This is a genomic window from Rosenbergiella epipactidis (assembly GCF_018494055.1).
Taxonomy (GTDB): domain Bacteria; phylum Pseudomonadota; class Gammaproteobacteria; order Enterobacterales; family Enterobacteriaceae; genus Rosenbergiella; species Rosenbergiella epipactidis.
Genome location: NZ_JABBFQ010000002.1, coordinates 403,698 through 461,368 on the forward strand (window position 1 = coordinate 403,698; position 57,671 = coordinate 461,368).

Genomic DNA, 57,671 nt, shown 5'->3' on the forward strand with positions numbered 1-57,671 from the left:
TTCCTGAGAATAAAATCTTTTTTATTAAATAGTTACCCATTTTAAAATTAAAAAATATAGCTACTTTTCTGACTTAAATCAGACCCGGTCCAGATAGCGAACAAGGCCCATTTTAATGTGACCAACATCTCTTTTTCTCACCAATATGAATCGCATACTCCGCGACATCGCTCTTGTCTCCTGCGGAGCTAATCTGCTTTATATTGAGAAGAAGGAATTTCTATGGAACGTCATTATGTAGGGTCGGAAATCGGCCAATTAAGAACAGTCATGCTGCATCGCCCTTTTTTAAGTTTACAGCGTCTAACCCCTTCAAACTGCCAGGAGTTACTGTTCGATGATGTACTTTGTGTCGAACGCGCAGTGGAGGAACATAATCAATTTACCCAACTCCTCCGCAATCAAAATATTAATGTCTTACTCCTTGGCGAACTCTTAGCCGAAACGTTACAAAATACCGAAGCACGTGACTGGCTGTTGTCAGCTCAACTCTCTGATTACCGATTGGGACCAACCTTGGCATCCCCCCTCAGAGAGTGGTTAGCGGATCTCCCTGCCGATCAACTCTCACGTTATCTGACGGGTGGACTTACTTGGCAGGAAATACCCGAAACACTCCTTAAATTACGCGCTATCTCGCCGATGCACTCCCCGTTCATCACTCGGCCGCTTCCTAACCACTTATTTACTCGCGATACTTCCTGTTGGATCTATCAAGGTGTCAGCATTAATCCTATGGCAAAATCCGCTCGGCAACGAGAAACCGATAATTTACGGGCGATTTACCGCTGGCATCCACTTTTCCAAGATAGCCAGTATATCAATTACTACGGTAATGAAGAGCGACGCTACGATCATGCCACCCTTGAAGGAGGAGATGTCTTAGTTATCGGTAATGGCACAGTGTTAATTGGCTTATCCGAACGAACCACGATTCAAGGCGTTGAATTCCTCGCCACCTCTCTTTTCCACCACCAACAAGCGAATAAAGTCATTCTAGTTGAATTACCAAAACACCGTGCGTGTATGCACCTCGATACGGTTATGACTCATCTCGATATTGACACCTTTTCGATTTATCCTGAGATTATCCAGCCCGATATGCCGTGCTGCATGTTAACTCCGGATGGAAAAGGGGGAATCAAGCATCATTCTTCCCGTCCACTCGTTACCCTCCTTGAAGAAGCCCTTGCCGTGACTGAAATCCGTTTTATCACTACGGGGGGCGATATTTTTGAGTCAGAACGTGAACAGTGGAACGATGCTAATAATGTGCTCACCCTCAGACCAGGTGTGGTAGTCGGCTATGATCGGAATTTACGCACCAATGAAAAATATGATAAGGCCGGAATAAAGATCTTAACCATTCGTGGGGATGAGCTAGGCAGGGGGCGTGGTGGTGCGAGGTGTATGAGTTGCCCACTAGAACGTGATGATCTAGAGGGAGTCCGCTCATGAGTACAAAACCCACGCTGGTTGTTGCCTTAGGCGGTAACGCATTATTGAAGAGAGGCCAGCCTTTAGAGGCTGACTTACAGCAGAAAAATATTGAATTGGCGGCTCAACAACTTGCGGTACTCAGCCAAGATTGGCGTATTGTGTTGGTTCATGGTAATGGCCCACAGGTCGGATTATTAGCCTTACAAAATGAAGCTTACCAAGATACTAAGCCTTACCCTCTCGATATATTAGTCGCTGAAACCCAAGGGATGATTGGCTATCTATTACAACAAGCCTTACGTAATTATCTGCCAAACAGTTCTGCCGTATGTGTCATAACGCAGGTATTGACTGACAGTAATGACCCTGCTTATCACTCACCCAATAAGTATATTGGACCTAGTTATCGGCGCGAGCAGTTATCCCAGTTAGATCCCTCTTGGCAAATTAAGCCTGATGGCGACACTTTTCGCCGAGTCGTGGCGTCACCGCGTCCGCAAAAAATCCTTGAAACCTCGGTAATTGGCCACCTACTCGAAGATGACCATCTGGTCATCTGCTGTGGGGGCGGTGGCGTACCAGTCATCGAGCAAGGTAATCAGTTACAAGGTACGCCTGCGGTAGTGGATAAAGATCTCGCCGCAGCACTATTGGCTGAGGAGTTGGACGCAGATGCACTGCTTATCCTCACCGATGCAAAAGCAGTGTATCTCGATTGGAACACGCCTCAACAATCTGCGATCAGCAATATTACTTGCCAAGAATTAAATACTATAACGTTTGATCAGGGGTCAATGGGTCCGAAAGTAAAAGCCTGTTGTGCATTTGTCGAAAAAACCCAAGGAATTGCCGCAATCGGTGCGTTAGATGATGCACTCGATATTTTAAACGGTAAGCAAGGGACACGTATTTACCCATCCCATTCATCATAAGGAAACGGCCATGACACACTCACTCAAAAATCGACATTTTTTAAAACTTCTCGACTTTCGTGCAGACGAGATAACCCAGTTAATTGACTTAGCGCTAGAGCTCAAAGCAGACAAAAAATCTGGTCACGAAAAACAGCGGCTTTTACATAAAAATATCGCCCTTATCTTTGAGAAAACCTCGACGCGGACACGCTGCGCATTTGAGGTCGCTGCTTTCGAACAAGGCGCACAAATCACTTATCTGGGGCCTTCGGGGTCTCAAATTGGCCATAAAGAGACGATGAAAGATACAGCCCGAGTACTTGGGCGGATGTATGACGGCATTGAATACCGTGGATATGGTCAGGAAATCGTTGAGGAACTTGCACAATTTGCTGGCGTTCCTGTTTGGAATGGCCTGACCGACCAATTTCATCCCACTCAAATTTTAGCTGATCTGATGACCATGCTGGAACATTCACCAGGTAAAGCCCTAACGGATATCCGTTTCGCCTACCTTGGCGATGCGAGAAATAACATGGGTAACTCTCTTATGGTCGGTGCTGCGATAATGGGGATGGATATTCGTCTAGTCGCCCCACCAGCCTTTTGGCCGGAAGAAGATCTCGTCAATACTTGCCGGGTCTTAGCCGAAAAGAGTGGTGCAAAAATAACCCTTACCGATCATGTAGAAGACGGGGTTGATGGGGTCGATTTCCTTTATACCGATGTTTGGGTCTCCATGGGGGAAGCCGAAGAAGCTTGGCAGCAACGCTTATCGATAATGCAACCTTATCAGGTCAATCAGAAAGCATTGGAAGCAACTCAAAATCCGCAAGTTAAATTTATGCACTGCCTACCCGCCTTCCATAATGCAGACACCGCAATTGGACAAAAAATAGCACAACAGTTTGGGTTAACAGGATTAGAAGTGACTGAAGAGGTTTTCGAATCTTCGCACTCTATCGTGTTTGATCAAGCTGAAAATCGGATGCATACCATTAAAGCGGTTATGGTTGCGACGCTCGCTGACTAAATTAAAACGGTAGGGTGAAATACCCTACCGTGGAGCTCAGTTATGAAAAGTTTAAAATTCCCTTCTGCTTACTCGATACTCTTCATATTAATTATTATTGTCGCGATACTAACGTGGTTCATTCCCGCGGGTCATTATCAGCTCGAATTAAACCCCCTTCTGGGTACTGAAGTACCAGTCGCCGGGACCTATTCTGTGACGCAGTCTAATCCACAGGGTATTACCGATATCTTATTGGCTCCGATAGACGGCTTATGGAACCATCGAACTGGACAAGCGGCAGCTATCGACGTCGCACTCTTCATACTTATTATTGGCGGGTTCTTAGGGATTACCACCAAAACGGGTGCGATCGATGCCGGAATCCAGCGGGTAACAGGGAGGCTAGCAGGGAAAGAAGAGTTAATGATCCCCATTTTAATGGGATTATTTGCGTTAGGGGGAACCATCTATGGTATGGCAGAAGAATCGCTCCCCTTCTATTCGCTACTGGTTCCTGTCATGGTCGCTGCCCGGTTCGATCGTCTCGTTGCCGCAGCGACTGTTTTGTTAGGTGCAGGGATCGGTACTCTAGGATCGACAATTAACCCTTTCGCCACCGTGATTGCGGCGAATGCAGCTGGGATACCTTTCACACAAGGCATGGGACTGCGTATTGTACTGTTGCTCCTATGCTGGTGTCTCGCCGTCGCATGGGTACTCCGTTATGCCATTGCGGTAAGAAAAGATCCCAAAGCTTCCTGCTTGGCGCACCTCGCTGGAAAAAATGATAGTGAAACACCTGTTCCTGTCCATCTCGCGTTCACTCGAACACATAAGGTTATCCTCACTCTATTTACCTGTGCTTTCGCCATCATGATCTACGGCGTGTCTACTAGGGGATGGTGGATGGGTGAAATTTCGGCCATGTTTTTAGGCTTTTCGTTCCTGATAGGGATCGTCGCACGAATGAGTGAGAGTCTTTTTATCGACACCTTTATTGACGGGGCAAAAGAGTTACTGGGCGTTGCATTAATCATCGGTATCGCGCGAGGCATAGTGGTAATGATGGATAATGGCATGATCACTCATACATTACTGCATGCTGCAGAAAGTATGGTGACTGGACTTCCCGCACTCATTTTCGTCTTTGTCAGCTGGGGGTTGGAAGCACTTCTCTCTATTCTTATTCCTTCCTCTTCCGGCTTAGCGGTGATGAGTATGCCTATTATGGCACCACTCGCCGACTTCGCAGGTTTACCTCGTCATTTGATGGTCACTATCTATCAATCGGCCTCGGGTATTGTCAACTTGGTTACTCCCACCTCGGGAGTCGTAATGGGGGGATTAGCCATCGCCAAAGTCCCTTATGGTCAATATCTGCGTTGGGTCGCACCACTACTGCTCGCCCTGATAATAGTTAACCTATTTGTATTGAGCCTCAGTGCGCTGCTCTAAGCGTGAACTTATTATGGAGAGAGCATGAGATGGAACGTAAAAATGTGACCGAAAAAGGCTTAGTCGCCCTTTGTCAGCAACTGATTGTCAGAGGTACCTATGCCCATCAGACGGCTTTACAAAAAGACCTTGAAAAGATCGTTGGCCGCATTAGTTTAGCGACCGTTTCTCGATTATTACATCAACTCGGCGTAACCAAAATTCAGAATGCTCGAGGAGAACGTATCTATGCTATCGATAGCTTGCACCAGCCTAGGCTCACCCCGCAGCATCCTTTAGCCGAGATGGTCATCGATATCGTCAATAACGAGAGTTTTGTGTTGATTCATACAGCCCCCGGTTACAGTCAAGCGATTGCTAGGCTCATCGACTGTCAACATGCTGATGACATCTTAGGCGTTGTGGCGGGTAACGATAATGTCTGGATTGCCCCGAAGGATTGTCAGTCAACAGCACAGCTATGTCATGGGCTACGCGATTGGTTGCGAGTGGGGTGCAAAAATTGAAGAATTAACTATTCTCCAACCTCGGCTCTCTGCGTATAATGCCGAACATTAAGCTTAGAGAACTTTGTTATGCTAACGACGATTCCAACACATCAGACACTCAACCTGCCTGTCAGCGGGAATACGTGCCGTGGTTCTCTAAGCCCCATTATTCAGAAGAAAAGCTCCTATTTTAGGGGCTTTTTTTTTGCCATCCCCCCCAGTTGAGGATATCTCCCATGGCAAACCCCCTATATGGAAAACATATCATTTCAATCAATGATTTCAGTCGTAGCGAGCTGGAACTGGTTTTAGAAACGGCAGCCTATCTAAAAGCAAATCCACAGCCAGAACGATTGAAGCATAAAGTGATTGGAAGCTGTTTTTTTGAGGCCTCAACCCGTACACGCCTCTCCTTTGAGACCGCGATCCAGCGGTTAGGGGCTTCAGCCGTTGGCTTTGCCGATGGCGGTAATACTTCCTTAGGTAAGAAAGGTGAAACACTTGCCGATACCATCTCGGTGATTAGTCACTATGTCGATGCTATCGTTATGCGTCATCCGCAAGAGGGTGCCGCACGGCTAGCCACTGAATTTTCGGGTAATGTTCCCATCTTAAATGCCGGTGACGGGGCTAACCAGCACCCAACGCAAACCTTATTGGATCTCTTTACCATTCAAGAGACCCAACAGAGCCTTGATAACCTGCATATTGCGATGGTAGGTGATTTAAAATATGGCCGAACCGTTCACTCTTTAGCGCAAGCCTTATCTAAATTCACAGGCAACCATTTCTATTTTATCTCCCCGAATGCCCTCGCTATGCCAACGTACATTACGGATATGTTAGACGAAAGTGGTTGTCCTTGGTCCCAGCACGACAGCATTGAAGACATTATCCCGCAGGTTGATATCCTCTATATGACCCGGGTTCAGAAAGAGCGCTTAGACCCCTCCGAATACGCGAACATGAAGGCTCAATTTATTTTACAGGCCTCGCACTTAGCCGCCGCGAAACCGAATATGAAAGTCCTCCATCCTCTACCCAGAGTCGATGAAATCGCGACAGATGTCGATGAGACTTCCCACGCGTGGTACTTCCAACAAGCGGGGAACGGGATCTATGCCCGACAAGCCCTATTGTCTTTAGTGTTAAATGAAACGTTAGTAGGAGAGGCGTCATGAATCAGGATAAATTACAGGTTGAAGCAATCAATAACGGCAGTGTGATCGACCATATTCCTGCCCGGCTCGGCTTTCGATTACTCACTCTATTTCGCCTCACCGAAACCGACCAGCGCGTCACCATCGGTTTAAATCTCCCTTCCGGCGAAGGCCTCACCAAAGATCTGATCAAGATTGAGAATACGTTCCTAACGGCGGATCAGATTAACCAACTCGCGATCTATGCCCCTAATGCGACGATCAATAATATTGAGAATTTTAAAGTCGTGGCTAAGCTGCGCCCAACGCTACCGGATGAGATCCGTACCGTATTGGTCTGCCCAAATGCTAACTGTATTAGCCATAATGAACCGGTAAATTCACGCTTTGCAGTGAAAACTCGACGAAATGATCTGTATTTACGTTGCCATTATTGCGAGAAAGAGTTTTCCCGCCAGGCGGTGATTGGGCACTGGTAATCAACAGCTCACTCCCTATAATGAAATTTACGCTATTCGTTACCGTCATGAGGAAAAAGTATGTCACGTGAAATTAATACCCACCATGCACCTGCCGCAATTGGCCCTTACGTCCAAGCGGTAGACCTCGGTCAGCTTGTTCTGACGTCAGGCCAAATCCCTGTCGATCCTAAAACGGGCGAAGTTCCTGCTGATATTGCGGCTCAGACTCGCCAATCGTTGAACAACGTTAAAGCGATTATCGAACAAGCAGGTCTAAGCGTGAAAAATATCGTCAAAACCACGGTCTTCGTGAAAGACCTCAATGACTTTGCGACCGTTAACGCCACTTACGAGCAGTTTTTTACTGAGCACCAAGCGCCTTTCCCTGCTCGCTCCTGTGTAGAAGTGGCCCGATTACCCAAAGATGTCGGCATCGAAATCGAAGCCATTGCATTGCGCGGTTAATGAAAGCTAGGCGGAGGCACTGTTATGGCCTCTGCCACAGTAGTTTCGTGCCAAACCCCAATTGGTTGTCGGTCATTTTTAACCGATTTATCTTTAGCTGCCATAACGGTGCGGATTTTTGTTTGGCGATGGGAAAACGTTGTTGATAGGCCTCAAGGCCTCGTTGACCTATATCTCCCTGGGCAAGGGCGATGACTCCCTCAAACTGAACACCCTGTAACTGAGAAACCGATTCGGTTTGCGTACTTACTGTACCGACCACCGACGGGGAAGCGACCATCAACCGCCCATGCTGGGTACTCGGTTCTGTCATGAGCCAAAAGCTGATATTCTCATTATCTAATGCATAGAAGCAGTTAGCCGCCCAAAACTCATCACCGTGTCGGGTACAAAGCGTCAGCACATGTTGGCCAGCTAAGTAGTGTAGGCAGTGTGCTAATTCGTCCACAAGGATCTCCTGACCATGCATCAAGACAGGGCCATAGAACAGGCCGACTGCCAATGGTATTTATATCTGATTCAAACCGCGAGCGGGACACTTTACACCGGTATCACCACCGACGTCGCACGCCGTTTAGCAGAGCATTGCTGTGGCCGTGGTGCGAAGGCACTACGGGGGCGAGGTCCGCTAACCGTTGTCTTTCAGAGTCCCGCAGGCGACCGTGCTAATGCACTCCGTCTGGAATACCGGGTTAAGCAGCTCAGCCGCTTAAAAAAATTGGCTATCGTCAATCAACAGCCATCCAGTATCAGTGATTGGTTAATTCGGTCAGTTCAACGTTAGGTAAGGTCAACACGGCTTGGTGTTGTGCGGCGCCTTGCTCTTCAAGGGGATAAACGACGATCTCTTGTTCACCCAACGTCTCCAGCGTCAATCTTGGTGCGGAGGTGAAACCCTGCTCCTGTAGCCAAGCCAGGGCTTGATAGCCAACCACCGCGCGATAGCTAAATTCATTTAAACTGTCTAATCCTTCGAACAGTAAATCCTTCGCGAGCGACGTTGAGCGGTACTGCGGATCAATTACCGCGGCACTAATTACCACCCAATTGAGGTCTTCTCCATTCAGTTGAATTGGGCTAAAGGCCTGATAGCCTAGTACTTTTCCTTCATCATCTGTCGCCACAACGCCAAGCGTGATTAACCCCGCTTCACGGAGTGCCTGAATACGCTCCGCCAATTGCGGATCTTGAGCACCCTGTCGGATAAGCGTATCAATCCCTGCTGCGTCGAGACCAATTTCAGTACGAAGAAGCATAGTTTTTCCTCTGCAAAGCGTGAAAATGTAGGCAAGGGGTAAAAGCAAAGGCTCGGACAGACCTCGATTTACCTTAACGAAAGTCAGCATAGCATACTCCCTCCCATCTCGGTAACTGGCACAACATCGCTATACTACCTAATGAAACCTGCGCCATATCAATACGACAGAACCTCAGTTCGCACAAACTGCGTGTCACATTTTACTGGCAATGCGTAGAGTGTAGTCATGTCAGCCCCCTTTATACGAAGGTATCCTATGTCTGAAAATCGCCCATTTAAACTATCGGTGTTAGATCTCGCTCCTATTCCGCAATCCTGTGTCGCGAGAGATGCTTTCAAACGTTCCTTAGCCTTAGCGCGCTTCGCTGAGCAAGCGGGATATCATCGTTATTGGTTAGCCGAACACCACAATATGCCTGGGATTGCTAGCGCAGCAACCAGTGTACTTATCGGTTATTTGGCCGCTCATACCCGGCATTTACGATTGGGTTCAGGGGGAGTCATGCTACCCAATCACTCCCCCTTAGTCATTGCGGAACAATTTGGGACCTTAGAATCGCTCTATCCGGGACGAATCGATTTAGGCATTGGTCGTGCACCAGGTAGCGACCCCACTACGATGCAGGCCTTACGCCGCCATAGTACGCCGCAGAGTGAAGAGCGTTTCCCAGAAGACGTCAAACAGCTGATTACATGGTTTGATACGCAAGATGATAACGCTTTCACAGTCCGTCCGGTACCAGGGGTTGGGTTAAATGTGCCCATCTGGCTGCTGGGTTCAAGCATGTACAGTGCCCAGCTCGCGGCGAAGTTGGGGCTCCCCTTCGCTTTCGCCTCGCACTTTGCCCCGGATGTGATTAGCCAGGCAATAGATCTTTATCGTCGAGAGTTCGTTCCGTCAGCTCGGTTATCGCATCCCTATGTGATGATAGGGGTAAATATTATCGCGGCAGAAAGTCGGGCACGAGCACGATTCCTCTTTACCTCGCAACAACAGCAATTTATTCATCTACGTCGCGGTGTACCGGGAAAACTTCCCGAACCGGTGGAAACTATGGATAAAATTTGGACCCCTGCCGAAAGATTCGGCGTGGAGCGAGCATTAAGCCTCTCTTTAGTCGGCGATCTTGCGGCAGTGACGCATGGACTGCGTGCGATTCAGCAGCAGTATCACGTCGATGAAGTGATGGTCAACGGCCAGATTTATGATAATGATGCCCGGATCTATTCTTACCAACTGGCAATGGAAGCGCATCAGGCCATTCATTCACTTTCAGCATAAAAAAAGGGAGCCAAAAGGCTCCCTTAATCATTATCATAGCGTTAATTAACGGCGTGATTCTTCACGGCGTCCACGATGACCTTCACCGCGGTTACCTTCGTTACGGTTACCGCCGCCAAAACGACGTCCACCTTCACGACCACCACGGCCAGCACCAGCACCGTCACGGCCACCGCCATCACGACCGCCACGTCCACGGCGTGGTTCACCTGGCTGTGCATCACCCATTAACTGCATGTTCATCGGTTTGTTCAGGATGCGAGTTTTAGTGAAGTGTTGTAATACTTCACCTGGCATACCTTTTGGTAACTCAATGGTTGAGTGACCATCAAACAATTTGATGTTACCGATGTAACGGCTGCTGATATCACCTTCGTTAGCGATAGCACCAACGATATGACGAACTTCAACGCCATCATTGCGACCAACTTCGATACGGTAAAGCTGCATATCACCGACATCACGACGCTCACGGCGTGGACGCTCTTCGCGGTTACCACCACGGCGATCATCACCGCGACGCTCGTCACGACGATCATCACGCTCGCGGAATTCACGACGTGGAGGACGTGGAGCTTCAGCAGGAACGATTAATGAACGCTCACCTTGTGCCATCTTCAGCAGAGCTGCGGCCAGTGTTTCCATATCAAGATCTTCTTGAGGAGACAGCTTGGTCAACAGACCACGGTAGAGGTCAAGATCACTGCTTTCCAGTTGTTGTTGGACACGCGCAGCAAATTTCTCTTGGCGACGAGTACTTAACAGTTCTGCATTGGGAAGCTCAACTTCTGGAATCGTCAGCTTCATAGTGCGTTCGATGTTACGCAGTAAACGACGCTCACGGTTTTCAACAAACAGTAAAGCGCGGCCCGCACGTCCTGCACGGCCAGTACGACCGATACGGTGAACGTAAGACTCTGCGTCCAATGGAATATCGTAGTTAACGACTAAGCTAATACGCTCAACGTCTAATCCACGCGCCGCAACATCAGTCGCGATCAGGATATCAAGACGGCCATCTTTTAAACGCTCGAGGGTTTGCTCACGTAACGCTTGGTTCATGTCGCCGTTTAAGGCTGCGCTGTTGTACCCATTGCGTTCTAAGGTTTCAGCCACTTCTAAGGTTGCATTTTTGGTACGTACGAAAATAATCGCCGCGTCAAAATCTTCCGCTTCTAAGAAACGAACTAATGCATCACTTTTACGGCCGTAAGCAGTCCAATAAGATTGGCTGATGTCTGGACGCGTAGTTAAGCTCGATTGGATACGAACTTCTTGTGGGTTGTTCATAAAACGACGAGTAATACGACGAATCGCTTCTGGCATCGTTGCCGAGAACAGCGCTGTCTGATGACCTTCTGGGATTTGCGCCATAATGGTTTCAACGTCTTCGATGAAGCCCATGCGAAGCATTTCGTCTGCTTCGTCCAGCACTAAACCACGCAGATTTGACAGGTCAAGGGTGCCGCGTTTTAAGTGATCAAGTAAACGTCCAGGGGTTCCCACAACAATTTGTGGACCTTGACGTAATGCGCGCAGTTGCACGTCATAACGTTGGCCACCGTAAAGTGCCAGAACGTTAACGCCACGCATATGTTTAGAGAATTCGTTACATGCTTCACCTACCTGAACCGCCAACTCACGGGTTGGAGCAAGCACCAGAATTTGAGGCGCTTTTAAAGTAGGGTCGATGTTATTTAATAATGGCAGTGAGAAGGCTGCCGTTTTACCACTTCCGGTTTGGGCCATACCCAGTACATCACGGCCAGCTAGCAGATGTGGAATACACTCCGCTTGAATAGGTGATGGTTTTACGTAACCCAGATCGTTCAGTGCAGAAAGAATGGATTCGTTAAGGCCTAGATCGGAAAAAGTGGTTTGAATATCAGTCATGTAGTACAAGTGCCTCGTAGATTGCGGCGGCCAGTCTACATAACTCGTCATGAAAACTTTCAGGTCTTTTCATTGATAAGTGTGAACCGGCTCAAATTAGAAGTTTTTGACAAAAAAGACACCCTCATCCCAGAAGGATGATGGAAAGTTAATTCCTAGATGAAAAGTTTTTGTCAGCTATTGCTGGTCAGATTCTGATAAGTCGTCTTGTGCTTGGCCGAGTAGCGCCAGCTCCAACAATGCATATCGGTGCTCAACAAAGTTATTCACGTTGTTAGCGACCGTCAGTTTGAATAACGCTTCTGCGTTATCCTTCTCCCCCAGACTTAGGTAATGTTTACCTAAATAGAAGTTGGTTTCACTGAGATGTTCAGCGAGCGAGGTGTTATCCGTAGCATCTTCCTGGAGACTCTGCATCAGCTGCTTTTCGCTGATTTTTCCCAGGTAGAATTCGACTATTTTCCATCCCCATTGATCTCTTTTCGCTGCATTATAGCGTTGCTGCAATGCAGAGGTTGCTTTGTCGGCATCGATTTTCTCTTCCGCCAAGTAAAGCCATAAACTCCGAAAAGGGTCATTAGGATCGTCGTGATAAAACGCCAGCAGATCATCTTGCGCTAGCTTATACCGGCCACCATAGTAAAACGCGATGCCACGGTTAAGATGCGCATAATTGTAAGTTGGATCAAGTTCCAGTACAGAATCAAACGCTTCATAGGCAGCATCATAGTTGCCTGCCTGCGTAAGATAAATACCTAAATAATTGAAGACTTCAGGCATATCTGGTCTTATGGACAATGCTTGGGAAAAATCGTTCCGCGCTAATGCCCGCAAACCAAGACTATCATACAACACTCCGCGCTCATATAACAACTGCGCGCGTTCATCTTCTGTCAGTGAACGACTGGCAAGTATTTGTTCCATACGTGCAAGCATCACTTCTTGTTGCAAAGTTGGCTGTAAAGGCACGGCTAATACCTCGTCCTTACGCCAATTTGCGTTGCTACATCCAGCCAGCAACAAAGCTGTCGCAATAAAACCCCAGCGTAAATAAGGCTTCATTCTTCCACTCCCAGGTACCAGCATGCGGATGCAGTCAACAATGAGGTGTCTCATTACTTTGACACCTCCAAAAATAAATCCTGCTTCAGTATTGAAGCAGGAAAGGGTCATGACGATTACTCAGCGTCAGTCGCTGGTGCGTCGGTCGCTTCAGAGGCTTCAGCTTGCGGTTTTTCCACAGCTTCTTTCATACTTAAGCGTACACGGCCTTGGCGGTCGATTTCTAGTACCTTAACCGGCACTTCTTGCGCCATTTGCAGGTAATCGGAGACTTTCTCTACGCGCTTGTCGGCGATTTGAGAAATATGCACCAGACCTTCTTTACCGCCACCGATTGAAACGAATGCACCGAAGTCAACGATACGGGTCACTTTACCGTTGTAGATACGACCCACTTCGATGTCCGCGGTAATCTCTTCGATACGACGAATTGCTTCTTTCGCTTTATCGCCATCTGTAGCCGCAATTTTAACCGTACCGTCATCTTCGATTTCGATAGTGGTCCCCGTTTCTTCGGTTAACGCACGGATAACTGAACCACCTTTACCGATAACGTCCTTGATTTTATCAGGACTGATACGGATGGTATGGATGCGTGGAGCGAACTCAGAGATATCACCACGGTGAGTACCGATCGCTTCTTCCATCACACTCAGAATATGTAAACGAGCGCCTTTCGCTTGGCTAAGGGCCGCTTGCATAATTTCGCGAGTGATACCTTCAATTTTGATATCCATTTGCAGTGCAGTGATACCTTCACGGCTTCCCGCAACTTTAAAGTCCATATCACCAAGGTGGTCTTCATCACCTAAGATGTCAGACAGCACGACAAAACGTTCGTCTTCTTTTACCAGGCCCATAGCAATACCGGCTACCGCTGCTTTGATCGGTACACCCGCATCCATCAGCGCCAGTGAAGCACCACATACAGAAGCCATTGATGAAGAACCGTTTGATTCAGTAATCTCTGACACCACACGAACGGTGTACGGGAATTCATCTTGCTTAGGCATAACGGCTAATACGCCACGTTTCGCTAAACGACCGTGACCAATTTCACGACGCTTAGGTGAACCGACCATACCCGTTTCACCAACAGAATACGGAGGGAAGTTGTAGTGGAACAAGAATGAATCTGATTTTTCGCCCATCAGCTCATCCAGGCTCTGCGCATCACGTGCTGTACCTAATGTCGCAGTCACTAACGCCTGAGTTTCACCACGAGTAAACAGCGATGAACCATGGGTACGCGGTAGAACACCGGTGCGGACATCGAGGCCACGAACCATGTCTTTCTCACGACCATCAATACGTGGTTCACCGTTTAAGACACGGCTACGTACCACGTTTTTCTCGATCGCATGCAGAATATCGCTGATTTCACCTTCGTCTAGGCTTTCATCTTCTGCTAGTAACGTCGCGGTTGTTTCGCTTTTGATCACACCAACTTGAGCATAACGCTCTTGTTTTTCAGTAATACGGTAAGCTTCGCTTAAACGGCTCTCTGCCAGCGCCGCGATGCGGCTGTTAAGGCTTTCGTTAACGGCTTCTGGCTGCCAATCCCAACGAGGTTTGCCCGCTTTCTCAACCAGTTGTTTGATATTCTCAATAACAACTTGTTGTTGATCGTGACCGAAGACAACCGCACCAAGCATTTGGTCTTCTGACAGAATCTCAGCTTCAGATTCAACCATCAATACTGCGTTTTCAGTACCCGCTACCACTAAATCTAAGCGGCTTGTCGCCAGCTCTTCAGCCGTTGGGTTTAAAACATACTGATCGTTGATGTAACCTACGCGCGCCGCACCAATTGGACCGTTGAACGGGATACCTGATAGCGATAACGCGGCAGAGGCACCGATCATCGCAACGATGTCAGGGTGGACTTGTGGGTTTACAGAAACGACGGTCGCAATAACCTGTACTTCGTTAACGAAACCTTCTGGGAATAATGGGCGTACTGGACGGTCGATAAGACGAGCGATTAACGTTTCGCCTTCGCTTGGACGACCTTCACGACGGAAGAAGCTTCCTGGAATACGGCCCGCTGCGTAAGTACGCTCTTGATAGTTAACGGTAAGCGGGAAGAAGTCTTGACCTGCTTTCGCTTTTTTCTGGCCTACAACAGTAACGAATACACAAGTATCGTCCATGCTCACCATAACCGCTGCGGTCGCTTGACGCGCCATCATACCGGTTTCGATGGTAACGGTGTGTTGACCGTATTGGAATTTTTGAATTGTCGGATTAAGCAAAATCGTTTCCTTTATCGAGGAGTGTAACGCAATAAGTCATCATTAATGTGAATAGTTTGCATCCTCGCGACTAATGGTAAGACTCAATAAACAGCTTAAGCCCTGTCATTAGCCGCGCGAATCGTGCAACTTTCTTTCACTGAACAACAGTATAACACTGTAGTGCCTGTTACAAAATGGACAACTAATATTCAAAAAAAGGGGCCTTGTAGGCCCCTTACACACATAGTGCGTTGTAATCTTAACATTGATTCTGCAATTTGTATAAATACAAGGCAGTTTCGCGTAAAGATTTTTTAACTTAGCGACGCAGACCTAGGCTTGCGATCAGGTCAGTGTAACGCTTAACATCTTTACGCTTCAGGTAATCCAGTAGCTTACGACGTTGTGAAACCATACGCAGCAGACCACGACGGCTGTGGTGATCTTTCTTGTGCTCAGAGAAGTGACCTTGCAGGTGAGTGATTTGAGCAGTTAACAGTGCAACTTGAACTTCAGTTGAACCACTGTCGTTAGCATCACGACCATATTTAGCAACGATCTCAGCTTTAGCTTCTACGCTTAGAGACATAATATACTCCAATAAATTTAAATGAATTCGAGCCGCCGATCTCTAATTCAGCGACTCACTTTTAGCGCAGACATTCTACTCTGCGCTACGCCAGAGTGCAAACGCCTCAGAGAGGAAATTCCACCACTAAACGTTTCGGGGCAACACGACCTTGATCGTCGATTTGCGCCATACCGAGAAACTTATCCGTTTCCATTTCAAACACCCGTACCAGCCCGTCACTCGGCGCGCCAGAGGCCTGCACGGCTTGCCCTAATTTAAACCAGTGGCTGCTGGCTTGCGGTAGACTAACCATTGGGTAGGCCGCAGCGGGCGTATCCATAGATAAAAGTAATGGATCAAGTTGCTCAGCGGCAGAAGTCCCTGCAGCATCAGCATCCGCTACCCACTGTTGCAGTTGAGCCAGCGTAACCATTTTCTCCGCTGGATAACGATCGACTTGAAGGCGACGTAACATACTGACATGCGCCCCACAGCCTAGCCGCTCACCTAAATCATCAATGATGGTACGAATATAGGTGCCTTTCGAGCAGTGAATTTCGAGCTCTACCTCTTCTCCCTCCCAGCGAATGAACAAGAGTTCATACACCGTGATAGGACGCGCTTCGCGAGGTACGGTGATCCCTTGACGAGCGTACTCGTAGAGGGGGCGACCTTGATATTTTAGTGCAGAAAACATCGTCGGCACTTGCTGAGTATCACCTCGGAAATGTTCTAAGGCTTGCTCGAGCTGCTGCGGCGTAAACTGGATAGGCCGCTCTTCGACAATATTCCCATCGGCATCGGAGGTATCGGTGCGCTGCCCTAAACGCGCGATGACCCGATAACGCTTATCCGCATCGAGCAGATATTGCGAGAATTTTGTCGCTTCACCCAAGCAAATGGGTAACATGCCTGTTGCCAAAGGATCTAAGGCACCGGTATGACCCGCTTTGTTTGCGTTATAGAGTCTTTTCACTTTTTGAAGGACATCATTCGATGACATGCCTTGCGGTTTATCCAGCAACAGGACGCCATGAATATCGCGTCCGCGACGACGTGGACGACCCATTAGTCTTCCTTATCCTCGCTCTTCTCATCCACGTGACGTTCGTTGTCTTTGTTCACAACGCTGGTCACCAGATTCGACATACGCATCCCCTCAACCAGAGAGTTGTCGTAGAAGAATGTCAGTTCAGGAACGATACGCAGACGCATCGCTTTACCCAGTAAAGTACGGATAAAACCTGAAGCGTCTTGTAGCGCTTTGACGCCTTGCTTCACGGCATCTTCATCTTTGTCGTTTAAGAATGTTACGAATACTTTTGCATAGGCGAGGTCACGAGAAACCTCGACACCTGATACAGTCACCATCATGCCCACGCGCGGGTCTTTAATTTCACGTTGGATAATAACTGCCAGCTCTTTTTGTAATTCTTGAGCGACGCGCTGGGAGCGTCCGAATTCTTTAGCCATTTTTTCTTCCTTTCAAACCATTCGGGAGGCCAAAGGCCTCCCAAATACTGCTAGCTTCGCTAACAATTAATCGATAGTACGTTTGATTTCAATGATTTCAAACACTTCGATTTGGTCGCCTGCACGGACGTCGTTATAGTTCTTCACGCCAACACCACACTCCATGCCGTTACGCACTTCATTGACGTCATCTTTGAAGCGACGTAATGATTCGAGCTCGCCTTCATAGATAACGATGTTATCACGAAGAACACGGATAGGGTTGTGACGCTTGATGATCCCTTCGGTCACCATACAACCGGCAATCGCACCGAATTTCGGTGATTTGAAGACATCACGAACTTGCGCCAGACCGATGATCTGTTGCTTGTACTCAGGCGCCAACATACCGCTCATTGCCGCTTTCACTTCGTCGATCAGGTTATAGATGACCGAGTAGTAACGGAGGTCTAAGCTTTCAGTATCGATCACGCGACGCGCTGAGGCATCCGCACGAACGTTAAATCCGACCAGAATCGCGTTAGAAGCTGCCGCTAAGGTAGCATCTGTTTCGGTAATTCCACCGACACCTGAACCAATGATTTTCACTTTAACTTCGTCAGTAGACAGCTTCAGGAGTGAATCGCTGATCGCTTCAACCGAACCTTGAACGTCTGCTTTCAGAACAATGTTCAGTTCAGAAACATCGCCTTCAGTCATGTTAGCAAACATATTTTCCAGCTTAGATTTCTGCTGGCGAGCTAACTTAACTTCACGGAATTTACCTTGGCGATATAGCGCAACTTCACGTGCTTTTTTCTCATCACGTACAACAGTCGCTTCGTCACCTGCAGCCGGAACCCCTGACATACCAAGGATTTCCACAGGAATAGAAGGTCCTGCAGTCATCACTTCGCGGCCAAGTTCATCACGCATTGCACGAACGCGTCCGTATTCGAAGCCACACAGTACGATATCCCCTTTGTTCAAGGTTCCCGCACGCACCAGTACGGTTGCAACAGGGCCACGACCTTTGTCTAGGAAAGATTCGATGACTACACCGCTCGCCATACCGTTACGGTTAGCGGTCAGTTCAAGAACTTCGGCTTGTAACAGGATTGCTTGCAGTAAATCGTCGATCCCGGTACCCGCTTTCGCCGAAACGTTAACGAACATGTTTTCACCGCCCCACTCTTCCGGCACGATACCGAATTGAGTCAGCTCGTTCTTAACACGGTCTGGATCAGCTTCTGGCTTATCACATTTGTTGACCGCAACGATAACCGGAACGTTCGCCGCTTTCGCATGCTGAACCGCTTCAATCGTTTGTGGCATCACGCCATCGTCCGCTGCAACAACCAGGATAACAATATCAGTCGCTTGAGCACCCCGTGCACGCATTGCGGTAAACGCGGCGTGTCCCGGAGTATCTAAGAAGGTGACCATACCGTTATCTGTTTCAACGTGGTAAGCACCGATATGCTGGGTGATCCCGCCGGCTTCACCAGAGGCAACACGTGTTGAACGAATGTAGTCCAGTAATGAGGTTTTACCGTGGTCTACGTGACCCATGATGGTGACAACAGGTGCACGCGGCTCTAATTCAGCCGTTGTACCGGTGTCACGGTCGCTCATTACCGCTTCTTCCAATTCGTTCTCACGACGTAAGATAACTTTGTGGCCCATCTCTTCCGCCACAAGCTGTGCAGTCTCTTGGTCGATAACTTGGTTAATGGTTGCCATCGCACCCATTTTCATCATCACTTTGATCACTTGCGAGCCTTTAACGGCCATTTTGTTCGCCAGCTCTGCAACAGTGATGGTTTCGCCTATTTGCACGTCACGGTTCACAACTTGCGCTGGCTTGTTGAAGCCTTGCTGCAGTGAACTCTTACCGCGATGTTTACCTTTACCACCGCGTCCTGCTGCACGCGCTTCTTCACGATCGGTCTTCGCTTCAGAGTGCTTGTTGCCTTTTTTAGCACGAGGGGCTTTAGCCGTACGGCTGCGTCCACGACCGCCTTCTACTTCACGATCATTCTCGTCTTCAGCTTGACGAGCGTGTTGTGAGGTCGTTACGTGGTAGTCAGTTTCCTCTTCGGTTTTCTGACTCGCTTTTTCCCACTCTTCGCCTTTCTCTTCAGCAAGACGACGTGCTTCTTCAGCTACACGTTGCGCTTCCGCTTCAATTTTACGGCGCGCTTCTTCTTCAGCTTTACGCTTCAGCTCAGCATTTTCAGCTTCGCGGCGTGCTTTTTCTGACTGTGCGTCTTTATTCATAGTTTGATTCTGTTGGGTCACTTTATTTGATTCCACCGCCTGACGCTTAGCGGCTTCTTCCGCCTCACGTTTAGCTTTTTCTTCCGCTTTACGCTTCGCTTCTTCAGCCGCCTGCTTCGCTTCTTCTGCTGCCTGCTTAGCTTTTTCTTCCGCTTCACGCTGTGCTTGCGCTTCGGCTTCGGCTTGAGCTTTACGCTCCGCTTCAGCGTCTTCTTTCACATAGGTACGTTTTTTGCGGACTTCAATCTGCACCGATTTACTTTTTCCACCGGTGCTTGGAACGTTAAGCGTACTACGAGTTTTACGTTGAAGCGTCAATTTACTCGACGCTGTATTTTTCTGATGAGCACGCAAGGTCTCTTGCTCTTCTTGCGTCACAGAATCGTTATCGGATTTACGAATACCCGCATCAGCCAATTGCTGAACTAAGCGATCGACCGGAGTATTCAGTTGTGTTGCCAGCGCTTTTACTGTTACATCAGTCATGCTTTTCCTTCCTGTGTGTTATGCGTCGTCGCCAAACCAGCAGATATTACGAGCCGCCATAATCAGCGTACCGGCTTTTTCTTCGTCCAGTTGTTCGATATCTGCTAGATCGTCAACACCTTGCTCCGCAAGATCTTCCAGGGTGGAAACACCAATAGCCGCTAAACGATTTGCTAACTCCGGAGTCATGCCTTCTACGCCCAACAGGTCTTCTGCAGGGGGTTTAATGGCTCCGCCAGTAGCAGAATTTTGGGCTAAGGTGGTCAACGCAGTCTTAGCGCGTTCACGCAAAGCTTCTACCATCTCTTCGTCAAGGCCATCAATTTCCAGTAGTTCATCCACTGGAACATAAGCCAACTCCTCGAGAGAAGAGAACCCTTCTTCAACTAGCACAGTGGCGAACTCTTCATCAATATCAAGATATTGGGTAAAGGTCGCAATCGCGGCATGTGCCTCCGCTTGGTGCTTAGCTTGTAAATCTTCGACCGTCATCACGTTCAGATCCCAACCACTTAGTTGAGAAGCTAAACGGACGTTTTGACCATTACGGCCAATAGCTTGCGCTAAAGTGCTCGCTTCTACAGCGATGTCCATGGTGTGGTTATCTTCATCCACCACGATTGACGAAACATCCGCTGGAGCCATTGCATTGATGACGAACTGCGCAGGGTTATCATCCCACAGCACGATATCAATACGCTCACCGCCTAATTCGCTTGAAACGGCTTGTACACGCGCACCGCGCATTCCTACGCAAGCGCCGACCGGGTCGATACGCTTATCGTTGGTTTTCACCGCGATCTTCGCACGCGAGCCTGGGTCACGTGCCGCGCCTTTGATTTCGATAACTTCTTCACCGATTTCTGGCACTTCAATACGGAACAGTTCGACCAACATTTCTGGTTTAGAACGCGTAACGAACAGTTGAGCGCCACGCGCTTCCGGACGCACTGCATACAGTACACCGCGGATTCTATCGCCAGCACGGAAGTTCTCACGTGGCAGCATATCTTCACGCAGGATCACCGCTTCAGCGTTGTTTCCGAGATCAAGAATGATGTTATCGCGGTTCACTTTCTTAACGATAGCCGTAATGATTTCGCCTTGCTGCTCGCGGAATTGGTCAACCACTAACGCGCGCTCTGCTTCACGAACTTTTTGAACGATAACTTGCTTCGCCGTTTGTGTCGTGATGCGGTCAAAGGTTACTGATTCGATCTGATCTTCAACATATTCACCCAGTTGCAGGCTTTCGTCTTCGAAGCGCGCCGCGTCCAGCGTGATTTCACGCGTTGGCATCGTCACTTCATCAACGATCATCCAACGACGGAACGTATCGAAGTCGCCGCTTCTACGATCGATCTCTACGCGAACTTCGATTTCTTGTTCGTACTTTTTCTTGGTCGCTGTTGCCAGCGCGCTCTCTAACGCTTCAAAAATTTTCTCACGCGGCAGGGCTTTTTCATTCGAAACGGCTTCAACAACCGCTAAAATTTCTTTATTCATCCTGGTTAGCCTCAATCAGAACGTTTAAAAACGAGGGATAATGTTTGCTTTCTGAATATTGCTCAGAGCAAACACTTCGTCTTTGCCATCAACCGACAATGTGACCATCTCACCTTCAACGGATTTGATAGTCCCCTGCCATTTGCGACGATTTTGTACAGCGATACGTAATACCACACTGACATCTTGGCCAGCGAAACGTTCATAATGCGCTGCGGTAAATAATGGTCGATCCAGCCCTGGGGAAGACACTTCAAGGTGATACGCCACAGTAATAGGATCTTCTACATCCATGACAGCACTGACTTGATGGCTGACATCGGCACAGTCATCAACATTGATACCATTTTCGCTATCAATATAGATACGAAGCGTAGAGGTGCGAGCCCGCACAAACTCTATCCCTACTAATTCATAACCCAGTGCTTCAACTGGCGCTGTAATCAACTCTGTTAACTTCTGTTCTAACGTGGACAAAGCCACCCCCAAGACATAAAAAAAGGGCTAACGCCCAGTATGACAACGCTTTTCTGATAATAAAAAACCCCGAAAAATCGGGGTTTTAATCAGAATCCTGTATGGGCCTGTCGAAGGACAGGAGCCATTTTCAATAGACATTTTTCTAAAACCCGTCGTCTTAACGACGTCGATTTGGAAAAAGAACTAGGAAAATGGTTGCGGGGGCCGGATTTGAACCGACGACCTTCGGGTTATGAGCCCGACGAGCTACCAGGCTGCTCCACCCCGCGTCCGAAAAACAGTTCAATACTACGCCTAGACGAGCATAAAAGCAAATTTAACTGTGGGCTTTGCAACCACAGACAGGCTGGGAATGCATACCCTCATGCGTTTAGACAACTAATTAAAATTTATGATTATTTACTTTACGTTTAGCGCAATAGCACAACAAAAAATAACATTAGGGGAAGTTGATAAGTAAGGTAGCCAATGGGTAGAAGCCATAGTTTACAATTAAATGTTTTCCTATTGCTTATTAACACGATATACGAAAACTAAGCGCTCTTTTGGCAGCTAATTTGAAGTGGGTACTGAGTATAGCAATAGTGTTTAATAATAGCATAAAGGTGCTGCTATTCAGTAAACATCTATCCCTGTGTTAACTGAAGTCGCTCTACTCATTGCTGAACGAATTATCGGGTTAAATCAACGCCAATATCTCACCCCCTTACGGACTGATACTCAACCAAATCTTCCAAACTACAAGACAACATCACTTTTCGAAGCTTAGGTATGGCGCGATGATAGGTTGTTTTTAAATCTAAACGATCAACAAATTGCTGCAGTTTGCACATGCTCTGAGCGATAACTTTCTCAAGTTGACCTCCTCCTAGAGAATATAAGGATGACAGTCAAACATTTCTTCGGCCAACGAGTAGTGATGATTAACGTTATGGAGGATTGAGTGAGTAACTTAGTTTATGAAAAACTTTAAACATGGTCTAAGAATACTTCCGCTATCGTATTGAGTAATAAAACTTATTTAGAACCACAAATAAATTTTATCATATCTATGAAAACAGTAGTACTAATCATAAATAGCTACTTGATAAGAAAATTATGCTACCCGCTTTATTATTTCAACAAACCATTCAATCTACCAACAGGAAAAACGATTCTCATACTCTTATAATGATATTTTACGTACATTAAATGAGAATAAAACACACTGTCTTCCGATATTTCAGTCAACCAAACCTCAATAGAAATTCATTCATAAAATCCTAATCGAATAATGGGATATAAAAAGGGGACAGAGTGAATTATCGTTAGACTGTACAAAAAATACACATATTTATATCAAACCTCACTAACTACTCAAGAAAAAATGACTTTAATCATTATTCTAATTATTCCCCATGAAAAAATAAATCATTAATAAGCACATAATTATTTTTTATAAAAATGAGGATGGAAAGTATGGGGAACGTTAGCGCAGGTGCCGCAAAAAAAATGGGGTTAACTGCTCTCACTTTGGTCACAGCCTCTAATATGATGGGATCGGGTGTGTTCATGTTACCGACTAATCTTGCAGGAGTGGGTTATATTTCATTATGGGGGTGGCTATTTACTATTATTGGCGTAATTGCTTTAGCGTTAGTATTTGCTAAAACCAGTCTTATCACCCCGCGAGCAGGGGGAATTGTCGCTTATGCAAGTGATGCTTTTGGGCCGTTCATTGGCTTCCAAACTACGGTTTGCTATTGGATCAGTGCATGGATAGGGAATGTCGCATTACTTGTCGCTGGAGTAGGATACCTTAGCTACTTTTTCCCAATTCTTCACCAACCTATTTATGGTTGCATCACGGCAATCGTTATTCTGTGGGCATTTATCGCACTAGGTAGTTTAGGTGCCAGTACTGCAGGTAAAGCTCAATCCTTTACCGCTAGTTGTATGCTGTTAGTCGTATTGGGTGTAGGGGTTGTCGGGTGGTTTTGGTTTGATCCTAAAGTATTTACTGCCGTGTATAACGGTACAGGCCATAGCGATGGTTCCGCAATTATGTCCGCAGCCTCTATCGCTTTATGGGGATTTTTAGGTGTGGAGTCTGCAGTCGTCTCTTCAGGACAAGTTGAAAACCCAGAGCGAACCGTTCCCCGAGCAACCGTTTATGGGTTATTGATCGCATCAGTATGTTACGTCGGCAGTTGTACCGTAATTATGGGGCTAGTTCCTCACGAAGAGTTAATCAATTCTGCCGCGCCCTTCGCCGATGCCGCCCGCTACATGTTTGGTAATACCGCCGGTAACATTGCTTCTGCGCTAAGTATCATTGCCTGTTTCGGTTCAATCTCTGGCTGGTTAATCCTACAATCTGAAGGGCCCCGTGCTGGCGCGAAACAGGGTTTGTTCCCTCATATATTTGCTCAAACCAATAAGAATGATGTACCAATGAAAGGGCTGATTATTTCAGGGATACTAATGAGTTTGGTCCTGTTATTAACTGCTTCTCCTAATCTTGCTAAACAGTTCCAAGTTGTCATTCTGATGTCCGTTTTCGCTTCGCTACTTCCCTATATGTACGCGATCATTTCGTTACCTATTATCATGATTGCTAAGAAGAAAAACCACGGAAAAATTTTTATCTTCTACTGCGTTTTAACCCTTATCGGTATGGTTTACAGCATCTTTGCTTTATTGGGATCAGGCTCGGACTCCATTTTTTGGGGAACAGTGATAATGGCCGTAACTATCCCTCTATTTTCTTTCGTCGCAGCTGGCCGAAATAAAAACGGTCAAGCCACGCTTCATCTGGAAAAATAATCAAATAACTCAACTATCTGTAGGAGATAAAAATGTCTTTATCTATTGTCGATCAAAATAAACTAGATGCATTCTGGGCTTATTGCGTAAAAAACCAATATTTTAATATCGGTTATCCTGAATCCGCTGACTTTGATTACACTATGATTGAGCGGTTTATGCGATTTTCTATAAATAACTGTGGTGACTGGGGAGAGTATTGTAATTATTTACTTAACTCCTTTGATTTTGAAAAAGAGGTAATGGAATATTTTTCAACTATTTTCAAAATACCGTTCGAGGAGAGTTGGGGCTATGTGACGAATGGTGGAACAGAGAGTAATATGTTTGGTTGCTACCTTGGAAGAGAGTTATTTCCAAATGGAACTCTTTATTACTCTAAAGACACGCACTACTCTGTAGCTAAAATTGTAAAACTTTTGAGAATCAAGTCAAAACTCGTCGAGTCCCAACCCAATGGCGAGATGGATTATGATGACCTGATAAAAAAAATAACGCTATCTGGCGAATCAAATCCTATTATATTCGCCAATATAGGCACTACTGTTCGCGGAGCTATCGACAACATAACTGAAATTCAAAATAGAATCGCTGCGATTGGTATTCCTCGAGATAATTACTATTTGCACGCAGATGCTGCACTCAGTGGCATGATTCTCCCATTTGTTGAGGACCCACAACCTTTCACCTTCGCCGATGGTATTGATTCTATTGGTGTTTCGGGACATAAAATGATTGGTTCGCCTATCCCATGTGGCATCGTGGTCGCTAAGAAAAATAACGTTGATAGAATCAGCGTTGAAATTGATTATATTGCGGCACACGATAAAACGATTTCCGGTTCACGAAATGGTCATACTCCATTAATGATGTGGGCGGCAGTGCGCAGTCATTCTGAAGCTGAGTGGCGTCGTCGCATTGGACACAGCTTAATCATGGCGAAATATGCGGTTGACCGCTTCAATGCAGCTGGAATTGATGCACTGTGTCATAAAAACTCTATTACAGTCGTCTTCCCTAAACCCTCTGAGTGGGTATGGAAAAAACACTGCCTCGCAATATCTGGGGATGTCGCCCACCTAATTACTACCGCCCATCATCTCGATAGCTCTCAAATTGATGAGTTAATTGATGATGTCATTGCTGATAAAAATCAACGCGCGGCATAGAACAGGTCCTACCCTAAAAGGCTTTGGTGTCGATGATTCATTTCCAAGGCCTTTATATAAAAGGCCAATATTAACGATACGTTAGTGGCCGAGGGTACATACTTAGGAGCTAAAAAAATGAGCATCAAAACAAAAGCAGTACGGGGTATGCGAGATGTACTACCAGAAGAAACGCCTATATGGCAATGGCTGGAAAGTAAACTCCGTCGATTAACGTTCAGATATGGCTACCATGAAATACGCTTGCCACTATTAGAACCCGTTGCTTTATTTGAACGCAGTGTAGGTCAAGCAACGGATATTATCGCCAAAGAAATGTACAACTTTACAGATAAAAGTGGTGAACACATCACTCTACGGCCTGAGGGTACAAGTGGCTGTATGCGTGCAGTCTTAGAAAATAATCTTTGTTATAACAAAACTCAGCGAATATGGTATCAAGGACCTATGTTTCGTTACGAGCGGCCGCAAAAGGGTCGACTTCGTCAATTTACTCAATTTGGCGTTGAAGCTTTTGGAATGAAAGGTCCAGATATCGATGCCGAATTAATTTTTATGGTTCGCGATCTCCTCCAAGAGTTAGAGCTTACTGAGTATGTTCGCTTAGAAATTAATTCTTTAGGCACTCTAGAGGAACGTAAGCGACACCGTGAACAACTTCTACACTGGTTCACCGCTCATCGAGATATTCTCGATGAGGAAAGCATCAAACGGCTTGAAACTAATCCGCTACGTATCCTTGATAGTAAAAATCCGGCAATGCAATCTATGCTGGAACAAGCCCCTAAATTATTAGATTTCTTAAATGATGAATCTCGAAACCACTTCGCGACTGTTTGCCAAATCTTAGACCGTGCAGCGATACCCTATGTTATTAATCCTCGCTTAGTCCGTGGGTTAGACTATTACACACGCACTGTTTTCGAATGGGTTACCGATGAATTAGGGGCACAAGGTACCGTATGTGGTGGTGGACGCTACGACGGATTGGCTGAACTGTTCAATCCAAAAGCACTTCCCGCCTGTGGTTTTGCAATAGGTATTGAGCGCCTTCTACTTCTTATTCAAACATTACAGGACAGTGATAACCCCTGCTGGCATTTCTATCCTACTGTAGTCGTCACCAATGAACTGGATGATGATGGGTTATATGCCCAACTGATTGCAGAAGACATTCGACAAAATATCATAGGGCTAAGTGTAGTTGTCGATTGTAGCGGCTCAAAGCTTAAGCGACAGCACCATACTGCACGCCTAAATCAGTGCCAGATCATAGTAACGATAAATAATGATCGTACCATAAGGGTATGGGACCTTATTAGTGCTCAACAACTTACCGTCGGTGAAAAAGAACTTATGAATTGGTTAGGTAAACGCTGCCGATAGTTCTCAGCGAGTCTATAACCACCTGAGTACAGTGCTGTACCCTATAAATTTGCCTTCTTTATTTTTTTGCCCATTCTCGAAAATCTATTCCTCGATGGGCAAGTTACCGAGACCTACGGCTATGCCGAGAAAAAATCGATTATTTATTCGGGACTTCCCCCATCTCACTCAGCTCAGAGGCCATAATGGTGAGCCATTGTTTCGCCAGGAAAATGATTATATAACCTTTGAGATCGCCCTGGCTCTCGCCGCAAAACGTTACGCAGTAGCGATACACAGCTACTCATTGGCTGCCGAAAGAATTTTTCTAATGGTCACCGCAAAAGACCGTCAATCTCTAAGCTGCTTTGTTCAATATATCGGAAGGCATTATGTACCTTATTATAATCGCCGCTATCAACGTTACGGTGCATTATGGGAAAGCCGATATGCCTGCAGTCCTTTACAAGCCGGCCCCTATTTTTTAATCGTTAAGCGCTTTATTGAATGCGATGAGGATGGGACTCATAGCCATCATAGTGATGGGTTAAACCCTAAGAATATCATCGCTCCCCACCCAGTATGGCTTGAACTCGCTGATGACGAAATTCAGCAACAGCAACGATTTAAAGATTTTTGTCGCTCGCCAGTTAATTCGGTATTAGTGACCAAAATCTGTAATACTCTTAACCAAAACTGCCTATTGGCCACACCGACTGTCAGTAGACGACTCGAGTCACAATTGGCTTGCTCATTACGAGTACGACAACGAGGCCGCCCCCGTCAATACACTTCAGTGAAAATAGACCAATGGCAAAAGCTCGAACAGCATGCGAGTATTTTTTTACGCCAACGGGGCTACCAACAAGTTCGACTGTCAATGTTAGAACAAGAACCATTAATGGCGACAAATAGCTCTACTGTAATTAAACCTATTCAGCTTCGCCGCGATGGAACATTTGGCTGCCTACAGATGATATCCCGCTGTTCGACCTCACAATCAATGAGTAGAGTATGGTACTCAGGTACAATGTTTGGCCAAGAATACTGCAATCACACAATTCAACAGCGTGACCAGATTGGTGTTGAAGCATTCGGTATGCCAGGCATTGATATTGAAATAGAACAATTGGTACTGCAGGCCCATTTTTTTCAACGGCTCGGTATTGCTAGTCAGATAGCCTTACATATCAATATGCTCGGTGATATCAACGCCTTTACGGCGTTTCGGCGTGCGCTATTTGCCTACTATCAACCTCACTCCCATTTATTTACGCCTGAACAGACACAACAGTTAATGTCTCATCCAGAAAGGCTAAGAAATTCTACTGAAGCTTGGCTACATCAACTCGCCATTGCTGCTCCACAACTTGACCTCTTTGTTAGTCAGGATTCACAACAGCGATTCATCCGTCTACAACTAGCGCTTAATCAAGTTGGTATTGTTTGGCACCACGATAATCATCTTTATCCTCGCAACGAGTACTGCCAAGTCGTCTTTGAGTGGCGTAGTGACAATAATGTATTGAGTCGCGGTGGTCGTTATGATGCCTATGCAAGCCGAATACTTGGATATCCCATCGCTGCCTGTGGATTTGCTTTCTTGGTTGAGCCAATCGCTCGGCTACTGGAGCAACACGAAGCCCAACATCACTCACTACCTTCAGTAGATATCGTTATTATCGCCAGTCAACCTCGAGTTGGCGCACAAACGGTACTCTTAGCGCGTCAATTGCGACAGCAGTTTCCTGAATTGAGGATAGCGACAGATAGTTCGCAGTTACGAATGGCAACGCGTCATAAAAACTCTCGTAATCAAGGAGCAAAAATCACACTCGAAATGGAGGGGGACGGCTATTCACTTCGACTGTATAAAGCTGAAAGCACAGACTACAGCATCACCAATGTTGATCAGATCAGTGATCAGTTAGGACCAATACTATGGCTGTGATAGATAAGTAGATTTTAGAAACAAAAAAAGACGCTATTAAGCGTCTTTTTTCTCAATATTGGTACCGAGGACGGGACTTGAACCCGTAAGCCCTATTGGGCACTACCACCTCAAGGTAGCGTGTCTACCAATTCCACCACCACGGCACTGCTGATACTTGCAATCAGTTGGCGTTACTGCGGGATATCACTGGCTGGCGAAGAGGTTTTCGCTGGCTGTTGAGTTTGCTCAGACTTTGCTGGAGCACTCAGATTATCCCACTCACTGCCTTTATGTGTTTTATTACTGTTTAGATTACCAAGCACCAGGCTAATAATGAAAAACAGCGCAGCAAGAATACCGGTCATACGTGTCAGGAAGTTTCCTGAACCGCTTGAACCAAATAATGTTCCAGAGGCACCTGCACCGAAAGATGCTCCCATATCAGCGCCTTTACCTTGCTGTAACATCACCATCGCGATTAACGCAACAGCGACTAGCAGGAAAATAACTAAAAGAGCTTCGTACATAATTAACCTGTTTCCTTGTACGTAATCGTACATTTAAAACGCATCTACCTTCACGAGGAAAGAACTCCCCTGAAGAGGATGTGAATACTAACCAAAGGCAACGCACTCTGCAAGTGCAATTTACGTTGCCGGTTTTGATCGCGGAAAAAAGCAGCAACCCTAGCTAAAGGCTGTTTATACCCAACGTGGCAAAAGCCGTTCTCATAGCGAATAACCTGATCTCAGACACCTTTCCGCGATTATAAACGCTTGACGATCTCCGCGATAGATTGGGCCAGTTCGGTTACTTCCTCTTTATTTTCCCCTTCAACCATCACGCGAATTAACGGTTCAGTACCCGACTTACGTAGCAATACCCGACCTCGGCCAGCCAGTTGCTGCTCAGCCTGGTGTAACGCCGCTAATACATCAGAATGTTGAAGCGGATCACTCCCCGCAGAAAAGCGCACATTGACTAGGACTTGTGGCAACATCTTCATGCCGCTGCATAAATCGTGAAGGGATAGCTTGTTCCCCACTACGGCTGTTAACACTTGTAAACCGGCGATAATGCCATCTCCGGTTGTGGTTTTATCAAGTAAGATAACATGTCCGGAATTTTCGGCGCCGACAAACCATCCGCGTTCCTTCAGCTTTTCTAATACATAGCGGTCGCCGACTTTCGCACGCTCAAAGGGAATGCCTAATTGCTTCAGGGCTAACTCTAGACCCATATTGCTCATCAGTGTGCCAACAACCCCACCGCGCAGATTTCCTTGTCGTAAACGTTCACGCGCGATGATATAGAGAATTTGATCGCCATCGACCGCCTGACCAAGATGGTCGACCATCATGATACGATCGCCGTCGCCGTCAAGCGCAATACCAAGATCGGCTTTTTCCGCTAGCACGCGTTTTTGAATTTGGCCTAAATCCGTCGCACCACACTCTTTATTAATGTTCATTCCATTGGGCGAGGCGCCGATCGTAATTACCTCCGCGCCCAGCTCGCGAAGGACATTCGGCGCAATATGGTAAGTCGCACCGTTCGCACAATCGACGACGATTTTTAGCTGATTTAAGCTGAGTTCGCTGGGAAAAGTCCCCTTGCAGAATTCAATATACCGTCCGGCTGCATCAACGATACGGCTAGCCCGTCCTAGCTCCGCTGAGAGGACACAGGTAATTTCTTTCTCGAGTTCCGCTTCAATAGCAGCTTCGACATCGTCAGGAAGCTTAGTGCCCTCGGTGGAAAAGAATTTTATTCCATTGTCATCGAATGGGTTATGAGACGCGGATATCACTACGCCGGCTTCTGCGCGGAATGTACGCGTTAAATAGGCTATCGCTGGGGTTGGCATCGGCCCGGTGAACGCCGCCGATAATCCTGCAGCGGCCAAGCCCGCTTCTAATGCCGATTCCAACATATATCCCGATATACGGGTATCTTTTCCGATAATAACTTTTTTGGAACCTTGTCCAGCAAGCACTTTACCGGCGGCCCAGCCTAATTTTAAGACAAAATCAGGCGTTATTGGCGATTCGCCAACCTTTCCGCGAATACCATCGGTACCAAAATATTTACGTTCGCTCATGAATTATCCTTTTGCTCTGAGAGTCGCTTCAACCACGCGTATCGCTTCAACGCTTTCTTTAACATCATGCACTCGAATGATTTGTGCTCCCTGCATCGCGGCAATAACTGCACAGGCTAGACTACCACTCAATCGCTGAGTTGGCCCGACATTAAGGAGTTGCCCAATCATGGACTTTCGAGACATGCCCACTAATAACGGCAGATCGAAATGATGGAAATGACTTAGATTAGCCAGTAGCTCATAATTATGTTGCAGGTTTTTGCCAAACCCAAAACCGGGATCGATCAGAATATTTTCCCGACGTATCCCTGCAGCGATACAGCGCTCGATTTCGGTGGCTAAGAAACTGTCCACTTCGGTAATAATCTGCTGATAGCTCGGACTGTGTTGCATCGATTTCGGCTCACCCTGCATATGCATCAAGCAGACAGGCAGGTCGACGTCAGCTGCTGCCTCACGCGCGCCAGGTTCATTTAATGAGCGAATATCGTTGATCAAGTGGGCGCCTGCGGCGGCGGCGGCACGAATCACTTCAGGTTTAGAGGTGTCGACCGAAATCCACACCTCGAATCGTTGGGATAATGCTTCGACGACTGGGATAACGCGCGCCAGTTCGTCTTCTACTGAAACGTCATCAGCACCAGGGCGAGTCGACTCGCCGCCAATATCGAGAATAGTCGCTCCAGCAATCACCATTTCATTAGCGTGAGTAATCGCATCGATCAGCGTTTTATGGCGGCCACCGTCAGAAAAGGAGTCTGGGGTCATATTTAAAATTCCCATAATATGGGGAAAAGAGAGATCTAACTCACTCCCTCGGGCACGCAATTTCATTCAGTATCCTCTTTAACGCTCTATCGATGTGATGCAAAAAAAAGCCCCGCATGAGCGGGGCTTTATTGTAGCGCGAACTGGCACTATTTATCGAATGATTCAAACATTACATCGGGTTGCCTGGATCATTATTCTCTGGTGCGTCGACAGGACGAGCTGCTTGCGGTGGCGCAACAGACTCTTCTTCTTTCACTGCCGATTCAGTCCAATCTGCTGGAGCACGAACCTCTTTGCGTGCCATCAAATCATCAATTTGTGGAGCATCGATAGTTTCGTACTTCATCAGAGCATCTTTCATCGTATGCAGGATGTCGATGTTCTCATTCAACAGCTGGCGAGCGCGTTGATAGTTACTGTCGATCAAGTGTTTGATTTCTTGGTCGATAATACGCGCGGTTTCGTCGGACATATGTTTCGCTTTAGCAACGGAACGTCCTAAGAAAACTTCACCTTCTTCTTCTGCATACAGAAGAGGACCCAATTTCTCAGAGAAGCCCCACTGGGTAACCATATTACGTGCGAGGTTTGTCGCCACTTTAATATCGTTGGAAGCCCCGGTAGAGACTTTTTCTGGGCCGTAGATGATCTCTTCAGCTAAACGTCCGCCATAAAGGGTCGAAATTTGGCTCTCTAATTTCTGACGGCTTGCACTGATTGCATCACCTTCAGGTAAGAAGAATGTCACCCCTAACGCACGTCCACGTGGAATAATAGTCACCTTATGTACAGGATCATGTTCCGGTACTAGGCGACCAATAATCGCGTGTCCTGCTTCGTGGTAAGCCGTTGACTCTTTTTGTGCTTCGGTCATGACCATTGAACGGCGCTCTGCACCCATCATGATCTTATCTTTCGCTTTCTCGAACTCAACCATCGAGACAACACGTTGGTTACTACGGGCAGCGAAAAGTGCCGCTTCGTTGACGAGGTTTGCTAAGTCTGCACCGGAGAAACCTGGTGTACCACGAGCAATGATCGCGGCATCAATATCCGTTGCTAATGGAACGCGACGCATATGGACTTTCAAGATTTGCTCACGGCCACGAACATCAGGTAATCCAACAACGACTTGACGGTCAAAACGACCTGGACGAAGGAGCGCAGGGTCAAGGACGTCAGGGCGGTTAGTTGCCGCAATAACGATGATCCCTTCATTACCTTCAAAGCCATCCATCTCAACCAGCATTTGGTTCAACGTCTGTTCACGCTCGTCGTGACCACCGCCTAAACCAGCACCACGTTGGCGACCCACTGCATCGATCTCATCGATAAAGATGATACAAGGCGCGGATTTCTTCGCTTGCTCGAACATATCACGGACACGTGATGCGCCGACACCGACAAACATTTCGACGAAGTCTGAGCCAGAGATAGTAAAGAACGGCACTTTCGCTTCACCGGCAATGGCCTTAGCCAATAACGTTTTACCGGTACCTGGAGGGCCTACCATCAGTACGCCTTTAGGAATTTTTCCGCCCAGCTTTTGGAAACGTGAAGGTTCACGAAGATATTCCACCAGCTCGCTGACTTCTTCTTTCGCTTCGTCACAACCGGCAACATCGGCAAAAGTGGTTTTAATCTGATCTTCGGTCAACATGCGAGCTTTGCTCTTACCGAAAGACATGGCACCTTTGCCACCGCCTCCCTGCATTTGACGCATAAAGAAGATCCATACACCAATTAGCAGCAACATCGGGAACCAAGAAATAAAGATAGAGGTCAGCAGACTTTGACCTTCCGGTGGTTCACCAACCACTTTTACCTTTTTAGATAAAAGATTTTGCAGTAATTGCGGGTCGTTGACAGGAATATACGTAGTGTATTTATTGCTATCGTTAGTGGTTACGTTAATCTCACGCCCATTAATACGCGCCTCGCGAATCTGATTTTGATTCACTTCTGTCACGAAAGTTGAGTAATCGACTTTCTTGCCATTTGACTCGCTGGGCCCAAAGCTTTGGAACACAGTCATTAGCACTACGGCAATGACTAACCAAAGAATTAGGTTTTTCGCCATGTCACTCAAGGGATTAACCTCTTATTTACAACGATGTTAACAGAAAGCGTAGGGAGCTATGGTTTGCGCCCAGTCGCTACAATGTACACTTCGCGAGAACGTGAACGCGAAGCGTCTGGCTTACGAACTTTTACTTTCGTAAATAAGGAGCGGATTTCGCGTAGGTAATCATCAAAACCATCTCCCTGGAACACCTTTACTACAAAACTACCACCTGGTGCCAATACATCGCGACACATTTCAAGTGCGAGTTCTACGAGATACATCGCGCGAGGAATATCCACAGCGGGAGTGCCACTCATATTTGGTGCCATATCTGACATTACTACCTGCACCTTACCGTCACCAACACGATCGAGCAACGCTTTTAGTACAGCTTCTTCTCGGAAGTCACCTTGAAGAAAGTCTACACCAACAATTGGATCCATTGGCAAGATATCACATGCGATAATACGGCCACTTGCTCCGATCTGTTCAACCACATATTGTGACCACCCCCCCGGGGCAGCACCTAAGTCTACGACTGTCATGCCGGGTTTAAAGAGACGATCACCTTGTTGGATCTCATCTAGTTTAAACCATGCTCGCGAACGTAGACCTTTCTTTTGTGCTTGTTGCACATATTTATCGCTAAAGTGTTCCTGTAACCAGCGACTTGAGCTGGCTGAACGCTTCTTTCCCGTCATACTTTTTCCAACATTTTTGTATCGCAGCGATAAATCATTACGCAAAATGCTGCGTTGATTTGGCGATATACTAGAGATGGCGGTACAATGACCTGTTTTCAATCCCTGAGTAAGTAAATAATACGATGAATCTAAGTACTAAACAAAAACAGCACCTAAAAGGTCTCGCTCATCCGCTGAAGCCAGTCGTGATGTTAGGCAACAATGGATTAACCGAAGGTGTTCTCGCTGAACTCGATCAAGCTCTAGAGCATCATGAACTGATCAAAGTCAAAATCGCGACTGAAGACCGCGAAACCAAAGCGTTGATTGTAGCAGCCATTGTGCGTGAAACCTCAGCGGCTGAAGTCCAGGTTATCGGTAAAACGCTGGTGCTTTATCGTCCTTCAAAAGAAAAGAAAATTTCTTTACCACGTTAATTCTGGAAGAAAATATCACTATTTTACCCCCAGTTAAAAGGCTGTTTTACAGCCTTTTTCTTTTCTTAAGATATATTAGCACGGTTAACCCGACTTGCGGGACCGAAATGGCGAAAAGCCCACTCCTAGCACAACATATCGTCGTATTCTGATGATTAGAGGTATTCAACCTTAATCACTTCATACTCAACATCACCACCTGGTGTTTTTACGACTGTGACGTCATCAACTTCTTTACCGATTAACCCCCGCGCCATCGGCGAGTTTACAGAGATCAGATTTTGCTTAAAATCGGCCTCATCATCACCCACGATGCGATAGGTCGCTTCTTCTTCCGAATGGGTATTATAAACAGTCACTGTCGCCCCGAAAATGACACGACCAGTCGCGGCCATTTTTGTCACATCAATGATTTGCGCATTAGATAATTTTGCTTCAATCTCTTGAATACGACCTTCACAAAAACCTTGCTCTTCACGGGCAGCATGGTATTCCGCATTTTCCTTCAAATCCCCGTGTTCTCTCGCCTCAGCGATAGAAGCAATGATACGAGGACGCTTAACATTTTTAAGCTCATTAAGCTCTTCACGCAGCTGTTCTGCACCGCGAAGGGTCATAGGAATCTGGCTCATCTTATACTCCTCATTACTCTGTTATTCAGTTAATCATCCTGATTCGATACCAGCTTAACCGAATAAGCTGCACCTAAATTTGAAACAAAACAACCCCGCCTCAGATAGTTTGCTACCCAAGACGAGTGAATTTTCAGTTTGATACATATTTTACCCGAGAGTTCCTCCCGGATCATCGTTTACTTTGCCCCTCAAGGGGACGTAGTATTGCGGGTTCCACTGTTAACGACGCCGAGATTATGCGACTTTCAAGACTCATTACAGCTCTCACCCTTGCGGTAACGCTTCAAGCCACCGCAACGCCTGTCGAGGATTATACCCAATACCTTCCTGATGGTACCAATCTCGCGTTCATGGCGCAAAGGGTAGGCGATACAACACCGATTGTCGATTATCACGGAAAACAAATGGCGCTGCCTGCCAGTACGATGAAAGTGTTCACTGCACTGGCCGCACTATTAGAACTTGGCAAAGATTTTCGTTTCCAGACAACCTTTGAAAGTCACCAAAAAATAGCCGGTGATACCTTACAGGGTGATCTGGTTGCTCGCTTTGGTGGCGACCCGACGTTTACGCGGCAAGACTTACGTAATATGGTCGCGCAGCTGAAACAAAAGGGCGTTACGCATATTCAAGGTAACTTGGTCATCGATACTTCAGTTTTCGCGAGCCACGATATGGCTCCTGGCTGGCCATGGAATGATTTGACGCAATGCTTTAGCGCGCCCCCTGCAGCCGCTATCGTCGATAAAAACTGTTTTTCCATCTCGCTCTATAGCGCCAAAACGCCGGGCGAGAACGCCTTTATCCGTATTGCGTCTTACTATCCTGCGCACATGTACAGTGAGGTGAAAACCCTAGGTCCTAACTCAGGTGAGGCGCAATATTGCGAGCTTGACGTAAATCCCGGGGAATTAAACCGCTATACCCTGACTGGATGCCTGCGCCAGCGTAATGACCCGCTTCCTCTTGCCTTCGCTGTGCAAGATGGCGCGGCTTGGGCTGGGGAAATTTTGCGGGATGAGCTACGTAAAGCCGATATCGACTATCGTGGCCACTTGGTCCGTCAAACGCAACCCACTGAACCTGGTACCGTTCTGGCAATCGAACAATCCGCCCCACTCCATAGCCTATTACATACCATGTTGAAGAAGTCAGATAACGTGATTGCCGATACCGTTTTCCGAACAATCGGTCATCACTATTTCAACGTACCAGGAACGTTTCGAGCAGGGTCGGATGCGGTACGCCGTATCCTTCGTGAGAAAGCGTGGGTCGACATGGGCAATACCATCCAAGTCGATGGTTCCGGATTATCACGACACGATTTGGTTGCACCGGACACTATGATGCAAGCACTGCAGTTTATCGCTAAGAATGACAGCAGCCTCGATTTTATTAGTATGCTTCCTTTAGCCGGTTACGATGGCACTTTACAATATCGTGGCGGATTACACGAAGCGGGTGTCGATGGAAAGCTCTCTGCGAAAACCGGTTCGTTACAAGGCGTATATAACTTAGCAGGCTTCTTAACGACGTCACGCGGAACGCGCATCGCCTTCGTCCAATACCTCTCTGGGTATGCAGTTCCCCCAGAAGATCAACGAACGCGACGCGTCCCCCTCGTTCGATTTGAAAGTCGACTCTACAGCGATTTGTATCGAAATTATTAGCCATAAAAAAACCCGCTTACGCGGGTTTTTTTATTAGAAGTGAGTATTAAGACTCATATAGTAGGTTCGGCCTGACTCGTTGTAAGTGTTAGCACCTGCACCGTATAGGTAACTTGTGACACCTGTCTTCGAATTAAGCGTTCCAGTAGTTTGTGCATTGCCTTCACGGAAGTGACGTTTATCAAAGAGGTTGTCTATCCCAGCGGTGATACTGACATTCTTGGTAGCGTCCCATGTCGCGCTAGCACCAAAGATGCTGTATGGACTGACTTCACGGGTATCAGGGTAACTGACTTTATTCCCTTGGTAGTTACGACTCTTCGGTTTCTGCTTACCATACCAAGTCCATGTTGCTTGTACCGACAGGTCCTGACGAATCTGCCACTCGACATTGGAGTTCAAGGTAAACTGCGGGATAACGGAAAGACGATCATGATTCGTCTTATCCTTGCTCTGCAGCATCCACGTCATATTATTATTCCAAGTTACCGTATCGGTGACTGGAACGTTAAAGGTCCCCTCAAGGCCTTCAACTACCGCGCGCGGCACATTTTCCCATTGGAAAACACGAGTACCGCTACTATTGGTGTAAGTAGCATTGTTACCCGACTCAATTTTATTATGATAGTCATTACGGAAATAAGTCAGCCCAGCCTGCAGTCCGGCAAGATCTTTATACTCGAGCCCAATCTCTTTGTTGACGCTGGTTTCTGCTTTGAGGTCGCTATTACCTTGTAAATAACAACCTGTCGCCGAACTACCGTAGCACCCTTGTCCTTTACTATAGAGGATATAGTTGGGGTTAGTTTGATACAGGTTAGGGGCTTTGTAGGCCCGAGCAATCCCCATCTTCAGCGTCCACTCATTAGTGAGCTGCTGAGTTAAGTTAAGTGATGGGCTCCAGTTAGTGCCGACAATCGAATGATGGTCAAAACGAATGGCCGGTGTTAATACCGTGGAATCCGTGATATCCATATTGTCTTCCGCAAACATTGAGAAGATCTGCGCTTGAGAATGCGGTGAACGTGTACCCGTTCCAACACCACTGATCGCACCACCGGTGTTAGTCCCAGTCAGCGCTTGACCGGTCGAGGTGCCATCTTTTATCTTTTGCTGGTTCCACTCAGTCCCCAAGGTAAGGTTCTGATCTACCCAAGCCGTAAAGGGAATACTGACTTCACTGTGCAGCAGCACATCGCTGAGATCGATATCAGAGAATCCAGCGTTATTATTAAAGATCCCCTCGGTTCCCCCAGCTAACCCTTCGGTAATCCTTGAGTTACGGGTTCTCTCATATTGCGCATAGGTATTGGTACTGACTCCGTTATCCCAGACCCCTGTCCAAGTTAAGGCATAATCTTGGCGGTAGATACGGTTCGTTTCGTCGCCATATTTGCTCTTCACATAATCTGAGGTGTTGGTATTCTGCGTATCGCCGGCATAAATATTCCCTTGTCGGCTGGTCCCAGCTTCGAATTCAAGGTGCTGATTGGGGGCAAATTCCCAGTTTAGTTTACCGTGGAGGTCTTTATCTCTTACCCCCTCTCGGCCAGCAGGATAGCTTCCGGCATAGGTACCGGTACGCGATGCTGAATGATTTTGGTTAATGTCGTAAGCATCCGCTTGAGTCTTATCGATATTACCCCAAATACTTAATGTTAAGCTATCGGTTGCAGGCCCCATCAAGCTGAAGTTCGTTCGTTTGGTTGAACCTTCAGATTTATGTTGTGGCACGTTGTAATAGGCGTTCCATGAACCATGCCACTCTTTATTCGCTTGCTTGGTGATGATATTAACCACCCCGCCCATCGCCCCGCTACCGTAACGTGCCGCAGCCGGTCCGCGGATAACTTCAATATGGTCAATCATTTCCGGTGGCACCCAGTTGGTATCACCACGAGAATCTCGCTCACCTCGCCATCCGTAACGCACCGAGTTTTTACTACTGACCGGACGGCCATCGATCAAGATCAAGGTATTTTCTGGCCCCATACCTCGAATATCGATCTGACGGTTATTGCCCCGCTGCCCACTGGTCGAGTTACCGGTTAAATTCACCCCAGGCATGGTACGAATGATTTCTGATACATCACGCGCCGGTGGGTGTTTACGAATCGCCTCGGAGGAGATCGTCGAAACACCCGGCGCTTGCAGGGTTTGCTGGCGAGCCGTGACGACGATGGAGTTATGTGAACTTTCTTCGGTGGATAAGGGCTTATCACCAGAGGTTTTGGCTGCAGTATCATCTGACGCCGGAGAGTTGACGGTGACATCGGATGAAGCCGCTGAAGCCGGCGCGCAATAAATAAAAAATGAGCTACCTAGCTCAAGACAAATTGCAGCAGAAAGAAATGATAATTTTTTCATTTTTATAATCCCAGTTCCCTAGGTCAATGCTGTGTGTGTGTTTATTAAGGAGCCTTTACGTGAACGATCTTATTATGCAAACAAATGCGCAATAAATGACAAACTACGTAAAGAGAGATTGCAATCTATTGCAGATGAAAATAATTATCAATACTATTATCAACAAATCTCGCTTCCGAACGCTATTCGCAGATAGCTGCTATAAAAGATAATTTTGCAAATGCTTATTCCTGAATGGTTTACCTCTGATACCGGTTCCGAACTGTGGTGGCAAGCACAACAGCTGCAGGGTGTGCCACGTATCGAGCGAATTGATGCGCAACAATGCCGCGTGACCTTCCTCTGGCGTCAGCCTGCTCGCCCCGCTGAGGCCCCCCCCATACAAGCGGTATGGCTCAATATTACGGGGATCACTGATCATCACCAGCCCGAGCCTCCGGTATCCTTAGTGCATTATCCTGCTAGCGATGTCTGGTATCTTAGCCTCACGCTTCCCACTGAGTGGCGAGGAAGCTATTGCTTGATTCCGGACTCAAAGAACGAGGTAGGAGTAGTGAAGCAAGATATTTTCCAGCGTCGTGAATGGTGGCGAGAACAGTTTACACATGCCCAACACGATAGCCTCAACGCGTTACGTTCTTGGTCTGCAGGTCGAGGGATGTCTGTCTCTCCCCTTCACCTGCCTGATGCGCCTGCGCAGCCTGAATGGCAAGCATGGGATCGAGGAGAGCAACCACCGCTCCCCCTAAAGGTCATTGTCTGGAAGAGTGCTCGGTTAGGCAATGAACGGCGCGTGTGGTGCTACGGTTCGGCGAAAGAGGACGCTGCGACCTATCAGCATTTAGCGTTATTACTTGATGGCCAGTTCTGGGCCAACACCCTCCCTATCGCCAGCCCTCTGCAGCAATTAACGGATAGGGGAAAGCTTCCTGCTGCACTCTACATCATGCCTGAAATCATCGATCGCGAGCATCGCGGCCGGGAATATCCCTGTAATGCCGATTTTTGGCAGGCTATTAACGAAGAGTTACTCCCGCTAATCAAACAGACATTTCATTGGCGACAAGACCCCGCACGAACCCTGGTCACAGGGCAAAGTTTTGGTGGGCTGGCCTCAGTCTATGCGTGCCTCAACTGGCCACAATTTTACGGTAAAGCCCTCAGCCTTTCCGGATCCTTTTGGTGGCCGAACCGCGGGCATGCGGCAGGTTACCTGCTTCAACAGTTACAGCAGAAAGCCCCCGTTATCGCCCCACGAGAAATACTCTTGGAGGCAGGTTGCCGTGAAACATTAATTTGCGAAGCCAACCGTGAAATGGATAAGTGGTTAAGCCATTACCACATCCCACATCGTTTACGCTATGTCGAAGGTGGACACGATGCACTCTGGTGGCGGGGAAGTTTATTAGATGGATTACAAGCGTTATGGAAGGACGAATAATATGATGATTATCGATGACAGCGTAGCACAACAACTTTCCCCTGATGAGCACAACACCGCCTCATCGTCAGTGAAGACTGGTCGGTTGCCACTGGTTGCCGCACAACCCGGGATCTGGGTTGCCGACCAGCTTTCTCCTTTTAGCAACGCCTTTGCCGTCGCACACGCTATCACGCTACCGGGGACACTCAATCTTGATCTAATGCAACAGGCGATTCAACAAGGGTTGGCCGAAGCAGACACCGTTAATTTTCGGTTTGATGAGCACGAAGGAGAAGCCTTCCAATGTTTTAGCCCCAACCTCGACTTTACGGTAGAGTCTATTGATCTCCGTGACGATCCTCAGGCGTTGGCGGCGGCACATGCCTTAATGGAAGCCGATCTACAAAGTCCTTTACGTATTACTGATAAAGGTCCCAAGGTTAGGCAGGTGCTGATACGTATCACCTCTGAACAATGGATATGGTATCAGCGTTATCACCACCTGATGGTCGATGGCTTCAGCTTTATTGCCCTCACCAAACGGATTAGCGAAATTTATGCCCATTTGCGCCACCAGCAACCGCTAGCGGCATCACCCTTTACCGCATTCGATGAGGTGGTTGAGGAGTACCAAAATTACCAACACAGCACAACGTATCAAAAAGATAAGCGTTATTGGCTGGAGAAAGTCCCGCAGCTTCCCGACCCGCTAAGCCTTGCACAAGCGCCGCTAAATGGTGAAGTGGCTAGCCCGCAGGTAATACGTCACAGGATACAGTTTTCCGCTCAGCAGCTTGCTCCGTTACACCAACACCTCGCCGAATCAGGCCTCACGCCTGTCGATGCGGCGGTTACGCTCGTCAATACTTGGCTCGCCCATCTGACGGGCCAGCAACCTTTTAGCGCAGGCTTTATTTTTATGCGCAGAATGGGATCGGCAGCCCTTAGCGCAGTCGGGCCGGTGATTAATGTCTTACCTATGAGTGTTGGCTATCAACCTAGCTATACTTTTACCGAATTTGCAGGTCTTCTCAATAAAGAGATTAAGAAAAATCGACGTCATCAACGCTACGATGCAGAGCAAATTAGCCGCGACTTAGGCTCAACCGGGGATAGTGCCCCACTGTTCGGCCCGGTATTAAACGTCAAACTCTTCGATTATCACTTAGCGTTTGAAGGCCAGAACGTTCATACCACGCACTTAGCCTCAGGGCCGGTGCGCGATATTGAAATAGCGTTAATCCTCGATAATCAAGGTGCCTTAACCTTAGAGTTCTTAGCTAATAGCAATCGTTACGACGAACACGCACTGTTGACGCATATTCAACGTTTGCCACTGATTATCGAACAGTTAACCGCACAGCCAACGCTAGCGCTCTCTGAACTCAGTCTTCTGAGCGAGCAAGAGCAGCTTCAACTGGTCAACGTTAATGCCACCGACATTGTTCTGCAAGACGATACTCTATGGTCGATGATCGCCACACAGTGTCGACGTACTCCGGATAATATTGCGCTGGCTGATTCGCAGGTTGCGCTATCTTACGCACAGATGGAACAGCAGGTCATTGCCTTAGCTGCCGCACTTCAGCAACAGGGTGTACAAGCTGGCGATATTGTCGCCGTGGCGCTTCCGCGCTCCATCTATCTCTCATTAGCCTTGCAGGCAATCGTGCGGCTCGGCGCAATTTGGCTGCCGCTTGATACCGGCTATCCTGATGACCGCTTAGCCATTATGCTGGAAGACTCAACTCCGCGCCTAGTAATCACCGAACAGGCACTGAGCAGCCGATTTACACACATTAACGACACGCCACATTATTATTATCAATCGCTATTTACCGATGTGCCGTTACTATCGGCCGCTGTTCCCGTCTCGACACAAGGGGCGTACTTAATTTATACCTCAGGTTCGACAGGTAGACCTAAAGGCGTGTTAGTCAGCCATCACGCGATCGTGAATCGCTTAAAATGGATGCAAAACCACTACCCGCTTGATGCTCAAGATGTCGTTATCCAGAAAACGCCAAGTAGTTTTGATGTGTCGGTGTGGGAGTTCTTCTGGCCATTAATGACTGGGGCGAAGCTCTTTATGGCTCCTCCCGAGTGCCATCGCGATCCGGAGTGGTTGCAACAAGTCATGGTTGAACAGCATGTCAGCGTGACCCACTTTGTGCCGTCAATGTTAGCCGCGTTTTTAGAAAGCCTTACTGAAGCCACTGCCACGGCCTTACGTCAGCATCTACGTCTCGTCTTTTGTAGTGGCGAAGCCCTGCCCACCGCGCTGGCTCGTCAATGGGAACAAAGTGTAGCGATCCCGTGCCATAATTTATATGGCCCCACCGAGGCTGCCGTTGACGTGAGCTGGTTCCCAGCATTTGGCCCAGAACTTGCCGCGGTGGAAGGTCACAGCGTGCCGATTGGCTGGCCGGTTTGGAACACTCAGCTTCATATTCTCGATAGTCAGCTTAAACCCGTTCCCTATGGTATAGCAGGTGAACTATGGCTAGGCGGAGTGCAGCTGGCAGAGGGCTATTTAGGTCGACCCGAGCTCACTGCCGAGCGGTTTATTGCCGCACCTTGGGACGCAACTCAACGCTTGTACCGTAGCGGCGATGTAGCCCGTCGTCTTACCCACGGTGAAATTGAATATTTGGGACGTAACGATGACCAACTCAAAATCCGCGGTCAGCGGATAGAGCTCTCAGAGATTGATGCCGTTCTCCTTTCGTTGCCAGGGATTAAGCAAGCGGCATCCGTTGCCGTAAGCTTAAATCAACAATTATCCGGTCTAGCCGATGACCGACAACTGGTCAGCTATATTATTGCTGACACGCCACAACAGATAGATTACCTTCGTCAGCAACTGGCCGAACGACTACCAGCGCACATGGTGCCGGTGATCATTATTCCCGTCGAGGCGTTCCCGCTTAGCAGTAATGGTAAGTTAGATCGTAAAGCCTTGCCCGTTCCGAAACTTGACGATCACCACTCGCTGCGTGAACCTCAAGGTGCAGTAGAGGTTCAATTAGCCGCAATGTTTGCCGAACTCCTGCAGCGACCACAGGTCGCAGCAAATCAGGACTTCTTTGCATTGGGGGGGCACTCGCTCTTAGCAATGCGTTTAGCCGCGCAAATTCGTAAGCAGATGGATTATCCGCTTACCGTTGGCCACGTGATGGTGAACGCAACCGTGGAAAAACTTGCACAGATCATTCAACAAAGCCCTGAACACGCAGACAGTGGATTACAAACCTTGTTACCTCTACGCCAAACCCAGGGACCTCGTCTCTATTGCTTCCACCCGGCATCCGGATTCGCTTGGCAATTTAGCGTATTACAGCGGTATCTAGACCCGACATGGTCCATTATTGGTATCCAATCGCCGGATGAACAAGGCGCTTTAGGCGATGCGCAGCATATTGATGATGTCTGTGACCGGCATCTTGAGACGCTTCTGGCCGACCAACCCACGGGGCCTTATTATTTTATCGGTTACTCCCTCGGTGGGACCTTAGCTCAAGGTATTGCATCACGGCTTGAAGCACGAGGAGAAAACGTTGCGTTTTTAGGCCTGCTTGATACGTGGCCACCTGAAACGCAGAATTGGGATGAGAAGCAGGGCAAAAATGTCTTAGATGAGCAAGTCATTGAAGAAGTCAACCGTGAGCGTGAGCAGTTTGTTCAAAGCCAACGGCAACAAGCAGGTGAGGAGCTTTCTCATCTTTTTGATCAGGTTGAAGCCAATTACGCCCACTCCGTGCGTCTATTAACGACCGCACGCAGTCGTAAGACACAAGGGCAAGCGACACTATTCTCCGCCCTAAAAACGCAGCAACCTGGGTTAAGTGCGCAACAAGCTTGGGCACCTTTTATTCAGCAGTTAGATATTGCGCCCATCGACTGTGCCCATGTAGAGATCATTTCACCGGCGATGTTTGAAACCATCGGCCCAGAGATCAACCGCCGCTTAAGGCATTTACTCTCCTGATGCTAGAGGGGGCAGTTGCCCCCTCATTTCCCGACGGGGACGATCATCGGTGTCCCTGCAATGGGATCAGCGATGATGACCGCTTTTAATCCGTAGACCTGCTCAATTAACTCCGCGGTGATAATCTCACTGGGTTTACCTTCGGCAATAATTGCCCCTTCACGCATCGCAATAAGATGACTGGCGTAGCGACACGCTTGGTTTAATTCATGCAGTACCACGACTAATGTTCGGCCATGGCGTTGGTTTAGCTCACGTAACAGTTCCATGAGTTCGATTTGATGAGTGATATCCAACCATGTCGTCGGCTCGTCAAGGAGCAATAGCGGGGTTTGCTGTGCCAACACCATGGCAATCCAGACACGTTGCCGCTGCCCTCCGGAAAGCTGCTCAACGGGACGATCCGCCAAATGGTCGATATGAGTCGCTGCCATCGCCTCCGCCACGGCTTGGCTGTCCTCAAAACGCCATCCACCAAACAGTGACTGATGTGGATAACGTCCGCGTCCAACTAAATCTACGACGGTGATCCCTGCAGGAGTATGGCTATTTTGAGGAAGCAAACCGAGTTGTCGGGCAACCTCTTTCGCCGGTAACTGATGGATAGCCTGCCCATCAAGAATAACTTGGCCGGCGACCGGTTTTATCACTCGACTTAGCGCTTTTAATAGCGTCGATTTCCCACAGGCGTTTGGACCAATAATCACCGTAAATTCGCCATCGGGAATCGTTACCGATAGCTGCTCTGCGACCGTTTTATTGTCGTAAGCCAACGTGAGGTCTCTCGCAGCAAGACGGGAAGAAGATAAACTCATGAACGTCTGGCCTCTCTAACCAAAAGTGACAATAGATAGATGCCGCCTACACTGACGGTAATCACCCCGACGGGAAGTTGATAAGGCAGGAAAGCGTGTTGGGCCAGATAATCCGCGGCCAGTAGTAATAGGCTGCCACATAATGCCGTATTCCATAATACACCAGACGGGCTGTTAGCCAGACGCCGTGCAATCTGTGGTGCCACCAGCGCAACGAAAGAGACAGGGCCAATCACCGCGGTGGGTACCGCGGTCAGTAAAGTGGCGAGTAATAGCAATCCTAACCGCGTTCGCTCCGTGCGGATACCCAGCGCGCAGGCTAAGTCGTCTCCCATCTCCATCAGCCGCATCCGTTTCGCTAACATCGCGACCCCGAGTAGTGCGATGACTACCGCAGGAAAAACCAAGTTAACGCTCTGCCAATTTACGCCGTTCAGTGACCCAGCACTCCATAAGCCTGCGCTCATCGCGGTACTTAAGGAAGTTGAGGTCATCACCCAGCCATTAAACGACATAAGCAGAGCACGAATACCTATTCCTATCAAAATTAATCGATAAGGGGTGATACCTTGACGCCAAGCCAATAGATAGATGATGGCGCCGGTTAACGCGGCGCTCACCAACGAGGCTAAGGTCATGGCGAACAGGTTACTGGGCCACAGTAGCATAACGGCGAGAACGCCAGAGAAAGCACCCGCGTTAAGGCCTAATACATCCGGGCTACCCAGTGGGTTACGTAAAATGGATTGGAAAATCGCGCCGCTGATCCCTAGCGCCGCACCACAGAATACTGCAATCAGCACTCGGGGTAGCCGCCACTCGACGACAACTAATCGCAAGCCTGCAGGTCCGTTTCCCGTGAGGAGCAACCATAGGTCGTGTAGCGATAGCGGGATAGCGCCACGACATAGTGCGCTTAACATCACCGATCCGACCGCGAGCAATAAGAAACAGAAAATAATCAGTGGACGTTTCTTCATGACATACCACGCCCTATCCGATGACGAACGAGAATAATTAAGACGGGGGCACCGATCAGAGCAGTGATAATCGATACCCGAATTTCACCCGGGGCAATACTACGACCAATAATATCGGCAAGCAGTAAAACAGCTGGGGTGATTAACACTGTACCCGGTAAAAAATAACGATGGTCGCTGCCTAAGATGCCCCGCGCGAGATGCGGCGCAACCAGTCCTATAAAAGCAATAGGGCCGGTCAGAGCGGTTGCACAGGCGGATAATAACGCGATCAGCAGTAGTCCACACAGCTGAACAAGCCCGACGCGTGTTCCTAAGGTGCGAGCAAGGTCCTCGCCCATGCTGATCGCATTTAATGAGCGACTCAGTATCAACGTGCAAAGGGTAGCAATCGCTACCACCGGGCCAAGTAAGCTAAAGATCGTAAGTTGCCGTACATCTAATGACCCGGTTTGCCAGAAGCGCAGATGATCGTAAATATCGGGGTTTAACAGAGAGATACCACTCGTCAGCCCTTCTAAAATAGCTGCTAACGAAACACCTGCTAACGTCAGACGAATCGGGTTCAATCGGCCGCCGCGTCCCGCACCGGTAATCGCCACGACAATGGCCGCCAAAAGAGCGCCTAAGAATGCTAAAGAAAAACTCTGCCAGAAAGAGAGTGTTCCCCAGAAACTTAATCCCACGACGGTAACAAAACTGGCACCTGAATTGACGCCCAGTAGACCAGGATCAGCGAGCGGATTCCTGGTCAGAGATTGCATCAATGCACCGGCTAGCCCGAGCGCACAGCCTGCGACTAAGCCAGCCAGGGTCCTCGGCAGCCGTGAATACCGGATGATGTCGCAATTCTCACTGTGACAGGTTTGCCACAGTGAGAGGCTTGACCAGCTTTCTGATAAGGAAATCGTTTTGGCTCCGGTCAGTAAACTCACTATCACTAAGCCAAATAAGACGATTATTGCCCCGGAGAAGAGTCCTAAGGGTTTACACCACGGAGAAGATTGAGCGTTTTTCACCTTAATGCACAAAGAGTTTTTCTAGCATCGCTAAAGTATGGGTCGCGCTGTAGTAATCTAAACGGAAATTGTCGTTACCCAGCGGGTAGACATGCCCCTGCTTCACAGCAGGTGCTTGCTGTAGGAAACGATCATTATTCACTTGTTTAACCGTATCATTATCCGCGACGAACATTAACCAGCTTTTGCCACTCAGCCCTTCACTCAATTTTTCACCAGAAAGCTGAATAATATCTTTACGCTGCCCCATACTGTGGCTAGTCGCCAGCCCGGTCGGTGTTGGTGCTAAGGTGAACCCTAACTGTTGTAGCAGTTTCCCTTGAGCGGAGTCGGCGGTCCAGAGATTCACCTCTTTCCCTCCCCCATTCCAAACAAAAGCGGAGACAGGCTCAGGAGGGAGTTTCAATTTGGGTTTTAATGCAGCAACGCGCTGGTCAAACTGATGAACTAAGGTATTCGCTTGATCTTCATGACCGGTAGCTTGACCTAACAGCGTAACGATCTGCTGCCAGCTTTTATTGTCATAATTAACGACAATCACTGGTGCAATGCTTGAAAGTTGATTCACTAACCGTAGCGCGCTGTCGTGCCCCGTAGCGCTGACAACGATTAAGTCCGGGGCCTGCGCAGCCACCATCTCGGCATTCGCCTCACCAATATATAAGCGCTGTACATGCTTTTGCTTCGCCACAGCACCCCATTGGCTAAAAAAGCCTTGGTTATCGGTAAAGCGGCTATTCGGCACACCTGCACCGCTGGCTATCACGGGGGCATCGATGGCAAGTAACGATCCCGTCAGGGTAACACTGGTCGAGACGATTCTTTTCGGTGCACTCTTTATTGTCACCGTCCCATTATCCGTCACGACTTGCCTTGGCCAACCGGCAGCTTGACTCAGCCCTGCTAAAGGTAATAACACACTGACTAAGAGAATATTTAGCAGTCTTGAGCGTCGGATCATAATGGCTTTCCTATATGAGCATCTAGTGCGTAATCCTAAGGTCTTAATGAGAAGTTAACCTTAAGCGGGCTTCATCAGTTGACAGGTAAGGGCGTTAAGCGTAGCTTACCGCCAAAATTCAAATGATAATCATTATTAATTATCTTATCATTTAATGGTGCTATTATGGTCGAAATCACTGCCGTTGAAAATATTCCACACCGTAAAATTCAACAACAGGGCGCATTAAACGAACGTTTTCTGTTTACCTCTCCAGAAACCAGCCTGCTAACTGACGGCTGCTTTAAACGTATCACTCAGCCTCTGCTTGATGGCGAGGGAAGCCAAGACGCTTTCCAACAGATGCTACGAGAACAATTTCGTCTTGCCCGTGCAGCAGGGATTAAAGACCCCTTAGTGGTGGGAGCAATTCCCTTTGATTCCCATCAACCGACCGCGCTGTTTATTCCCCAGCAAGTTACCCGTACCGACCGTGACCAGTTGGCAACAGAGCTCAGTTCTTCTCAGCAGCAACCGATCGCCTCAATCACCGGTCAGCAAGCTTACCCTGCTCAACCCCATTTTATGAAAATGGTCAGCGATGCTGTCGCGGCAATGAATCGAGGTGAGTTAGATAAAGTCGTTCTTTCCAGGCTGCTAAAATTGACGACAGAAGACCGTATTGATAGCACTACGTTGATGGGCCGTATTATGGCGCAGAACCCGGATAACTATCATTTCCATGTCCCGCTTACAAATAACGAAGTATTACTGGGTGCAAGCCCTGAGCTCCTGCTACGTAAGCAAAAAAATCAATTTAGCTCTCGCCCTTTAGCCGGTTCAGCAAAGCGTCAGCTAGACCGAGAGGACGATCATCGTGTAGGCCAGACGCTACTTGCATCGACCAAAGACCGTCATGAGCATCAGCTAGTTATCGACGCGATGGCAAAAGTATTAGCCCCGGTCGCTGAGCAGTTACAAGTGCCGCAAGTTCCAGAACTGGTCACCACCTCACAACTATGGCACCTTGCCACCACCGTACAAGGGATTACCCATCACGCTGAAGAAAATGCGCTAGCGCTAGCAGGATTACTTCACCCTACTCCCGCGTTGAGCGGCTACCCTCATCAGTTAGCTTGCCGTCTAATTCAACAGTTAGAGCCTTTCCCTAGAGAACTCTTTGGTGGCATGGTGGGTTGGTGCGATGATGAAGGTAACGGCGAATGGGTCGTGACGATTCGTTGTGCACAATTAACTCCACAACAGGTGACCCTCTTTGCGGGTGCAGGTATCGTTCCCGCTTCCGATCCGCTTTCGGAGTGGCAAGAGACCGGTACCAAACTCAGTACTATGCTAAAAGCCTTCGGTTTACATTAATTTTAGGTACTTATTCATGAGCATTTCTTTTACGCCTTGGCCTGCAGAGCTGGCGGCACGTTATCGTGAAAAGGGCTATTGGTTAGACCTTCCTCTGATAGATATTCTCGACCGGCATCATGATAGCGATCGTCCAGCGATTATCGATTCGACACAAACGCTCAGCTATCGCCAGCTGGCACAATACAGCGACCAATTGGCTGCACAGTTACAACGTCGTGGGATGCGATCGGGGGATACGGCATTAGTTCAGCTGGGGAATCACTGCGAATTTTATATTGTCTTTTTTGCCCTATTAAAATTAGGCGTAGCCCCGGTTAATGCACTTTTCAGCCACCAGCGCAGCGAATTGAGTGCCTATGCCGCTCAGATTAAACCGCGTTTATTAATCGCCGACCGACAACATTCGGTCTTTAGCGATAATCGTTTTGTCGATGAACTCCGCGCGCAGTGTCCGGAACTCCAACATCAAGTTTGGCACAACGCTGTTGACGAAGAGCCGAGTTTATTGTCGCTGTATACTCAAGCCGCCGGCCAGTTCACCCCGACACCAAGTGCCGCAGATAACGTAGCCTTTTTCCAATTGTCGGGAGGCAGTACCGGAACCCCCAAACTGATTCCTCGCACCCACAACGATTATTATTACAGCATTATTGGTAGTGTCGATATTTGCCAATTTACTGAGCAAACGCGCTATTTATGCGCACTGCCTATCGCCCATAACTACCCCATGAGCTCACCGGGTATTCTTGGCGTCCTATACAGTGGTGGACTGAGCGTTTTGGCGCCTGATCCAAGCCCGACTACCTGCTTTAGCTTAATCGCCGATCACCTTATTAATGTCACGGCTTTAGTACCGCCTGCGGTGAGTCTTTGGTTGCAGTCGATAAAAGAGTGGAACTGCGCGCATCAGCTCGCTTCACTGCGTTTACTGCAAGTTGGCGGGGCCAAACTGAGCGAAAGTTTAGCTGCACGAATTCCTGCAGAAATCGGCTGCCAGTTACAGCAAGTATTTGGTATGGCAGAGGGCTTGGTAAACTATACGCGTCTCGATGACGATCAACAGACCATCCTTACCACGCAAGGCTGCCCTATTTCACCCGATGATGAAGTCTGGGTGGCCGATGAAGCAGGCCAACCACTTCCGATTAATACGACCGGCCGTTTAATGACCCGTGGTCCGTATACTTTCCGTGGATACTATAATAGCCCAGAACATAATGCGGCTTGCTTCGATCAACAGGGCTTTTATTGCTCAGGCGATCTCATTTCGATTGATGAACGCGGCTATATTACTGTCCAGGGCCGTGAAAAAGATCAAATCAATCGTGGCGGGGAAAAGATCGCCGCTGAAGAGATCGAGAATCTTTTACAACGACATCCAGACATTATCCACGCTGCTCTTGTCTCGATGAGTGATGAGTTATTAGGTGAGAAAAGTTGCGCCTATATCGTCACCAAACAAGCGGTAAAAGCGGTACAGCTACGTCGCCATTTACGTGACCAAGGGATAGCCGAATTTAAATTACCCGATCGATTCGTCTTTAGCGACGCCTTACCGCTGACTCCCGTCGGAAAAGTGGATAAAAAGTTGCTCCGTCAGCAACTACTTGAAGAAAGTAAGAAAAATGCTTAATTCCCCTATTTATACTGTATCGATTTTGGAGTTGTCATGAGTATCCCTAAACTAACGGCTTATGCTTTACCGACAGCCGATGAGTTACCGAAGAACAAAGTGAACTGGACCTTCGAGCCACAACGCGCTGCATTATTAATTCACGATATGCAAAATTACTTCCTTAATTTCTGGGGAGAAAACAGTGAATTTGTCCAGACCGTAGTAGGCCATATCGCGGCCTTGCGCCAACAATGTAAAGCGTTGGGTATTCCAGTGTTCTACACCGCACAACCCAATGAGCAAAGTGATGAAGACCGCGCTTTACTGAACGATATGTGGGGACCAGGTTTAAATCGTCATCCTGAGCAACAAAAAGTAACCGCCGCCTTAGCCCCAGATGAACAAGATATCGTCCTGACCAAGTGGCGTTACAGTGCTTTTCAGCGCTCTGATCTTGAACAGCAGCTCAAAGCGATGGGCCGCGACCAATTAATCATCACCGGTGTCTATGCCCATATTGGTTGCCTGACTACCGCGACAGATGCTTTTATGCGGGATATCAAACCCTTTATGGTTGCCGATGCTTTAGCCGATTTCAGCCGAGAAGAGCATCTTATGGCGTTAACCTACACCGCTGGTCGTAGTGGAAAAGTGGTTATGACAGATGACCTGTTATTACTGCCTGCCTCAAAACAAGCGTTACGCGATGCCATTTTACCCTTACTCGAAGATGATGATATTCCAGAAGACGACGAAAATCTGATTGATTATGGCCTCGACTCGGTACGAATGATGGCACTGGCCTCGCGCTGGCGTCAGGCGATTCCAAGTATGGACTTCGTAACGCTTGCGAAAACGCCTACTTTCGATGCTTGGTGGGCGCTACTTTCTGGGAATAAATAACGGATGATGAGTATGGATTTTCGCGACAAATATGTCTGGGTGACCGGTGCTGGCCAAGGAATTGGTTACGACGCAGCCTGTGCATTTCATCAGGCTGGCGCTATCGTTATTGGCTTCGATAAACAGTTTTCCGGCGAGCACTATCCTTTTCACTGCACAGTCATGGACGTCGCCGATCCTCAACAGGTCGCTGACGTCTGCCAAGCGCAATTAGCCCAGCAACCTCGACTTGATGTCTTAGTTAATGCTGCCGGTATCCTGCGTATTGGTGCGACCGATGCCTTGAGTTTCGAAGATTGGCAAGCCTGCTTTAATGTTAATGCCGGTGGGGCGTTCAACCTCTTTTCACAAACGCTTCCGCTATTTCGTCAGCAAGGTTTTGGCGCTATTGTTAGCGTCGCCTCCAATTCCGCTCATGCCCCACGTCTTGGCATGTCGGCATATGGTGCATCCAAAGCGGCGTTACGCAGCCTTTGCCAGACGGTGGGTTTAGAAATGGCCCCCTATGGGGTACGTTGCAATATCGTTTCGCCGGGCTCAACAGATACCGCGATGCAACGTAGCTTATGGCATACCCCTGAAGCTGAGCAGGAGATGATTAATGGTTTTCCTGATCAGTTTAAACTCGGTATTCCTTTGAAGAAGATCGCTAAACCTCGCGAAATCACTAACGCGATCCTGTTTCTTGCATCGGATCTTGCGAGCCATATCGTATTACAGGATATCGTCATTGACGGTGGTGCAACCTTAGGCGCATAGCAAATGCAGACGATCTGGAAAAAAACCATCGACCTTGACACCCTCAATGATATGGGGAAAAACTGTCTGATCGAGCATCTCGGGATTGTCTTCACCGCCCTGCATCCGACGCACCTCGAAGCGGAAATGCCAGTAGATGCCCGGACTTGCCAGCCTTTTGGTTTACTCCATGGTGGCGCGAGTGTGGTGTTGGCCGAGTCGATGGGATCGATGGCGGGTTGGCTGACCTGTCACGAAGGGCAAAATGTGGTCGGTATTGAGGTGAATGCGAGCCATCATCGTGCTGTCGCCAGCGGTAAAGTGACGGCGGTATGCCAGCCTCTGCACCTTGGTGGGCAAATACAGGTTTGGCAGATAGAGATTAAAAACCTACGGGGGAAACTCTGTTGTAGTGCTCGACTGACGGTAACAATACTCGGGTAACGTAAAAAGGGGCAACCACTCGGTTGCCCCTTCTTTTTAGCGTTGATAAATAATTTCAACACCTTCTTCGTCTTCGTCGTCCCAGTCATCCCAGTCTTCGTCATCTTCTTCTTCGACGGTATGCTGTTCGAGCGTTTCGCGGTGATAATCGTCCCACATAAACTCGACCTTCTCTGCCGCTTTCTCAGCCTTAGCTTCTTCTTTCGGCTGAGAATTAATAAACTTCATCACATCCCAGCAAAGATCCTTAACGCCTTGTTGGCTTGCAGCAGAGATCAGGTAGTAATCACCTTCCCATCCCAGATCGTCAGCGATCTGTTTTGCACGTTCAGCCGCTTCATCCGGATCGAGTAAATCCACTTTATTGAATACCAACCAACGTGGCTTTTGGTAAAGTTTATCGCTGTACTTTTCTAACTCGCCAAGAATGATCCGCGCATTGTCCACGGGATTACTTTCATCGATCGGTGCCAAATCAATAAGGTGAAGCAAGATACGACAGCGTTCAAGGTGTTTCAGGAAGCGAATACCAAGACCAGCGCCATCCGCAGCACCTTCGATTAAACCAGGGATATCGGCGACAACAAAGCTCTGCTCGTTGTCCATACGTACTACACCCAAGCTCGGAACCAAGGTGGTGAAGGGATAGTCTGCTACTTTAGGTTTTGCAGCGGATACGGCACGAATAAACGTCGATTTTCCGGCATTAGGCAGTCCTAACATCCCCACATCAGCGAGTAGCATTAACTCCAGCTGAAGATCGCGTTCTTCACCCGGCGTACCGTTAGTTTTCTGGCGTGGCGTACGGTTAACGGAAGATTTAAAACGCGTGTTTCCAAGCCCATGCCAGCCACCTTTCGCGACCATCAAGGTTTGTCCATGCTCGGTCATATCCCCTAGCGTTTCGCCAGTGCCTTGATCGATAACTCGCGTTCCCATCGGGACCTTTACCGTCACGTCTTTACCGCGTTTACCGGTACAGTCACGGCTTTGGCCATTTTGACCACGTTCCGCGCGGAAAGCTTTCTCAAAACGGTAATCGATAAGGGTATTCAGGTTTTCATCGGCAACCAGCCAGACGTCACCGCCATCACCGCCGTCACCGCCATCAGGACCACCTTTAGGGATATATTTTTCGCGGCGGAAACTGATACAGCCATTTCCACCGTCGCCAGCAACGACTAAGATCGTTGCTTCATCAACAAATTTCATTTCTTCTCTCCGTCATGCATACGCCGTCCAGAGCTAGGTCGGCGGGTCCGCCAGGGTCATATCAGCTGACCGGCAGCGGATCTTAATGTTTGATCTTAATAATAGTGAGTAGGAATAGGCGATCAAACAAGGAATTCGTTCGTGTACTCAACGATCTTTTACAACAGAATGTAAAAAGCCCCGCAAAGCTGCGGGGCTTTAATTCTTCAGTCCTACAGGTAAACCTGCAGAGAGAACCGATTACTCAGCAACGATGCTGACGTATTTACGGTTTTCTGGACCTTTAACTTCGAATTTGATTTGACCTGTTGCAGTAGCGAACAGAGTGTGGTCACGACCACAACCTACATTGTTACCTGCGTGGAATTTGGTTCCACGTTGACGAACAATGATGCTACCTGCTAGTACAGTTTCTCCGCCAAAGCGTTTAACGCCAAGACGTTTAGCATTTGAGTCACGACCGTTACGAGTCGAACCACCAGCTTTCTTGTGTGCCATTTGTTAAATCTCCTCTTAAGCGCTGATGCCAGTAATTTTCACATCAGTGAACCACTGACGGTGGCCTTGCTGCTTACGATGGTGTTTACGACGACGAAACTTAACAATTTTAATTTTCTCGCCACGACCATGAGCTACGACTTCAGCTTTGATAACACCACCAGAAACTAACGGTGCACCAATAGTCACTTCTTCGCCATTAGCAATCATCAGAACCTGGTCAAACTGAACAGTTTCACCGGTTGCAATGTCTAATTTTTCCAAGCGAACGGTCTGACCTTCGCTTACTCGGTGTTGTTTACCACCACTTTGGAAAACCGCGTACATATAAACTCCGCTTCTGCGCTAGCCTTTTAGGTTAAATAGGCGGCGCGATAAAATATTCACATAGGGCGCGAATTCTACGCAACTATCCCGCAGAAAACAAGTGAACTTTTCAGGTATTGCAGAAAAAAAAGCCAAGTCACGCTCCAAGGTTTCGCAATACGAAATTTCTAGTACAATAAGTTTATTCTTAGTGATCATTATTGATAAATTAACGCTCGATGAGAGTGTTACACTAACTCTTTGGCGTGGTTCTGGGCACCAGCAGAATTTCCGCGACTTTTACCCGAAATGCCGTTGAAGATGGCTCACAGAGATAAACTGACTAATTGTATGAATTTAGAGCAGATAACAGAACTTACCGCCCCGGATATGGCCGCGGTAAATAAAAATATTCTCAAGCAGCTTGATTCAGATGTCGTCCTCATCAGTCAACTAGGCCATTATATCGTTAGCGGTGGCGGTAAGCGAATTCGACCCATGATTGCGGTACTTGCTGCACGCGCACTCAACTATGAGGGTGATAAACATATCCTCAATGCTGCCCTGATCGAATTTATCCACACCGCTACCCTACTTCACGATGACGTTGTCGATGAATCTGATATGCGTCGGGGTAAGGCTACCGCCAATGCCGCCTTTGGTAACGCTGCAAGCGTTTTGGTCGGTGACTTTATTTACACCCGTGCCTTTCAGATGATGACTCAGCTAGGATCCTTGAAGATCCTTGAACTCATGTCAGAAGCCGTAAATGTGATCTCTGAAGGCGAGGTCTTGCAGTTGATGAACTGTAACGATCCGGATATCACGGAAGAGAGTTATCTACGTGTTATCTATAGTAAGACAGCACGTTTGTTTGAAGCCGCTGCACAAACGTCAGCCATTCTCGCCGACGCAACGCCTGAACAAGAGCAAGCACTGAAAGATTACGGTCGTTATATTGGTACCGCCTTCCAGTTGATCGACGATCTTCTCGACTATAGCGCCGATAATGCAGCGCTGGGTAAAAACGTCGGCGACGATCTCAGTGAAGGCAAACCGACTCTTCCTCTCTTACATGCGATGCGTAATGGTACGCCAGAACAAGCCGCAATGATCCGCCGTGCGATCGAAGAGGGAAATGGACGTCATCTGCTGGATCAAGTGCTTGAGACGATGCAGCAGTGTGGTTCCTTGGCTTGGACACAGCAAAGAGCAGAAGAAGAAGCTAATAAGGCCATTCAAGCCTTGGCAATACTTCCGGCCACTCCTTGGCGTGAAGCACTCGAGGCCCTTGCGCGCATGTCGGTACAACGCGACCGCTAAGCCACTATGAGCTACAAGCTTACTCCACTTGTAGCTCAGCCATCATTTCACCTTCTAACGTTAATCGCAGTGTATCTCCGCTTTCTAGCTTTCCCACTCCCTTAGGGGTTCCAGTAAAAATAATGTCGCCTGGCTGTAAGGCAATGTAACGGCTAATAAACGCTATGATCTGCTTAAT

General features: G+C 47.9%; 51 protein-coding genes and 2 tRNA genes (1 of these 53 only partly in view). 24 read left to right on the top strand and 29 right to left on the bottom strand.

The features are described from left to right. The first annotated feature begins 222 nt into the window (after positions 1–222). The 8 genes from arcA (at position 223) to HGT71_RS04800 (ending at position 7,398) form a co-directional block, all read left to right on the top strand. A complete protein-coding gene (gene arcA, locus HGT71_RS04765; RefSeq protein ID WP_214216821.1) occupies positions 223–1,458 on the top strand; it encodes an arginine deiminase in 1,236 nt (411 codons plus the stop codon). Continuing rightward, positions 1,455–2,372: a carbamate kinase gene (gene arcC / locus HGT71_RS04770; protein WP_214216822.1), complete on the top strand. Its 918-nt coding sequence runs from the start codon at positions 1,455–1,457 to the stop codon at positions 2,370–2,372. Before arcA ends, arcC begins: the two co-directional genes overlap by 4 nt. A gap of 10 nt (positions 2,373–2,382) precedes the next feature. Next, on the top strand, positions 2,383–3,387 hold the full coding sequence (gene argF, locus HGT71_RS04775; RefSeq protein WP_214216823.1) for an ornithine carbamoyltransferase: 1,005 nt from the start codon (positions 2,383–2,385) through the stop codon (positions 3,385–3,387). A gap of 42 nt (positions 3,388–3,429) precedes the next feature. After that, complete coding sequence (locus HGT71_RS04780; protein ID WP_214216824.1) at positions 3,430–4,824, top strand: YfcC family protein; 1,395 nt, start codon at positions 3,430–3,432, stop codon at positions 4,822–4,824. Between the two features lie 29 nt (positions 4,825–4,853). After that, complete coding sequence (locus HGT71_RS04785; protein WP_214216825.1) at positions 4,854–5,330, top strand: arginine repressor; 477 nt, start codon at positions 4,854–4,856, stop codon at positions 5,328–5,330. Between the two features lie 218 nt (positions 5,331–5,548). Further along, entirely contained in the window at positions 5,549–6,493 is a 945-nt protein-coding gene (gene pyrB / locus HGT71_RS04790) for an aspartate carbamoyltransferase (protein ID WP_214216826.1), read from the top strand. Next, a complete protein-coding gene (gene pyrI, locus HGT71_RS04795; RefSeq protein ID WP_214216827.1) occupies positions 6,490–6,951 on the top strand; it encodes an aspartate carbamoyltransferase regulatory subunit in 462 nt (153 codons plus the stop codon). The genes pyrB and pyrI overlap by 4 nt, the downstream gene beginning before the upstream one ends. A 60-nt stretch (positions 6,952–7,011) precedes the next feature. Next, on the top strand, positions 7,012–7,398 hold the full coding sequence (locus HGT71_RS04800) for a RidA family protein (protein WP_214216828.1): 387 nt from the start codon (positions 7,012–7,014) through the stop codon (positions 7,396–7,398). 22 nt (positions 7,399–7,420) lie between these two features. Here HGT71_RS04800 and HGT71_RS04805 read toward each other — a convergent pair whose 3' ends face one another. After that, positions 7,421–7,846: a YhbP family protein gene (locus tag HGT71_RS04805; protein ID WP_214216829.1), complete on the bottom strand. Its 426-nt coding sequence runs from the start codon at positions 7,844–7,846 to the stop codon at positions 7,421–7,423. 15 nt (positions 7,847–7,861) lie between these two features. Between HGT71_RS04805 and HGT71_RS04810 the strand changes: the two genes are divergently transcribed. Then, positions 7,862–8,182 carry a GIY-YIG nuclease family protein gene (locus HGT71_RS04810; RefSeq protein WP_214216830.1) on the top strand — a complete coding sequence of 107 codons (321 nt, stop codon included), beginning with the start codon at positions 7,862–7,864 and terminating at the stop codon, positions 8,180–8,182. Here the strand turns inward: HGT71_RS04810 and HGT71_RS04815 are convergent. After that, positions 8,148–8,654 (bottom strand): GNAT family N-acetyltransferase, encoded by a 507-nt coding sequence (locus HGT71_RS04815; protein WP_214216831.1) that lies wholly within the window; start codon positions 8,652–8,654, stop codon positions 8,148–8,150. The two genes, HGT71_RS04810 and HGT71_RS04815, sit on opposite strands and share 35 nt — an antisense overlap. 258 nt (positions 8,655–8,912) lie before the next feature. Here HGT71_RS04815 and HGT71_RS04820 point away from each other — a divergent pair, with 258 nt between their 5' ends. Beyond that, positions 8,913–9,938: a luciferase-like monooxygenase gene (locus HGT71_RS04820; RefSeq protein ID WP_214216832.1), complete on the top strand. Its 1,026-nt coding sequence runs from the start codon at positions 8,913–8,915 to the stop codon at positions 9,936–9,938. 45 nt (positions 9,939–9,983) lie between these two features. Here HGT71_RS04820 and HGT71_RS04825 read toward each other — a convergent pair whose 3' ends face one another. From HGT71_RS04825 to HGT71_RS04875, 11 genes are all read right to left on the bottom strand, one after another. Next, positions 9,984–11,831, bottom strand: coding sequence for a DEAD/DEAH family ATP-dependent RNA helicase (locus HGT71_RS04825; protein ID WP_214216833.1), 1,848 nt, complete (start codon positions 11,829–11,831; stop codon positions 9,984–9,986). Then, positions 11,824–11,904, bottom strand: coding sequence for a protein YrbN (gene yrbN / locus HGT71_RS15995; protein WP_099822905.1), 81 nt, complete (start codon positions 11,902–11,904; stop codon positions 11,824–11,826). Before yrbN ends, HGT71_RS04825 begins: the two co-directional genes overlap by 8 nt. A 104-nt stretch (positions 11,905–12,008) precedes the next feature. After that, positions 12,009–12,893 (bottom strand): lipoprotein NlpI, encoded by an 885-nt coding sequence (gene nlpI / locus HGT71_RS04835; protein WP_099822906.1) that lies wholly within the window; start codon positions 12,891–12,893, stop codon positions 12,009–12,011. Between the two features lie 116 nt (positions 12,894–13,009). Continuing rightward, positions 13,010–15,148 carry a polyribonucleotide nucleotidyltransferase gene (gene pnp / locus HGT71_RS04840; RefSeq protein ID WP_214216834.1) on the bottom strand — a complete coding sequence of 713 codons (2,139 nt, stop codon included), beginning with the start codon at positions 15,146–15,148 and terminating at the stop codon, positions 13,010–13,012. Positions 15,149–15,449: 301 nt separating this feature from the next. After that, a complete protein-coding gene (rpsO, locus tag HGT71_RS04845; RefSeq protein ID WP_048911407.1) occupies positions 15,450–15,719 on the bottom strand; it encodes a 30S ribosomal protein S15 in 270 nt (89 codons plus the stop codon). A 106-nt stretch (positions 15,720–15,825) separates the two neighbouring features. Next, positions 15,826–16,770, bottom strand: a complete 945-nt coding sequence (truB, locus tag HGT71_RS04850) for a tRNA pseudouridine(55) synthase TruB (RefSeq protein WP_214216835.1) — start codon at positions 16,768–16,770, stop codon at positions 15,826–15,828. Continuing rightward, positions 16,770–17,174 (bottom strand): 30S ribosome-binding factor RbfA, encoded by a 405-nt coding sequence (gene rbfA, locus HGT71_RS04855; RefSeq protein ID WP_048911405.1) that lies wholly within the window; start codon positions 17,172–17,174, stop codon positions 16,770–16,772. The genes truB and rbfA overlap by 1 nt, the downstream gene beginning before the upstream one ends. A 66-nt stretch (positions 17,175–17,240) precedes the next feature. Beyond that, entirely contained in the window at positions 17,241–19,919 is a 2,679-nt protein-coding gene (infB, locus tag HGT71_RS04860; RefSeq protein ID WP_214216836.1) for a translation initiation factor IF-2, read from the bottom strand. 18 nt (positions 19,920–19,937) lie between these two features. After that, positions 19,938–21,425, bottom strand: coding sequence for a transcription termination factor NusA (nusA, locus tag HGT71_RS04865; protein WP_214216837.1), 1,488 nt, complete (start codon positions 21,423–21,425; stop codon positions 19,938–19,940). A 24-nt stretch (positions 21,426–21,449) separates the two neighbouring features. After that, entirely contained in the window at positions 21,450–21,902 is a 453-nt protein-coding gene (rimP, locus tag HGT71_RS04870) for a ribosome maturation factor RimP (RefSeq protein ID WP_048911402.1), read from the bottom strand. Positions 21,903–22,097: 195 nt separating this feature from the next. Then, positions 22,098–22,174 (bottom strand) — tRNA-Met (locus HGT71_RS04875). 1,189 nt (positions 22,175–23,363) lie between these two features. On the opposite strand from HGT71_RS04875, the gene hdcC reads away from it, so the two are divergent. From hdcC to HGT71_RS04895, 4 genes are all read left to right on the top strand, one after another. Then, on the top strand, positions 23,364–24,710 hold the full coding sequence (gene hdcC / locus HGT71_RS04880; protein WP_214216838.1) for a histidine-histamine antiporter: 1,347 nt from the start codon (positions 23,364–23,366) through the stop codon (positions 24,708–24,710). Positions 24,711–24,742: 32 nt separating this feature from the next. Further along, positions 24,743–25,879: a histidine decarboxylase gene (locus HGT71_RS04885; protein ID WP_214216839.1), complete on the top strand. Its 1,137-nt coding sequence runs from the start codon at positions 24,743–24,745 to the stop codon at positions 25,877–25,879. Positions 25,880–25,996: 117 nt separating this feature from the next. Continuing rightward, the gene (gene hisS / locus HGT71_RS04890) at positions 25,997–27,265 is read left to right on the top strand and encodes a histidine--tRNA ligase (RefSeq protein ID WP_214216840.1); all 1,269 of its coding nucleotides are present in this window, start codon (positions 25,997–25,999) and stop codon (positions 27,263–27,265) included. Between the two features lie 121 nt (positions 27,266–27,386). Then, complete coding sequence (locus tag HGT71_RS04895; RefSeq protein WP_214216841.1) at positions 27,387–29,195, top strand: ATP phosphoribosyltransferase regulatory subunit; 1,809 nt, start codon at positions 27,387–27,389, stop codon at positions 29,193–29,195. Between the two features lie 59 nt (positions 29,196–29,254). Here HGT71_RS04895 and HGT71_RS04900 read toward each other — a convergent pair. From HGT71_RS04900 to rlmE, 6 genes are all read right to left on the bottom strand, one after another. Then, positions 29,255–29,341, bottom strand: a tRNA-Leu gene (locus HGT71_RS04900). A 27-nt stretch (positions 29,342–29,368) separates the two neighbouring features. Next, positions 29,369–29,704, bottom strand: a complete 336-nt coding sequence (gene secG / locus HGT71_RS04905; RefSeq protein ID WP_048911398.1) for a preprotein translocase subunit SecG — start codon at positions 29,702–29,704, stop codon at positions 29,369–29,371. 239 nt (positions 29,705–29,943) lie between these two features. Next, the gene (gene glmM / locus HGT71_RS04910; protein ID WP_214216842.1) at positions 29,944–31,278 is read right to left on the bottom strand and encodes a phosphoglucosamine mutase; all 1,335 of its coding nucleotides are present in this window, start codon (positions 31,276–31,278) and stop codon (positions 29,944–29,946) included. Positions 31,279–31,281: 3 nt separating this feature from the next. Further along, positions 31,282–32,115 (bottom strand): dihydropteroate synthase, encoded by an 834-nt coding sequence (gene folP, locus HGT71_RS04915; RefSeq protein ID WP_214216843.1) that lies wholly within the window; start codon positions 32,113–32,115, stop codon positions 31,282–31,284. A gap of 106 nt (positions 32,116–32,221) precedes the next feature. Beyond that, positions 32,222–34,132, bottom strand: a complete 1,911-nt coding sequence (ftsH, locus tag HGT71_RS04920) for an ATP-dependent zinc metalloprotease FtsH (protein ID WP_214216844.1) — start codon at positions 34,130–34,132, stop codon at positions 32,222–32,224. A gap of 56 nt (positions 34,133–34,188) precedes the next feature. Beyond that, a complete protein-coding gene (gene rlmE, locus HGT71_RS04925; protein ID WP_048911394.1) occupies positions 34,189–34,818 on the bottom strand; it encodes a 23S rRNA (uridine(2552)-2'-O)-methyltransferase RlmE in 630 nt (209 codons plus the stop codon). Between the two features lie 125 nt (positions 34,819–34,943). Between rlmE and yhbY the strand changes: the two genes are divergently transcribed. Further along, the gene (gene yhbY, locus HGT71_RS04930; protein WP_062812063.1) at positions 34,944–35,237 is read left to right on the top strand and encodes a ribosome assembly RNA-binding protein YhbY; all 294 of its coding nucleotides are present in this window, start codon (positions 34,944–34,946) and stop codon (positions 35,235–35,237) included. Between the two features lie 155 nt (positions 35,238–35,392). On the opposite strand, the gene greA is transcribed toward yhbY, so the two are convergent. Then, positions 35,393–35,869: a transcription elongation factor GreA gene (gene greA, locus HGT71_RS04935; protein WP_048911392.1), complete on the bottom strand. Its 477-nt coding sequence runs from the start codon at positions 35,867–35,869 to the stop codon at positions 35,393–35,395. A 239-nt stretch (positions 35,870–36,108) separates the two neighbouring features. Here greA and dacB point away from each other — a divergent pair, with 239 nt between their 5' ends. Further along, positions 36,109–37,542: a serine-type D-Ala-D-Ala carboxypeptidase gene (dacB, locus tag HGT71_RS04940; RefSeq protein ID WP_214216845.1), complete on the top strand. Its 1,434-nt coding sequence runs from the start codon at positions 36,109–36,111 to the stop codon at positions 37,540–37,542. 33 nt (positions 37,543–37,575) lie between these two features. Here dacB and HGT71_RS04945 read toward each other — a convergent pair whose 3' ends face one another. Continuing rightward, entirely contained in the window at positions 37,576–39,909 is a 2,334-nt protein-coding gene (locus tag HGT71_RS04945) for a TonB-dependent siderophore receptor (RefSeq protein WP_214216846.1), read from the bottom strand. Positions 39,910–40,129: 220 nt separating this feature from the next. On the opposite strand from HGT71_RS04945, the gene fes reads away from it, so the two are divergent. Next, entirely contained in the window at positions 40,130–41,350 is a 1,221-nt protein-coding gene (gene fes, locus HGT71_RS04950) for an enterochelin esterase (RefSeq protein ID WP_214216847.1), read from the top strand. 1 nt (position 41,351) lies between these two features. Beyond that, the gene (locus HGT71_RS04955) at positions 41,352–45,320 is read left to right on the top strand and encodes an amino acid adenylation domain-containing protein (protein WP_241595674.1); all 3,969 of its coding nucleotides are present in this window, start codon (positions 41,352–41,354) and stop codon (positions 45,318–45,320) included. Positions 45,321–45,343: 23 nt separating this feature from the next. On the opposite strand, the gene HGT71_RS04960 is transcribed toward HGT71_RS04955, so the two are convergent. From HGT71_RS04960 to fepB, 4 genes are read right to left on the bottom strand one after another with little or no spacing between them, the layout of a single operon-like run. Then, positions 45,344–46,135 (bottom strand): ABC transporter ATP-binding protein, encoded by a 792-nt coding sequence (locus tag HGT71_RS04960; protein WP_214216848.1) that lies wholly within the window; start codon positions 46,133–46,135, stop codon positions 45,344–45,346. After that, positions 46,132–47,115: an iron chelate uptake ABC transporter family permease subunit gene (locus HGT71_RS04965; protein ID WP_214216849.1), complete on the bottom strand. Its 984-nt coding sequence runs from the start codon at positions 47,113–47,115 to the stop codon at positions 46,132–46,134. Before HGT71_RS04965 ends, HGT71_RS04960 begins: the two co-directional genes overlap by 4 nt. Further along, complete coding sequence (locus HGT71_RS04970; RefSeq protein WP_241595679.1) at positions 47,112–48,134, bottom strand: iron chelate uptake ABC transporter family permease subunit; 1,023 nt, start codon at positions 48,132–48,134, stop codon at positions 47,112–47,114. Before HGT71_RS04970 ends, HGT71_RS04965 begins: the two co-directional genes overlap by 4 nt. A 1-nt stretch (position 48,135) precedes the next feature. After that, a complete protein-coding gene (gene fepB / locus HGT71_RS04975; RefSeq protein WP_214216850.1) occupies positions 48,136–49,095 on the bottom strand; it encodes a Fe2+-enterobactin ABC transporter substrate-binding protein in 960 nt (319 codons plus the stop codon). 165 nt (positions 49,096–49,260) lie between these two features. Between fepB and HGT71_RS04980 the strand changes: the two genes are divergently transcribed. From HGT71_RS04980 to HGT71_RS05000, 5 genes are read left to right on the top strand one after another with little or no spacing between them, the layout of a single operon-like run. Continuing rightward, entirely contained in the window at positions 49,261–50,451 is a 1,191-nt protein-coding gene (locus HGT71_RS04980) for an isochorismate synthase (RefSeq protein WP_214216851.1), read from the top strand. A 16-nt stretch (positions 50,452–50,467) separates the two neighbouring features. Then, entirely contained in the window at positions 50,468–52,087 is a 1,620-nt protein-coding gene (locus HGT71_RS04985; RefSeq protein ID WP_214216852.1) for a (2,3-dihydroxybenzoyl)adenylate synthase, read from the top strand. 36 nt (positions 52,088–52,123) lie between these two features. Beyond that, complete coding sequence (locus HGT71_RS04990; RefSeq protein ID WP_214216853.1) at positions 52,124–52,972, top strand: isochorismatase family protein; 849 nt, start codon at positions 52,124–52,126, stop codon at positions 52,970–52,972. A 3-nt stretch (positions 52,973–52,975) separates the two neighbouring features. Continuing rightward, positions 52,976–53,731, top strand: a complete 756-nt coding sequence (gene dhbA, locus HGT71_RS04995) for a 2,3-dihydro-2,3-dihydroxybenzoate dehydrogenase (protein WP_210395079.1) — start codon at positions 52,976–52,978, stop codon at positions 53,729–53,731. A 3-nt stretch (positions 53,732–53,734) separates the two neighbouring features. Beyond that, a complete protein-coding gene (locus tag HGT71_RS05000; RefSeq protein ID WP_214216854.1) occupies positions 53,735–54,154 on the top strand; it encodes a hotdog fold thioesterase in 420 nt (139 codons plus the stop codon). 36 nt (positions 54,155–54,190) lie between these two features. On the opposite strand, the gene cgtA is transcribed toward HGT71_RS05000, so the two are convergent. The 3 genes from cgtA to rplU all read right to left on the bottom strand — a co-directional run bounded on the left by cgtA (position 54,191) and on the right by rplU (position 56,191). Then, complete coding sequence (cgtA, locus tag HGT71_RS05005) at positions 54,191–55,366, bottom strand: Obg family GTPase CgtA (protein ID WP_214216855.1); 1,176 nt, start codon at positions 55,364–55,366, stop codon at positions 54,191–54,193. Between the two features lie 240 nt (positions 55,367–55,606). Next, a complete protein-coding gene (rpmA, locus tag HGT71_RS05010; protein WP_048911377.1) occupies positions 55,607–55,864 on the bottom strand; it encodes a 50S ribosomal protein L27 in 258 nt (85 codons plus the stop codon). Between the two features lie 15 nt (positions 55,865–55,879). Continuing rightward, complete coding sequence (gene rplU / locus HGT71_RS05015; protein WP_048911376.1) at positions 55,880–56,191, bottom strand: 50S ribosomal protein L21; 312 nt, start codon at positions 56,189–56,191, stop codon at positions 55,880–55,882. A 330-nt stretch (positions 56,192–56,521) separates the two neighbouring features. Here rplU and ispB point away from each other — a divergent pair, with 330 nt between their 5' ends. Beyond that, complete coding sequence (gene ispB / locus HGT71_RS05020; protein WP_214216856.1) at positions 56,522–57,493, top strand: octaprenyl diphosphate synthase; 972 nt, start codon at positions 56,522–56,524, stop codon at positions 57,491–57,493. A gap of 19 nt (positions 57,494–57,512) precedes the next feature. Here ispB and HGT71_RS05025 read toward each other — a convergent pair whose 3' ends face one another. After that, positions 57,513–57,671: the 3' portion of a fumarylacetoacetate hydrolase family protein gene (locus HGT71_RS05025; RefSeq protein ID WP_214216857.1), read on the bottom strand. Its footprint extends 450 nt past the window's final position; 159 of the gene's 609 nt are visible here — the last part of the coding sequence; the start codon falls outside the window, past its right edge — the gene reads right to left on this strand; the stop codon is at positions 57,513–57,515.

Coding starts and splice junctions, on each gene's coding strand:
- arcA (WP_214216821.1), top strand. CDS start 223: ATGGAACGTCATTATGTAGGGTCGGAAATCGGCCAATTAAGAACAGTC.
- arcC (WP_214216822.1), top strand. CDS start 1,455: ATGAGTACAAAACCCACGCTGGTTGTTGCCTTAGGCGGTAACGCATTA.
- argF (WP_214216823.1), top strand. CDS start 2,383: ATGACACACTCACTCAAAAATCGACATTTTTTAAAACTTCTCGACTTT.
- HGT71_RS04780 (WP_214216824.1), top strand. CDS start 3,430: ATGAAAAGTTTAAAATTCCCTTCTGCTTACTCGATACTCTTCATATTA.
- HGT71_RS04785 (WP_214216825.1), top strand. CDS start 4,854: ATGGAACGTAAAAATGTGACCGAAAAAGGCTTAGTCGCCCTTTGTCAG.
- pyrB (WP_214216826.1), top strand. CDS start 5,549: ATGGCAAACCCCCTATATGGAAAACATATCATTTCAATCAATGATTTC.
- pyrI (WP_214216827.1), top strand. CDS start 6,490: ATGAATCAGGATAAATTACAGGTTGAAGCAATCAATAACGGCAGTGTG.
- HGT71_RS04800 (WP_214216828.1), top strand. CDS start 7,012: ATGTCACGTGAAATTAATACCCACCATGCACCTGCCGCAATTGGCCCT.
- HGT71_RS04810 (WP_214216830.1), top strand. CDS start 7,862: ATGCATCAAGACAGGGCCATAGAACAGGCCGACTGCCAATGGTATTTA.
- HGT71_RS04815 (WP_214216831.1), bottom strand. CDS start 8,654: ATGCTTCTTCGTACTGAAATTGGTCTCGACGCAGCAGGGATTGATACG.
- HGT71_RS04820 (WP_214216832.1), top strand. CDS start 8,913: ATGTCTGAAAATCGCCCATTTAAACTATCGGTGTTAGATCTCGCTCCT.
- HGT71_RS04825 (WP_214216833.1), bottom strand. CDS start 11,831: ATGACTGATATTCAAACCACTTTTTCCGATCTAGGCCTTAACGAATCC.
- yrbN (WP_099822905.1), bottom strand. CDS start 11,904: ATGAAAAGACCTGAAAGTTTTCATGACGAGTTATGTAGACTGGCCGCC.
- nlpI (WP_099822906.1), bottom strand. CDS start 12,893: ATGAAGCCTTATTTACGCTGGGGTTTTATTGCGACAGCTTTGTTGCTG.
- rpsO (WP_048911407.1), bottom strand. CDS start 15,719: ATGTCTCTAAGCGTAGAAGCTAAAGCTGAGATCGTTGCTAAATATGGT.
- truB (WP_214216835.1), bottom strand. CDS start 16,770: ATGGGTCGTCCACGTCGTCGCGGACGCGATATTCATGGCGTCCTGTTG.
- rbfA (WP_048911405.1), bottom strand. CDS start 17,174: ATGGCTAAAGAATTCGGACGCTCCCAGCGCGTCGCTCAAGAATTACAA.
- infB (WP_214216836.1), bottom strand. CDS start 19,919: ATGACTGATGTAACAGTAAAAGCGCTGGCAACACAACTGAATACTCCG.
- nusA (WP_214216837.1), bottom strand. CDS start 21,425: ATGAATAAAGAAATTTTAGCGGTTGTTGAAGCCGTTTCGAATGAAAAA.
- hdcC (WP_214216838.1), top strand. CDS start 23,364: ATGGGGAACGTTAGCGCAGGTGCCGCAAAAAAAATGGGGTTAACTGCT.
- HGT71_RS04885 (WP_214216839.1), top strand. CDS start 24,743: ATGTCTTTATCTATTGTCGATCAAAATAAACTAGATGCATTCTGGGCT.
- hisS (WP_214216840.1), top strand. CDS start 25,997: ATGAGCATCAAAACAAAAGCAGTACGGGGTATGCGAGATGTACTACCA.
- HGT71_RS04895 (WP_214216841.1), top strand. CDS start 27,387: ATGCCGAGAAAAAATCGATTATTTATTCGGGACTTCCCCCATCTCACT.
- secG (WP_048911398.1), bottom strand. CDS start 29,704: ATGTACGAAGCTCTTTTAGTTATTTTCCTGCTAGTCGCTGTTGCGTTA.
- glmM (WP_214216842.1), bottom strand. CDS start 31,278: ATGAGCGAACGTAAATATTTTGGTACCGATGGTATTCGCGGAAAGGTT.
- folP (WP_214216843.1), bottom strand. CDS start 32,115: ATGAAATTGCGTGCCCGAGGGAGTGAGTTAGATCTCTCTTTTCCCCAT.
- ftsH (WP_214216844.1), bottom strand. CDS start 34,132: ATGGCGAAAAACCTAATTCTTTGGTTAGTCATTGCCGTAGTGCTAATG.
- rlmE (WP_048911394.1), bottom strand. CDS start 34,818: ATGACGGGAAAGAAGCGTTCAGCCAGCTCAAGTCGCTGGTTACAGGAA.
- yhbY (WP_062812063.1), top strand. CDS start 34,944: ATGAATCTAAGTACTAAACAAAAACAGCACCTAAAAGGTCTCGCTCAT.
- greA (WP_048911392.1), bottom strand. CDS start 35,869: ATGAGCCAGATTCCTATGACCCTTCGCGGTGCAGAACAGCTGCGTGAA.
- dacB (WP_214216845.1), top strand. CDS start 36,109: ATGCGACTTTCAAGACTCATTACAGCTCTCACCCTTGCGGTAACGCTT.
- HGT71_RS04945 (WP_214216846.1), bottom strand. CDS start 39,909: ATGAAAAAATTATCATTTCTTTCTGCTGCAATTTGTCTTGAGCTAGGT.
- fes (WP_214216847.1), top strand. CDS start 40,130: ATGCTTATTCCTGAATGGTTTACCTCTGATACCGGTTCCGAACTGTGG.
- HGT71_RS04955 (WP_241595674.1), top strand. CDS start 41,352: ATGATGATTATCGATGACAGCGTAGCACAACAACTTTCCCCTGATGAG.
- HGT71_RS04960 (WP_214216848.1), bottom strand. CDS start 46,135: ATGAGTTTATCTTCTTCCCGTCTTGCTGCGAGAGACCTCACGTTGGCT.
- HGT71_RS04965 (WP_214216849.1), bottom strand. CDS start 47,115: ATGAAGAAACGTCCACTGATTATTTTCTGTTTCTTATTGCTCGCGGTC.
- fepB (WP_214216850.1), bottom strand. CDS start 49,095: ATGATCCGACGCTCAAGACTGCTAAATATTCTCTTAGTCAGTGTGTTA.
- HGT71_RS04980 (WP_214216851.1), top strand. CDS start 49,261: ATGGTCGAAATCACTGCCGTTGAAAATATTCCACACCGTAAAATTCAA.
- HGT71_RS04985 (WP_214216852.1), top strand. CDS start 50,468: ATGAGCATTTCTTTTACGCCTTGGCCTGCAGAGCTGGCGGCACGTTAT.
- HGT71_RS04990 (WP_214216853.1), top strand. CDS start 52,124: ATGAGTATCCCTAAACTAACGGCTTATGCTTTACCGACAGCCGATGAG.
- dhbA (WP_210395079.1), top strand. CDS start 52,976: ATGATGAGTATGGATTTTCGCGACAAATATGTCTGGGTGACCGGTGCT.
- HGT71_RS05000 (WP_214216854.1), top strand. CDS start 53,735: ATGCAGACGATCTGGAAAAAAACCATCGACCTTGACACCCTCAATGAT.
- cgtA (WP_214216855.1), bottom strand. CDS start 55,366: ATGAAATTTGTTGATGAAGCAACGATCTTAGTCGTTGCTGGCGACGGT.
- rpmA (WP_048911377.1), bottom strand. CDS start 55,864: ATGGCACACAAGAAAGCTGGTGGTTCGACTCGTAACGGTCGTGACTCA.
- rplU (WP_048911376.1), bottom strand. CDS start 56,191: ATGTACGCGGTTTTCCAAAGTGGTGGTAAACAACACCGAGTAAGCGAA.
- ispB (WP_214216856.1), top strand. CDS start 56,522: ATGAATTTAGAGCAGATAACAGAACTTACCGCCCCGGATATGGCCGCG.